Annotated in this window: 56 protein-coding genes and 1 tRNA gene (1 of these 57 running past the window's edge); 23 read left to right on the top strand and 34 right to left on the bottom strand. The window is 64.4% G+C overall.

Features of this window, described 5'->3' with window-relative positions; genetic code table 11:
- Positions 1-1,734, top strand: the 3' portion of a protein-coding gene (locus tag QF118_RS11125; protein WP_282299130.1) for an ABC-F family ATP-binding cassette domain-containing protein. The gene continues 120 nt to the left of window position 1, outside the view; the window shows 1,734 of its 1,854 coding nt (coding positions 121-1,854); its start codon lies beyond the left edge, outside the window; the stop codon is at positions 1,732-1,734.
- On the opposite strand, the gene QF118_RS11120 is transcribed toward QF118_RS11125, so the two are convergent.
- On the bottom strand, positions 1,731-3,296 hold the full coding sequence (locus QF118_RS11120) for an oleate hydratase (RefSeq protein WP_282299129.1): 1,566 nt from the start codon (positions 3,294-3,296) through the stop codon (positions 1,731-1,733). The genes QF118_RS11125 and QF118_RS11120 overlap by 4 nt on opposite strands.
- A 193-nt stretch (positions 3,297-3,489) precedes the next feature.
- Between QF118_RS11120 and QF118_RS11115 the strand changes: the two genes are divergently transcribed.
- Both QF118_RS11115 and QF118_RS11110 read left to right on the top strand, forming a co-directional pair.
- The gene (locus QF118_RS11115) at positions 3,490-4,116 is read left to right on the top strand and encodes a MarC family protein (protein WP_282299128.1); all 627 of its coding nucleotides are present in this window, start codon (positions 3,490-3,492) and stop codon (positions 4,114-4,116) included.
- 57 nt (positions 4,117-4,173) lie between these two features.
- Positions 4,174-4,755: a retropepsin-like aspartic protease family protein gene (locus tag QF118_RS11110; protein ID WP_282299127.1), complete on the top strand. Its 582-nt coding sequence runs from the start codon at positions 4,174-4,176 to the stop codon at positions 4,753-4,755.
- A 126-nt stretch (positions 4,756-4,881) separates the two neighbouring features.
- On the opposite strand, the gene QF118_RS11105 is transcribed toward QF118_RS11110, so the two are convergent.
- Together QF118_RS11105 and QF118_RS11100 are read right to left on the bottom strand one after the other, a co-directional pair.
- Positions 4,882-5,340 carry a DNA polymerase III subunit chi gene (locus tag QF118_RS11105; protein WP_282299126.1) on the bottom strand — a complete coding sequence of 153 codons (459 nt, stop codon included), beginning with the start codon at positions 5,338-5,340 and terminating at the stop codon, positions 4,882-4,884.
- A gap of 4 nt (positions 5,341-5,344) precedes the next feature.
- On the bottom strand, positions 5,345-6,811 hold the full coding sequence (locus QF118_RS11100; protein WP_282299125.1) for a leucyl aminopeptidase: 1,467 nt from the start codon (positions 6,809-6,811) through the stop codon (positions 5,345-5,347).
- Positions 6,812-6,959: 148 nt separating this feature from the next.
- On the opposite strand from QF118_RS11100, the gene lptF reads away from it, so the two are divergent.
- From lptF to rsmA, 6 genes are all read left to right on the top strand, one after another.
- The gene (gene lptF, locus QF118_RS11095) at positions 6,960-8,075 is read left to right on the top strand and encodes an LPS export ABC transporter permease LptF (RefSeq protein WP_282302464.1); all 1,116 of its coding nucleotides are present in this window, start codon (positions 6,960-6,962) and stop codon (positions 8,073-8,075) included.
- Positions 8,072-9,166 carry an LPS export ABC transporter permease LptG gene (gene lptG, locus QF118_RS11090; RefSeq protein WP_282299124.1) on the top strand — a complete coding sequence of 365 codons (1,095 nt, stop codon included), beginning with the start codon at positions 8,072-8,074 and terminating at the stop codon, positions 9,164-9,166. Before lptF ends, lptG begins: the two co-directional genes overlap by 4 nt.
- Positions 9,163-11,322, top strand: coding sequence for an LPS-assembly protein LptD (locus QF118_RS11085; protein ID WP_282299123.1), 2,160 nt, complete (start codon positions 9,163-9,165; stop codon positions 11,320-11,322). The genes lptG and QF118_RS11085 overlap by 4 nt, the downstream gene beginning before the upstream one ends.
- Positions 11,310-12,536 (top strand): peptidylprolyl isomerase, encoded by a 1,227-nt coding sequence (locus QF118_RS11080; RefSeq protein WP_282299122.1) that lies wholly within the window; start codon positions 11,310-11,312, stop codon positions 12,534-12,536. The genes QF118_RS11085 and QF118_RS11080 overlap by 13 nt, the downstream gene beginning before the upstream one ends.
- A complete protein-coding gene (gene pdxA, locus QF118_RS11075) occupies positions 12,533-13,504 on the top strand; it encodes a 4-hydroxythreonine-4-phosphate dehydrogenase PdxA (RefSeq protein ID WP_282299121.1) in 972 nt (323 codons plus the stop codon). Before QF118_RS11080 ends, pdxA begins: the two co-directional genes overlap by 4 nt.
- Positions 13,505-13,566: 62 nt before the next feature.
- Entirely contained in the window at positions 13,567-14,409 is an 843-nt protein-coding gene (gene rsmA, locus QF118_RS11070) for a 16S rRNA (adenine(1518)-N(6)/adenine(1519)-N(6))-dimethyltransferase RsmA (protein WP_282299120.1), read from the top strand.
- A gap of 77 nt (positions 14,410-14,486) precedes the next feature.
- Here rsmA and QF118_RS11065 read toward each other — a convergent pair whose 3' ends face one another.
- The 7 genes from QF118_RS11065 to QF118_RS11035 all read right to left on the bottom strand — a co-directional run bounded on the left by QF118_RS11065 (position 14,487) and on the right by QF118_RS11035 (position 21,293).
- Positions 14,487-15,146, bottom strand: coding sequence for a DUF4167 domain-containing protein (locus QF118_RS11065; RefSeq protein WP_282299119.1), 660 nt, complete (start codon positions 15,144-15,146; stop codon positions 14,487-14,489).
- A gap of 208 nt (positions 15,147-15,354) precedes the next feature.
- Positions 15,355-16,203, bottom strand: coding sequence for a peptide chain release factor N(5)-glutamine methyltransferase (gene prmC, locus QF118_RS11060; RefSeq protein ID WP_282299118.1), 849 nt, complete (start codon positions 16,201-16,203; stop codon positions 15,355-15,357).
- A 3-nt stretch (positions 16,204-16,206) separates the two neighbouring features.
- Positions 16,207-17,256: a peptide chain release factor 1 gene (gene prfA, locus QF118_RS11055; RefSeq protein ID WP_282299117.1), complete on the bottom strand. Its 1,050-nt coding sequence runs from the start codon at positions 17,254-17,256 to the stop codon at positions 16,207-16,209.
- Positions 17,257-17,287: 31 nt separating this feature from the next.
- Positions 17,288-17,701 carry a DUF1499 domain-containing protein gene (locus QF118_RS11050; protein WP_282299116.1) on the bottom strand — a complete coding sequence of 138 codons (414 nt, stop codon included), beginning with the start codon at positions 17,699-17,701 and terminating at the stop codon, positions 17,288-17,290.
- Positions 17,702-17,832: 131 nt separating this feature from the next.
- On the bottom strand, positions 17,833-18,792 hold the full coding sequence (speB, locus tag QF118_RS11045) for an agmatinase (protein ID WP_282299115.1): 960 nt from the start codon (positions 18,790-18,792) through the stop codon (positions 17,833-17,835).
- A gap of 85 nt (positions 18,793-18,877) precedes the next feature.
- On the bottom strand, positions 18,878-20,038 hold the full coding sequence (locus QF118_RS11040; protein ID WP_282299114.1) for a M20 aminoacylase family protein: 1,161 nt from the start codon (positions 20,036-20,038) through the stop codon (positions 18,878-18,880).
- Between the two features lie 97 nt (positions 20,039-20,135).
- Positions 20,136-21,293, bottom strand: coding sequence for a M20 aminoacylase family protein (locus tag QF118_RS11035; RefSeq protein WP_282302463.1), 1,158 nt, complete (start codon positions 21,291-21,293; stop codon positions 20,136-20,138).
- Positions 21,294-21,356: 63 nt separating this feature from the next.
- On the opposite strand from QF118_RS11035, the gene mazG reads away from it, so the two are divergent.
- Entirely contained in the window at positions 21,357-22,172 is an 816-nt protein-coding gene (mazG, locus tag QF118_RS11030) for a nucleoside triphosphate pyrophosphohydrolase (RefSeq protein WP_282299113.1), read from the top strand.
- Positions 22,173-22,255: 83 nt separating this feature from the next.
- Entirely contained in the window at positions 22,256-23,260 is a 1,005-nt protein-coding gene (locus QF118_RS11025; RefSeq protein ID WP_282299112.1) for a Fe(3+) ABC transporter substrate-binding protein, read from the top strand.
- 78 nt (positions 23,261-23,338) lie between these two features.
- Here QF118_RS11025 and QF118_RS11020 read toward each other — a convergent pair whose 3' ends face one another.
- The 4 genes from QF118_RS11020 to fabD all read right to left on the bottom strand — a co-directional run bounded on the left by QF118_RS11020 (position 23,339) and on the right by fabD (position 26,324).
- Complete coding sequence (locus QF118_RS11020) at positions 23,339-23,935, bottom strand: DUF2238 domain-containing protein (protein WP_282299111.1); 597 nt, start codon at positions 23,933-23,935, stop codon at positions 23,339-23,341.
- A 200-nt stretch (positions 23,936-24,135) separates the two neighbouring features.
- Positions 24,136-24,369 carry an acyl carrier protein gene (locus QF118_RS11015; protein WP_282299110.1) on the bottom strand — a complete coding sequence of 78 codons (234 nt, stop codon included), beginning with the start codon at positions 24,367-24,369 and terminating at the stop codon, positions 24,136-24,138.
- 208 nt (positions 24,370-24,577) lie between these two features.
- The gene (fabG, locus tag QF118_RS11010) at positions 24,578-25,315 is read right to left on the bottom strand and encodes a 3-oxoacyl-ACP reductase FabG (protein WP_282299109.1); all 738 of its coding nucleotides are present in this window, start codon (positions 25,313-25,315) and stop codon (positions 24,578-24,580) included.
- Between the two features lie 67 nt (positions 25,316-25,382).
- Complete coding sequence (fabD, locus tag QF118_RS11005) at positions 25,383-26,324, bottom strand: ACP S-malonyltransferase (RefSeq protein WP_282299108.1); 942 nt, start codon at positions 26,322-26,324, stop codon at positions 25,383-25,385.
- A 151-nt stretch (positions 26,325-26,475) separates the two neighbouring features.
- Here fabD and QF118_RS11000 point away from each other — a divergent pair, with 151 nt between their 5' ends.
- A complete protein-coding gene (locus QF118_RS11000; RefSeq protein ID WP_282299107.1) occupies positions 26,476-27,675 on the top strand; it encodes a cytochrome b/b6 domain-containing protein in 1,200 nt (399 codons plus the stop codon).
- On the opposite strand, the gene QF118_RS10995 is transcribed toward QF118_RS11000, so the two are convergent.
- The 3 genes from QF118_RS10995 to QF118_RS10985 all read right to left on the bottom strand — a co-directional run bounded on the left by QF118_RS10995 (position 27,672) and on the right by QF118_RS10985 (position 29,439).
- Positions 27,672-28,310: an immunity protein Imm33 domain-containing protein gene (locus QF118_RS10995; protein ID WP_282299106.1), complete on the bottom strand. Its 639-nt coding sequence runs from the start codon at positions 28,308-28,310 to the stop codon at positions 27,672-27,674. The genes QF118_RS11000 and QF118_RS10995 overlap by 4 nt on opposite strands.
- Before the next feature lie 171 nt (positions 28,311-28,481).
- On the bottom strand, positions 28,482-29,057 hold the full coding sequence (locus tag QF118_RS10990) for a YceI family protein (RefSeq protein WP_282299105.1): 576 nt from the start codon (positions 29,055-29,057) through the stop codon (positions 28,482-28,484).
- Positions 29,058-29,202: 145 nt separating this feature from the next.
- Positions 29,203-29,439: a hypothetical protein gene (locus QF118_RS10985; protein WP_282299104.1), complete on the bottom strand. Its 237-nt coding sequence runs from the start codon at positions 29,437-29,439 to the stop codon at positions 29,203-29,205.
- 244 nt (positions 29,440-29,683) lie between these two features.
- Here QF118_RS10985 and rpsF point away from each other — a divergent pair, with 244 nt between their 5' ends.
- From rpsF to rplI, 3 genes are read left to right on the top strand one after another with little or no spacing between them, the layout of a single operon-like run.
- Complete coding sequence (rpsF, locus tag QF118_RS10980) at positions 29,684-30,067, top strand: 30S ribosomal protein S6 (protein WP_282299103.1); 384 nt, start codon at positions 29,684-29,686, stop codon at positions 30,065-30,067.
- Positions 30,068-30,091: 24 nt separating this feature from the next.
- The gene (gene rpsR / locus QF118_RS10975; RefSeq protein WP_008328567.1) at positions 30,092-30,319 is read left to right on the top strand and encodes a 30S ribosomal protein S18; all 228 of its coding nucleotides are present in this window, start codon (positions 30,092-30,094) and stop codon (positions 30,317-30,319) included.
- A gap of 12 nt (positions 30,320-30,331) precedes the next feature.
- The gene (rplI, locus tag QF118_RS10970) at positions 30,332-30,937 is read left to right on the top strand and encodes a 50S ribosomal protein L9 (RefSeq protein WP_282299102.1); all 606 of its coding nucleotides are present in this window, start codon (positions 30,332-30,334) and stop codon (positions 30,935-30,937) included.
- Between the two features lie 54 nt (positions 30,938-30,991).
- Here the strand turns inward: rplI and QF118_RS10965 are convergent, their stop codons facing one another.
- The 7 genes from QF118_RS10965 to QF118_RS10935 form a co-directional block, all read right to left on the bottom strand.
- Entirely contained in the window at positions 30,992-31,291 is a 300-nt protein-coding gene (locus QF118_RS10965; RefSeq protein WP_282299101.1) for a hypothetical protein, read from the bottom strand.
- Between the two features lie 144 nt (positions 31,292-31,435).
- Positions 31,436-32,767 (bottom strand): trigger factor, encoded by a 1,332-nt coding sequence (gene tig / locus QF118_RS10960; protein ID WP_282299100.1) that lies wholly within the window; start codon positions 32,765-32,767, stop codon positions 31,436-31,438.
- A gap of 144 nt (positions 32,768-32,911) precedes the next feature.
- Positions 32,912-33,676 carry a hydroxypyruvate isomerase family protein gene (locus QF118_RS10955; protein ID WP_282299099.1) on the bottom strand — a complete coding sequence of 255 codons (765 nt, stop codon included), beginning with the start codon at positions 33,674-33,676 and terminating at the stop codon, positions 32,912-32,914.
- Positions 33,673-34,323 (bottom strand): 3-oxo-tetronate 4-phosphate decarboxylase, encoded by a 651-nt coding sequence (gene otnC / locus QF118_RS10950; RefSeq protein WP_282299098.1) that lies wholly within the window; start codon positions 34,321-34,323, stop codon positions 33,673-33,675. The genes QF118_RS10955 and otnC overlap by 4 nt, the downstream gene beginning before the upstream one ends.
- Positions 34,320-35,555, bottom strand: coding sequence for a 3-oxo-tetronate kinase (gene otnK / locus QF118_RS10945; RefSeq protein ID WP_282299097.1), 1,236 nt, complete (start codon positions 35,553-35,555; stop codon positions 34,320-34,322). Before otnK ends, otnC begins: the two co-directional genes overlap by 4 nt.
- Positions 35,552-36,457 (bottom strand): L-threonate dehydrogenase, encoded by a 906-nt coding sequence (gene ltnD, locus QF118_RS10940; protein WP_282299096.1) that lies wholly within the window; start codon positions 36,455-36,457, stop codon positions 35,552-35,554. Before ltnD ends, otnK begins: the two co-directional genes overlap by 4 nt.
- Positions 36,458-36,607: 150 nt before the next feature.
- Positions 36,608-36,692, bottom strand: a tRNA-Leu gene (locus QF118_RS10935).
- 179 nt (positions 36,693-36,871) lie between these two features.
- Here QF118_RS10935 and QF118_RS10930 point away from each other — a divergent pair.
- Complete coding sequence (locus QF118_RS10930; RefSeq protein ID WP_282299095.1) at positions 36,872-37,366, top strand: Hint domain-containing protein; 495 nt, start codon at positions 36,872-36,874, stop codon at positions 37,364-37,366.
- A 194-nt stretch (positions 37,367-37,560) separates the two neighbouring features.
- A complete protein-coding gene (locus QF118_RS10925) occupies positions 37,561-38,073 on the top strand; it encodes a Hint domain-containing protein (RefSeq protein ID WP_282299094.1) in 513 nt (170 codons plus the stop codon).
- 58 nt (positions 38,074-38,131) lie between these two features.
- Here the strand turns inward: QF118_RS10925 and QF118_RS10920 are convergent, their stop codons facing one another.
- Complete coding sequence (locus QF118_RS10920; protein ID WP_282302462.1) at positions 38,132-39,742, bottom strand: NAD(P)H-hydrate dehydratase; 1,611 nt, start codon at positions 39,740-39,742, stop codon at positions 38,132-38,134.
- A gap of 172 nt (positions 39,743-39,914) precedes the next feature.
- On the opposite strand from QF118_RS10920, the gene QF118_RS10915 reads away from it, so the two are divergent.
- From QF118_RS10915 to QF118_RS10905, 3 genes are all read left to right on the top strand, one after another.
- Complete coding sequence (locus QF118_RS10915) at positions 39,915-40,253, top strand: P-II family nitrogen regulator (RefSeq protein WP_282299093.1); 339 nt, start codon at positions 39,915-39,917, stop codon at positions 40,251-40,253.
- A 42-nt stretch (positions 40,254-40,295) separates the two neighbouring features.
- Positions 40,296-41,702, top strand: a complete 1,407-nt coding sequence (gene glnA, locus QF118_RS10910; RefSeq protein WP_282299092.1) for a type I glutamate--ammonia ligase — start codon at positions 40,296-40,298, stop codon at positions 41,700-41,702.
- Positions 41,703-41,951: 249 nt separating this feature from the next.
- Positions 41,952-42,752, top strand: coding sequence for a lytic murein transglycosylase (locus tag QF118_RS10905; RefSeq protein WP_282299091.1), 801 nt, complete (start codon positions 41,952-41,954; stop codon positions 42,750-42,752).
- Positions 42,753-43,628: 876 nt separating this feature from the next.
- On the opposite strand, the gene QF118_RS10900 is transcribed toward QF118_RS10905, so the two are convergent.
- On the bottom strand, positions 43,629-44,474 hold the full coding sequence (locus QF118_RS10900; protein WP_282299090.1) for a heme-dependent oxidative N-demethylase family protein: 846 nt from the start codon (positions 44,472-44,474) through the stop codon (positions 43,629-43,631).
- Between the two features lie 138 nt (positions 44,475-44,612).
- On the opposite strand from QF118_RS10900, the gene dddP reads away from it, so the two are divergent.
- On the top strand, positions 44,613-45,959 hold the full coding sequence (dddP, locus tag QF118_RS10895; RefSeq protein ID WP_282299089.1) for a dimethylsulfonioproprionate lyase DddP: 1,347 nt from the start codon (positions 44,613-44,615) through the stop codon (positions 45,957-45,959).
- Here the strand turns inward: dddP and QF118_RS10890 are convergent.
- Positions 45,920-46,840 carry an endonuclease/exonuclease/phosphatase family protein gene (locus QF118_RS10890; RefSeq protein WP_282299088.1) on the bottom strand — a complete coding sequence of 307 codons (921 nt, stop codon included), beginning with the start codon at positions 46,838-46,840 and terminating at the stop codon, positions 45,920-45,922. The genes dddP and QF118_RS10890 overlap by 40 nt on opposite strands.
- A 109-nt stretch (positions 46,841-46,949) precedes the next feature.
- On the opposite strand from QF118_RS10890, the gene QF118_RS10885 reads away from it, so the two are divergent.
- A complete protein-coding gene (locus tag QF118_RS10885; protein WP_282299087.1) occupies positions 46,950-48,161 on the top strand; it encodes a bifunctional alpha/beta hydrolase/OsmC family protein in 1,212 nt (403 codons plus the stop codon).
- 115 nt (positions 48,162-48,276) lie between these two features.
- Here QF118_RS10885 and QF118_RS10880 read toward each other — a convergent pair whose 3' ends face one another.
- A complete protein-coding gene (locus QF118_RS10880; protein ID WP_282299086.1) occupies positions 48,277-48,876 on the bottom strand; it encodes a biotin transporter BioY in 600 nt (199 codons plus the stop codon).
- A 228-nt stretch (positions 48,877-49,104) separates the two neighbouring features.
- Between QF118_RS10880 and QF118_RS10875 the strand changes: the two genes are divergently transcribed.
- A complete protein-coding gene (locus QF118_RS10875; protein WP_282299085.1) occupies positions 49,105-49,545 on the top strand; it encodes a hypothetical protein in 441 nt (146 codons plus the stop codon).
- 72 nt (positions 49,546-49,617) lie between these two features.
- Here the strand turns inward: QF118_RS10875 and QF118_RS10870 are convergent, their stop codons facing one another.
- The 6 genes from QF118_RS10870 to QF118_RS10845 form a co-directional block, all read right to left on the bottom strand.
- Complete coding sequence (locus QF118_RS10870) at positions 49,618-51,093, bottom strand: NAD(P)(+) transhydrogenase (Re/Si-specific) subunit beta (protein ID WP_282299084.1); 1,476 nt, start codon at positions 51,091-51,093, stop codon at positions 49,618-49,620.
- 16 nt (positions 51,094-51,109) lie between these two features.
- The gene (locus QF118_RS10865) at positions 51,110-52,681 is read right to left on the bottom strand and encodes a Re/Si-specific NAD(P)(+) transhydrogenase subunit alpha (protein ID WP_282299083.1); all 1,572 of its coding nucleotides are present in this window, start codon (positions 52,679-52,681) and stop codon (positions 51,110-51,112) included.
- A 144-nt stretch (positions 52,682-52,825) separates the two neighbouring features.
- Positions 52,826-53,278 (bottom strand): methyltransferase family protein, encoded by a 453-nt coding sequence (locus QF118_RS10860; protein ID WP_282299082.1) that lies wholly within the window; start codon positions 53,276-53,278, stop codon positions 52,826-52,828.
- A gap of 57 nt (positions 53,279-53,335) precedes the next feature.
- On the bottom strand, positions 53,336-53,758 hold the full coding sequence (locus QF118_RS10855) for a rhodanese-like domain-containing protein (protein ID WP_282299081.1): 423 nt from the start codon (positions 53,756-53,758) through the stop codon (positions 53,336-53,338).
- A 31-nt stretch (positions 53,759-53,789) separates the two neighbouring features.
- Positions 53,790-54,044 (bottom strand): hypothetical protein, encoded by a 255-nt coding sequence (locus QF118_RS10850; RefSeq protein ID WP_282299080.1) that lies wholly within the window; start codon positions 54,042-54,044, stop codon positions 53,790-53,792.
- Positions 54,045-54,068: 24 nt separating this feature from the next.
- Positions 54,069-55,010, bottom strand: coding sequence for an MBL fold metallo-hydrolase (locus tag QF118_RS10845; RefSeq protein ID WP_394357091.1), 942 nt, complete (start codon positions 55,008-55,010; stop codon positions 54,069-54,071).
- Between the last annotated feature and the right edge of the window lie 135 nt (positions 55,011-55,145).

The following is a 55,145-nucleotide window of genomic DNA, read 5'->3' as shown; positions in this document are numbered from 1 at the left end:
ACCACCCTGTTCCGCCTGATCAAGGGCGAGCTGACGCTGGACGGCGGCGACATCAGCCTGCCCAGTCGCGCCAAGATCGGCGGCGTGTCGCAGGAGGTGCCGGCCTCGGACACCTCGTTGATCGACACCGTCCTTGAGGCCGATACCGAGCGCCATGCCCTGATGGCCGAGGCCGAGACAGCCCAGGACAGCAACCGCATCGCCGAGATCCAGACCCGGCTTGCCGATATCGACGCCTGGAGCGCCGAAGCACGCGCCGCCTCGATCCTCAAGGGGCTTGGCTTTGACGATGTCGATCAGAAACGCCCCTGTTCGGATTTCTCGGGCGGCTGGCGGATGCGCGTGGCCCTGGCCGGTGTGCTGTTTGCCCAGCCTGACCTTTTGTTGCTGGACGAGCCGACCAACTACCTCGATCTCGAAGGCGCGCTCTGGCTTGAATCCTACCTGCAGAAATACCCCCACACCGTCATCGTCATCAGCCACGACCGCGGCCTTCTGAACCGCGCCGTGAATTCGATCCTGCATCTCGAAGACAAGCAGCTGACTTATTACGGCGTGCCCTACGACGGCTTTGCCAAGCAGCGCGCCGAACGCCGCGCCCAGGCCAGCGCCATGGCGAAAAAGCAGGACGCCCGCCGCCAGCACCTGCAAAGCTTTGTCGACCGTTTCCGCGCCAAGGCGTCCAAGGCCAAGCAGGCCCAGTCCCGCCTGAAGATGATCGAGCGGATGGACATGATCAGCGCCCCCGAGGACGCCGCCAAGCGCGTCTTCAACTTTCCCCAGCCGGACGAGCTGTCGCCCCCGATCATCAATATCGAAAACGGATCAACGGGTTACGGCGACACTGTCGTTCTGTCGCGGCTGAACCTGCGGATCGATCAGGACGACCGCATTGCGCTTTTGGGCAAAAACGGTCAGGGCAAATCGACCCTGTCGAAGCTGCTGTCCGACCGGCTGCCGCTGATGGATGGCCGCATGAGCCGCTCCAGCAAACTGCGCATCGGCTATTTCGCCCAGCACCAGGTCGACGAATTGCACCTGGACGAAACCCCGATCCAGCATGTGCAACGCGAACGTCCCGACAGCCCGCCCGCGAAACTGCGCGCCCTGCTGGCGGGCTTTGGCCTGATGGCCGCGCAGGCCGACACCGAGGTCGGGCGTCTGTCGGGCGGCCAAAAGGCGCGCCTGTCACTGCTGCTGGCCACGCTGGACGCGCCGCACATGCTGATCCTCGACGAGCCGACCAACCACCTGGACATCGAATCGCGCGAAGCGCTGGTCGAGGCGCTGACCGCCTATTCCGGCGCGGTGATCCTTGTCAGCCACGACATGCACCTGCTGTCGATGGTGGCCGACCGACTTTGGCTGGTCAAGGATGGCACCGTCAAACCCTACGAGGACGATCTCGACGCCTATCGCACCATGCTGCTGACCCGCGATGCCCCGCCGCGCCCGGACAGACCCGAAAAGCCCAAGCCAAAGCGCCCTTCGCGTGATCAGATCCTTGACCTGCGCGCCGAGGTCCGCAAATGCGAGGACCGCGTGACCAAGATCGAACAGATGCGCGAAAAGCTGGCCAAGAAACTGGCCGATCCGGCGCTTTATGAAACCGACAAGGTCGGCGAGTTGGAAGTCTGGAACAAGAAATACGGCGAGGTCATGGATGGCCTGCGCCGCGCCGAAGCCATGTGGGAAGCGGCGCTGGAAAAGCTGGAACAGGCCGAAACCGCCTAAAGGCCCATCAGCACCCGCGCCGCGCGGATCAGAACCATCGGGTCAAGATCCGTGCGCGCCACTGCTGGTGGCGGCGTCACGCGCCCTGTCAGGCTGGCGACAGCCGCGCGGGCCGATCGCACGGAATATTCCACCGTGAAAACGCAATCGCGAGGTTGTTCGCAGAACTGGCCGATCACCGCAAAGTTCCGTGCCCCCACAGGGCGCACATCGGGCCGATCGCCGGACCGGCGCGGCATGAACTGGCTGGTGATGAACGGCATCCGGCAGACCTGGACCCGCGCGCCGTCGAACCAGGCCCGCTGCTCCGGAGTCATGCGCATCTGGCCAAACAATTCGTGCAATATCTCGTTGCCCGTCGCCTGCCACATCGGCTTTTTCACGAAATCACCGTCGCGGTCGCCGCGCAGCCCATAGCCCCACAGCGTATAGGTGCCGTGCTTTTGACCGCGAAAATGCGGTTGGTGAAACAGCACGATGGACAAGGTCCAGCCCGATCCCGCAAAGGTGACAAGCCCCCCGGTCCCGGTCCGGTTGCCGGTGAAATCCTCCATGAATTCAAAGAAATCAGGGCCGTCCAGGGTGACCGTGAAACTGTGCCACGCGGTCTTGCCGGTATCGGTGCAAAAGGCCTCGGGGCGGCCCAGCCCCTCGTGCCGTGCGGCCAGCTTTCGCCACAGCGCCCAAGCGCCGCCTTCGGCATCGGCCAGCGCCGGCGCATTGTCATTGTCCCCCAGAACCGAACCATCGGTCATCGACCCCAGAGTCAGATAGACCCGGTCCTCGGGCATGACTTCGACCCTGGCGCCATCGCCCAGAACCAGCGCCGTCACCTGCCGGTCCTGCCTGTCGCCGACAATTTCCACGTCGGTCACTCGCCTGTCCAGATGCGCCTGCACGCCCCGGTCCCTCAGCCATTGCACGATGGGCGCAATCAGAGAGTCATACTGGTTGTAGCGCGTGCGCAGGATGCCTTCGATCCGGGTAAAGCCCGGGAACAGGTGGATGAACCGCCGCAGATACCGCCGCATTTCCACAACCGAGTGCCAGGGTTGAAAGGAAAACATCGTCGACCACATCAGCCAGAAGTTGCTGTCAAAGAACTCGGGCCGGAACCAGTCGTCGATCCGGCGCGTGTCCAGCCCCCTTTCGGAATGCAGGCTCAGCCGGTTGATATCCACGATGTCCTGCGCGCCCAGCGTCAGGTCAAACCGGTTTTCTGCCGGGCGGCCATCGCGCACCAGGCGGCAATTCGACGATCCCGGCACCATCCGGTTGAAGGCGCGGATATCCTCGGACACCGACCGGCCCGGATCATCCGCAAGGGGGATCGTGTCCAGCAGATCAAAGGTGCACTGGAAATGCTCTTCGAACATGCGCCCGCCGCGGGTCAGGTATCCTGCCCCGGCCTCGCCCGCCCCGTCCAGCGATCCGCCTGCGACGCCCAGCTGTTCGTAGATATGGATGTTCGGTCCCTGCACGCCCGCATCGCGCACCAAAAAGACCGCCGCCGCCAACGCGGCGATGCCGCCGCCAACGATGTGATGTGTCTCTTGCGTCATGGCCCTGCCTCCCCGGTCTGTCCGGGGATCAGCCTAGGGCCAGCACCCGCCGGGGGCATTAATCCCGGTCAAGCTCGCCTGACAGGCGCGTCAAACGCCTTTGCTGCAAGCTCGGCGTGCGGCCTGTTACCCCCTGGGCGCGCCGGTTTAACCGAAGCTGGACAGGCGCCGGGTTAACGGCTAGGCACCGGGCATGGACAGTGCCTTTCTCATCACCGCCTTTGTCACGCTTTTCGTCGTGATTGACCCCGTGGGGCTGACCCCGCTGTTCATCGCTCTGACCGCCGGAACCGATACGGCGCACCGCCGGTCGGTGGCGCTGCGGTCCTGCACGGTAGCCTTTATCCTTTTGGTTTTGTTTGCCTTTCTTGGCGAATCCGTGCTTGGCTTTATCGGCATCTCGATGCCCGCCTTCCGCATCGCGGGCGGGATTTTGCTGTTCCTGACGGCCCTCGACATGCTGTTCGAACGGCGCAGCAAACGCCGCGAGGACCAGACCGAAACCGAGGATTTCCCCGATCCGTCGGTCTTTCCCATCGCCATCCCCTTGATCGCCGGCCCCGGCGCCATTGCCTCGATCATCTTGCTTGCAGGACAGGCCGAAGGCGCCGTCGGAATGGCCTCGGTTCTTGCGGTGATGGCAGGCGTTCTGGTGATCGTCCTGGCGTTCTTCCTGTCCGCCGGACTGATCGAACGGGCCCTGGGCAAAACCGGCATCATCGTCGTGACGCGCCTGCTGGGCATGCTGCTGGCGGCCCTGTCCGTGCAATTCGTGCTCGACGGGCTGCGCGATTTCGGCTTTGCCTCGGGCATGGGGTGAAATCGGCGGCCTGACCTCTTACATTGATCCACAGGACTGGCGAGAAGAGGATCAGACATGTCATCGTGGGAAACCGGACAGTTCATCTATCTTCTTGTCTTGGGCGGCGCCCTGGCGCTGTGGCTGTTCATCGAAAACCGCGACAGCATCGGCACCAAGCTCAAGCAGTTGTCGGCATGGGGGCTGATCTTTCTGGGCACCATCGCGGTGATCGGGCTGTGGGGTGACATCCGCCAGACGGTGCAACCGCGCCAGGCAGTCTTTGCCGACCAGGGCCGGATCGAACTGCCCATGGCGCCCGATGGTCATTATTACGTCACGCTGCAGCTGAACGGAGAGCCGATCCGCTTTGTCGTGGATACCGGCGCCTCGGCGGTGGTCCTGACGCGGCAAGACGCTGCGCGTGCCGGGATCGACGCGGAAAAACTGGCGTTCTTTTCCGAGGCGATGACGGCCAATGGCGCGGTCAAGACGGCGCCCGTGACGCTGGACATGGTGGCGCTGGGTCCCTTCGAGGACCGCAAGATGCCCGCCTTTGTCAACGCCGGAGAGATGGACACATCGTTGCTTGGGATGACCTACCTGCAACGGTTTGACCGGATCGAGATTTCTGGCGGACAGCTGGTGCTGGAACGCTAGGGTCCCGCTGATCGGCGGGTTGCGCCGCGCGTTGCGCGCCGCCGGGGTTGGGGGCTCTGCCCCCGCGCAGCAGGGCTGCGCCCCCCCGGGATATTTTTCGCACAAAGAAACCCGAAAAGGGGGCGCTCAAGCCTCGGCCTGTTTTTCCCAACGGCCCGAATCCTCGGACCAGTATTGCGCCTTGCAGCCGGCGGCGGTGAGGGTTTTCCATTGCCCGCGGGCGATCTGCACCGCCTGCGGGTCGTGGCCTTCGAACAGGACGCAGGCGCGTTCCATCGCCTGCACCTCGTCGGCGCTGATTTCGGCGCCGTCGATGGCCATCAGGCATTGCGGATCGTTCAGGGCGGGCATCTGCCAGGTCAGCAGGATCGGCTGGCGGGCGTCGTGCGGCCCACCCGCCAGGCCGTGCGGCAGGAACCCGTCGTCGGCGCCCTGCCAGAGCTTCTGGTCCAGCCAGTCCATCCTGTCGCGCGCCCTGCCGCGCACCTCGACCCGCCAGCCGGCGCCAAGCGATTTCTCGAGCAGCAGCGGCAAGGTCGCCTCGAGCGGCCTGCGGGTGAGGTGATAGAACAGGACCGCGCCCATCGGATCAGCCCTGCTCGAAGCGGTCGCGCACGAGGCGATCCAGCGCCATGACGCCCCAGCCGGTCGCGCCCTTGGGGGCCAGATCCGTGTCCTTGGCGACCTGCGCCACCCCGGCGATGTCGAGGTGGATCCAGGGCATGTCGTCCTTGACGAAGCGCTTGAGGAACTGCGCCGCGGTGATCGACCCGGCGGGGCGGCCGCCGGTGTTCTTCATGTCCGCCTTCATGGTCTTGATCTGGTCGTCATAGGCCTGTCCCAGCGGCAGGCGCCAGGCGCCTTCGCCCTCGGCCGCAGCGGCCTTGAGGAAGTTGCCGGCAAAATCGTCGTCGTTGGAAAAGACCGCCGCGTTTTCATGGCCAAGCGCGATGATGCAGGCGCCGGTCAGGGTGGCCAGATCGACGATGGCGGCAGGCTGTTCGGATTGTTGCGCGTGCCACAGCACGTCCGCCAGCACCAGCCGCCCCTCGGCGTCGGTGTTGATGACTTCGATGGTGTCGCCCTTCATCGAGGTGACGATGTCGCCCGGGCGCGTCGCCTTGCCCGAGGGCATGTTTTCCACCAGACCCACAAGGCCCGTCACGTTGGCTTTGGCCCCGCGCAGCGCTAGCGTCTTCATGACGCCCGCGACCACGCCCGCACCGCCCATGTCCATGGTCATGTCTTCCATGCCCTGCGCCGGTTTCAGGCTGATGCCGCCGGTGTCAAAGACCACGCCCTTGCCGACCAGTGCCAGCGGCGCGCCCTCGCCGCCCTTCCAGCGCATGATGACCACCTTTGACGGGCTGTCCGACCCCTGCCCCACCGCCAGAAGCGCGCCCATGCCCAGTTCGGCAAGCCTGTCCTCGTCCAGCACTTCGACCTCGACCCCCAGATCGCGCAGTGCCACAAGCCGGGCGGCGAATTCGCTGGTGGTCAGCACGTTGGCCGGTTCCGAAATAAGGTCGCGGGTAAAGACGACGCCCTGCGCCACGGCCAGCGCGGCAACGGCGGCCTGTTGCGCCTGATCGGGGTCCTTGCACATCACCAGGGCGGGCGCCGGGGCCTCTCCCTTGTCGGTCAGGTGGTCGGTAAACCGATAGCCGCGCAGCGCCAGCCCCAGGGCGATCTGCGCCGCCCGTGTAGTGCCTTCGACCAGCAGCGTCAGCGGTTTTGCGCCCACCGCCACCGCCAGCGCCGCACCGGCCTTGCGGGCCATGGCCACCGTGGGGCGGCGTTCCAGCCGCACCACGGTCAGCGCCTCGGCCGCCAGGCCCGCGGGCATGGCCAGGGTCATCGCCTCGCCTTCCTTGAGCTTGCTCCAACGCTCGGACGCCAGCGTGCGCACCACGGCGCCGCGGGTCAGCCGGTTCAGGCGCCGGGCGCCCGGGGTCAGGGTGCCCGCACCATTGACCAGCAGCGCCAGGTGGCCCTCGGCCGTGGCCAGCGCCTCGAGGTCGGTGGCAGCAAACGTGATGTCGCGCAGTTGGGTCATCGTCATATCCTTGTTGGTGCTTTGCCCAGAGGTAGCCCTGCGCGCCGCCAAAGACCAGAGTCAGCTTTCCCCGCCCGCGCCGATCCGATAGACTTGGGCAGCGGTATCAGGTGACAAGGGGCGCGCAGTGCAAAGATTCGACAGGTACATGCTGTCGCAATTGATGGTGTTGTTCGGATTTTTCTCCCTGGTGCTTGTCTCGGTCTACTGGGTCAACCGGGCCGTTGTCCTGTTCGACCGGCTGATTGCGGATGGCCATTCGGCCGGTGTCTTCCTTGAATTCTCGGCGCTGTCGCTGCCGTCGGTGATTGCGCTGGTGCTGCCGATGGCGGGCTTTGCCTCGGTCGTTTATGTCACCAACCGGCTGTCGGGCGAATCCGAATTGACCGTCGTGCAATCGGTGGGGTTTTCGCCCTGGCGGCTGGCGCGGCCGGTGCTGGTGTTCGGGCTGATCATCGGCGCGATGATGGCGATGCTGACCCACGTTCTGGTGCCGGCCTCACTTGAACAGCTCAAGCTGCGGGAACGGGAAATCTCCAGCTCGCTCAGCGCGCGGCTGCTGCGCGAGGGCACCTTTTTGCACCCGACCAAGGGCGTGACCTTTTACATTCGCGACATCACCGAAACCGGAGAGCTGCGTGACGTGCTGTTGTCGGATCGCCGCCAGGACGGCCGCGAGATCACCTATACCGCCGAAACCGCCTATCTTCTGCGCGACGACGCAGGGCCCAAGCTGGCCATGCTGTCGGGCATGGCGCAGACCCTTGACCTGGCGAACAACCGTCTGTCGACCACCAACTTTGCCGACCTGACCTATGATGTGTCCGGGCTGATCGCCCAGTCCAGCCGGGGCCGGCGCAAGGTCGAATACATCCCGACCCTGGAACTGCTGACCCAGACCGAGGCCGTCGCGCTGGAGGCCAATGACAAGCCTGGCGAAGTCCTGGAAGAGGCGCATCTGCGCTTTCAGGGGCCGATCCTGTGCGTGGTCGCGGCGCTGATCGGCTTTTCCGGGCTGATGGTGGGCGGCTATTCGCGCTTTGGCGTGACGCGGCAGATCATCGGCGCCATTTTCCTGCTGGTGCTGGTCAAGATGGTGGAAAGCGCGGTGACCGATCCGGTGCGCGGTGACCCGGCGCTATGGCCGCTGGTCTACCTTCCCAGCCTGGTGGGCTTTGGCATCGTGTTGACGCTGCTGTGGCGCGCCGCGCGCCCCTATCGCCCCCGGCGACGATCGGCGCAGGTGCAGGCGGTGACGCCATGACGCTGCACTATTATTTCGCCCGGCGGTTCCTGTGGCTGTTCCTGTCGATCCTGGGAATTTTTGCGCTGTTCCAGGGCTTTGTCGACCTGATGGACGAAATGCGCCGGCTTGACGGCGACCCGGGCCTGGGTCTTTTGCTGCAATTGGTGGCGCTGAAACTGCCCGAGGGCATGTACCAGTTCCTGCCGCTGGTGATGATCCTGTCAGCGGTGGCGCTGTTCCTGGGGCTGGCGCGGTCGTCCGAACTGGTGGTGACGAGGGCCGCGGGGCGCTCTGGCCTATCGGCGCTGATGGCGCCGGTGACGGTGGCCCTGATCATCGGGGCGCTGGTGGTGGCCATGATGAACCCGATCATCGCGGCCACCTCGAAACGCTATGCCGATCTGCGCGAAACCCATGAAAGCGGCGGCGCCTCGGCCATGTCGATCGGGGCCGAGGGGCTTTGGCTGCGCCAGGGCAGCCCGCAGGGCCAATCGGTGATCCGCGCCGCCCGCGCCAATGCCGATGCCACGGTTCTGTTCGAGGTCAGCTTTGTGATCTACGCCCCGGGCGGCGGCCCGGCGCAACGTATCATCGCCGACAAGGCCGAGCTGCGCGACGGCGAATGGCTGCTCAGCAACGCCAAGGCCTGGCCGCTGACGCCCGGCCTGACCCCCGAAGCCGGGTCCAGACAACACGACACCCTGGCGCTGCCTTCGACCCTGACCCGCGAAAGCATCCGCGACCGGTTCGGCACGCCCTCGACAATTGCCATCTGGGATCTGCCCGCCTTTATCAGCGACCTGCAAGAGGCAGGGTTTTCCGCCCGCCGTCACATTGTCTGGCTGAACATGGAACTGGCGCGGCCGCTGTTCCTGGTCGCCATGATGCTGATCGGCGCGGCCTTTACCATGCGCCCGACGCGGCTGGGCCGCACCGGGGTGTCGGTGCTGGCGGCGGTGATGCTGGGCTTTGGCCTGTACTACATCCGCAACTTTGCCCAGATCCTGGGCGAGAACGGCCAGTTGTCGCCGATCCTTGCCGCCTGGGTGCCGCCTGTCGCATCGGTCTTGCTTGCACTGGGGTTGATACTGCATATGGAGGATGGATGACTCGTCTGCTCCATATCTTGGCCTGTCTTGCGGCCTTTGCCCTGCCCGCCCTGGCGCAGGACAGCGAAACCGCGCCCGAAACGCCGGCGCTTCTGGTGGCCGACCAGGTCTTTGTCGAAAACGAGACCCGGCTGATCGCCACCGGCAACGTCGAGGCGCTGCATGACGGCGTGCGCCTGATCGCCACGCGCATCGTCTATGACCGCGCCAGCGACACGCTGACCATCGACGGCCCGATCCGCATCATCGACGAAACCGGCAACATCCTGCTGGCCGACTACGCGACGCTGGACCAGGGCCTGCGCAACGGGCTGCTGCGCGGCGCACGCATGGTCATGGACCAGCAATTGCAACTGGCCGCGGTCGAGGCCCGCCGCGTCGAGGGGCGCTATACCCAGCTGTCGCGCGTCGCCGTGACCTCGTGCCAGGTCTGCGCCGACGACAGCGCGCCGCTATGGCAGATCCGCGCCACCCGCGTCGTGCACGACCAGCAGGAACGCCAGCTGTATTTCGAAAACGCCCAGCTGCGGGTGCTGGATGTGCCGGTCTTCTACCTGCCCCGCATGCGCATGCCCGACCCGACGCTGAAGCGCGCGCGCGGCTTTCTGATCCCTTCGCTGCGCAGCTCGACCCTGTTGGGCTTCGGGATCAAGATCCCCTATTTCATCCCGATCGGCGATCATCAGGACATCACCCTGACGCCCTATCTGTCGCCCAAGACCCGGACGCTGGAATTCCGCTATCGCCGTGCCTTTCGCAACGGCGATCTGGAACTGAACGGCGCGCTGTCCGGCGACACCCTGCTGCCCGGGGACACCCGCGGTTACCTGTTTGCCACCGGCAATTTCGATCTCAAGCGCGATTTCAAGCTGGCCTTCGATCTCAAGACGACCTCGGACGATTCCTATCTGAACGATTATGACGTCACCGGCGCCGACCGTCTGGACAGCACCCTGACCCTGACCCGCGTGCGCCGGGACGAACTGATCGAGGCCGGGCTGGTGCACTACCAGTCGCTGCGCACCTCGGAAGACAACGACACCCAGCCCACCATCGTCGGCTATTCGCGGATCGAACGCCGGCAATTCCCGTCGCTGATGGGCGGCGAAGTCCGGCTGAGCGCCGAGGCGCATGGCCATTACCGTTATTCCTCGATCCCCTTCGACAGCGCCGATACCGACACCGAGGTGGACGGCCGCGATGTCTATCGCCTGAACGCCGAGGCCAGCTGGCGCCGCCGCTGGACGCTTGCCGGCGGCATGCGCGCCGGGGTGACGACCCATCTGTGGCTGGACCGCTACAGCACCCGGCAGGATGTGACCTCGGTCGCCGATGTTTCGCGCGCGACGCCCGGTGTTGCGCTGGAACTGCGCTGGCCCTTCCAGAAACAGGGCGCGGGCGGCGGGCGCACCCTGATCGAACCGGTGTTGCAATACGGCTGGGTCGGCGGCACCCGCCCCGGCAATCCCAACGACGAAAGCACGCGGGTCGAATTCGACGAAGCCAACCTGTTGTCGCTGTCGCGCTTTCCCGCCGCGGACCGGCGCGAACATGGCAGCACGCTGGCCGCCGGTCTGCGCTGGATGCATCAGGCCCCCGGCGGCTGGACCGCCGCGCTGACCTTTGGCAAGGTCTGGCGCACTGACGCCGACCCCGATTTCACCCGCTCGTCCGGGCTGACGGGCAAGGAAAGCGATTTCCTGATCGCCGGGCGCCTGGCCACGCAATCGGGGCTCAGCCTTGTGGCGCGCGGCCTTCTGGACGATACCGCCCGCTTTTCCAAGGCCGAGGCCCGCGCCGGTTGGTCCAACAGCCGGATGGATCTGGGCGCCTCTTACGTGTTGCTGGTCACCGACCCGGCGGAAGACCGCGCAAAGGCCCAGTCGGAATGGACCTTTGACGGCAGCTATCGCATGTCCCGCCACTGGACCGGATCGACCGAGTGGCGCTATGATCTGGCGGATCGCAACCTTGACCGCGTCGGGCTGGGCCTGCAATACCGCAATGAATGCGTTCAGGTGGATTTCGGGGTGCAGCGCCGCTATGCCTCGGCTACTAATCTTGAACCAAGCACGGATTTCGACCTGACTGTCGCTTTGCAGGGCTTCGGCACCAGTGGCAGCGCCAAGGAGTATCGCCGCACATGCAACCAATGACCAAGCTCATCGCCCGTCTGGCCTTTGCCGCGACGCTGGCCATGGCCCCCGTGGGCGCCGTTCAGGCGCAGGGTCTGTTTTCCCCCGCCATCGTCGTCAACGACATGGTGATCACCGGATACGAGTTGCAGCAGCGCGCCGAAATGCTGCGCCTGCTGAATGCGCCGGGCGATTTGCAGCAACTGGCGCGCGAACAGCTGATCGACGACCGCCTGCGCCTGCAGGCCGCCTTTGACGCAGGGGTCCGCCCCGAGGGCGAGGAAATCCTTGACGGGATGGCGGAATTCGCCGGGCGCGCCGACCTGACCCGCGATGAATTCATCAAGGTGCTCGAAGCCAACGGCGTGTCGGCCGAAACCTTCCGCGATTTCGTCAAGGCGGGCCTGTCCTGGCGCATCCTGGTCAGCCAGCGCTTTGCCGGCCGCGCCAACGTTTCCGAGGACGAGGTCGACCGCGCCCTGTCCGCTGGCGGGTCAAGCAGCAACGTTCGCGTCCTGCTGTCCGAAATCATCATGCCGATGCCGCCGCAGCAGGCCGAAGAGGTCCGCGCCCGTGCCGCGCGCATTTCCCAGATCACCAGCCCGGCGGAATTCTCGGCCGAGGCGCGGCGCTATTCGGCGACGCCCACGCGCGGCAATGGCGGACGCCTGCCCTGGCGCGAAGTGACCGAGCTGCCGCCGGTGCTGCAACCGCTGGTGCTGGCGCTCAAACCCGGCGAGGTCACCGCGCCGCTGCCGATCCCGAATGCCATCGCCCTGTTCCAGCTGCGCGACATCGAGGAAACCGGCTATAGCGCGCCCGAAGTGGCCGCAATCGACTATGCCGCCTATTACATGGCGGGCGGGCGTTCCGACGAAACCTTGGCCAAGGCGCGCGTGCTGCAAGGCCGGGTGGACCGCTGCGACGACCTTTACGGCATCGCCAAGGGCCAGCCCGCCGAGGTGCTGGAGCGCGGCACCCTGCCGCCTGCCGATATTCCCACCGACATCGCCTATGAGCTGTCCAAACTGGATCCGGGCGAAGTGTCGACCACGCTGACCCGGGCGAATGGTCAGACGCTGGTCTTCCTGATGCTTTGCGGGCGGACCAACAAGATCTCGGAGGATGTGGACCGTCAGGAATTCACCCTGGGGCTGCGCAACCGCCGCCTGTCGGCGCTGGCCGATGGCTATCTGGCCCAGCTGCGCGCCGACGCCCGCATCGTCGAGAAATGACACCCAGCCCCATCGCGGTCAGCTGCGGCGAACCGGCGGGCATCGGGCCTGAACTGGTCGAAGCCTGCTGGCAGGTGCTGAAGGGCGATCTGCCCTTTTACTGGATCGGCGATCCGGCGCATTTGCCGGGCACGGTGCCCTGCGCAACGATCACGGCCCCCGGCGAGGCGGCACAGATCGCCAGTCATGCGCTGCCGGTGCTGCCGCTGGCGTTCGACGGCCCGCGCATCCCCGGCCAGGCGCAGCCCGCCCATGCCAAAGGTGTGATCGCAGCGATCGAGACCGGGGTGGCGCAGGTTCAGTCGGGCGCGGCCTCGGGGCTGTGCACCCTGCCGATCCACAAGCAGGCGCTGGCCGAAGGGGCGGGTTTCGGCTTTCCTGGCCATACCGAGTTTCTGGCCCACCTGGCGGGTGCCGACGAGGTGGTGATGATGCTGGCCTCGGACATGCTGCGGGTGGTTCCGGTGACCATCCACATCGCGCTGAGCGCGGTTCCTGCCCAGTTGACGCCCGGGTTGCTGGAACGCCGGCTGCGCATCACCCACGCGGCCCTGCGCGACCAATTCGGCATCACAAACCCGCGCATCGCCGTCGCCGGGCTGAACCCGCATGCCGGCGAAGGCGGGCGCATGGGGCGCGAAGAAATCACCGTGATCACCCCGGTGCTGGAGCGCCTGCGCGCCGAAGGGATGGACCTGGCGGGTCCTCTGCCCGCCGACACCATGTTCCACGCCGCTGCCCGCACACGCTATGACGTGGCGGTCTGCATGTATCACGACCAGGCGCTGATCCCGATCAAGACGCTGGATTTCGACCGCGGGGTGAACGTGACCCTCGGGCTGCCGTTCATCCGGACCTCGCCGGATCATGGGACGGCCTTTGACATTGCCGGGACCGGACAGGGGAACCCGTCTTCGACGCTGGCGGCCTTGCGTCTGGCGTGGACCATGGCGGGCGGGTCGGTATAAGGGGGGCTCTGCCCCCGGCGCCGCTGGCGCCTCCCCCGGGATATTTGGAGCAAATGGAAACCATGAGCGCAATTGACGACCTGCCGCCACTGCGCGATGTCATCAACACCTTTGAGCTTCGGGCACGCAAATCCCTGGGGCAGAACTTTCTGCTGGATCTGAACCTGACCTCGCGGATTGCGCGGATTGCCGGCGACCTGTCGCAGACCGATGTGATCGAGGTGGGCCCCGGGCCCGGCGGGCTGACGCGCGGATTGTTGGCCGAAGGCGCGCGCAAGGTGCTGGCGATCGAAAAGGACGCGCGCTGCCTTCCGGCGCTGGCGCAGATCGCGCGGGCCTATCCGGGACGGCTGGAGGTGATCGAGGGCGATGCGCTGAAGATCGATCCGCTGGCGCATCTGACGCCGCCGATCGCGATCTGTGCCAACCTGCCCTACAACGTCGGGACCGAACTTTTGGTGCGCTGGCTGACGCCGAAGGACTGGCCACCGTTCTGGTCGTCGCTGACGTTGATGTTCCAGAAGGAAGTGGCCGAACGGATCGTGGCCGAGCCGGGGTCAAAGGCCTATGGCCGGCTGGCGATCCTGTCGCAATGGCGCACCGAGCCGCGCATTGCCCTGCATCTGCCCCCCGAAGCCTTTACCCCCGCCCCCAAGGTCAGCAGCGCCGTGGTGCATTTTACCGCCCTGCCCGAGCCACGCTTTCCCGCTGATCCGGCGGTTCTGGAACGGGTGGTGGCCAAGGCCTTCAACCAGCGGCGCAAGATGTTGCGCGCGGCGTTGAAGGGATTGGTGCCAGATGTCGAGGATCATTTGCTGGCAGCCGGGATCGCGCCGACCGAGCGCGCCGAGCGCGTGCCGCTGGAGCAGTTCTGCGCCCTGGCGCGCAGCATTGCCGGGGCCTGACAAGAGCCGGACCGGAGCAACAAAAAAGCCACGCTGATCAAGGCGCGGCTTTTTCGTTTTGAGGTGTCACGCCCGCCTTATTCGGCGGCGTCCGGAGTGTCGCCTGTCGGAGGCTGCGGCGCAGGTGCGGCCGGTGCATCGGACCCGCCGGCATCCTGGTTTTCGACCGGCTTTTTCACACGCGGTTTGCGCGGTGCGCGGGGCTTTTTCGGCTTGGGTTTGTCTTCGGCGGCGGGCTGGGCGGCATCGCGCGATTCCGGTGTTTCGACCAGGCCGGGGCCATCGTCATCGGCCCGAAGGTCCAGCACATCGGGCTGATCACCGCTTCCGGCGCGATCATGGCCTGCTGCGTCCTGCGGACCGGTGTTGTCGTCATCGCGGCGGGGGCGCGGGGTGTCGCGTTCGGAACGCTCGCGGTCGCGGTCCCGCTGGGCCTGGCGTTCGCGGTTCTCGCGCTCTTGCGCCTCGCGCTTGGCGTCCTGTTCCTTTTGCGCTTCGCTGAGCATGCGCATGTAATGCTCGGCGTGCTGCTGAAAGTTCTCGGTGGCCACGCGGTCGTTGCCAAGCGCGGAATCCCGCGCCAGCTGGTTGTACTTGTCGATGATCTGCTGCGGGGTCCCGCGCACCTTGCCTTCGGGGCCGTTGCTGTCGAACACGCGGTTGACGACATTGCCCAGAGAGCCGGTGTTGCGGTTGCGGTTGCTCTTGTTCCGCGAACGAGATTTGGAAGATCGCATGTTTTGGATATCCAGCCTGCTTTTGGACTGTTTCGTGACCACCGTGGCGCATCCTGCGCCAGATCAAGTTGGGGTCACCTGAATGTTGGCTTGATGTCGGGCGCGACCGCGATTGGTACGATCAAGCCTTCCGACATGGGGTTGTAAACATGGATTCTGCCGTCGGGGCAAGAACAAATGCCCGGAACCTGGCGATTTCATGCGGTTTTCAGGCGGTTTTCTGCGGATGCGTGCCCAGCACCACACGATCGCGCCCGTCCATATCCGCGATCACGGCGATTTTGCGCAGACCGGCCGCCGCCATCAGCGCCGCCACATCGGCGCCCTGCGTCGGGCCGATCTCGACCAGCAGGCGGCCGCCCGGGGCCAGGTGGCGCAGCGCCCCCGCCGTGATTGCGTGATAGGCCTGAAGCCCGTCGCCCTCGTCGGTCAGGGCAAGCCGGGGTTCGTGGTCGCGCACCTCGGGGGACAGGAACGGCATTTCGTTCAGCGCGATATAGGGCGGGTTCGACACGATCAGGTCGAACTGGTCGTCGCGGTCCAGCGGGGCGAACCAGCTGCCAAGGCAAAGATCGGCCCGGCCTTCCAGTTTCAGCGCATTGCGGTTCCAGAAGGCCACGTTCAGCGCCGCCTCGCTGATATCCACGCCGACGCCGACCGATCCGTCGCGTTCGGCCAGCAGCGTCAGCAGGATGCAGCCCGACCCGGTGCCAAGGTCCAGCACGCTGGCAAAGGGTTCGGCCAGTGCCGCCTCGATCAGGGTTTCGGTTTCGGGGCGCGGGTCCAGCACCTCGGGGGTGACAAGGAAATCGCGGCCATAGAACTGCCGGCGTCCGGTCAGATGGCTGACCGGCACCCGTTCGGCGCGGCGCTGGACCATCACGTTGAAGATGACCTCAAGCTCGGGGTCAACTTCTTCGGGCAGGAACAGGGTCAGGCGGCCGGGCGGCACCTTGAGCACATGCGCCAGCAGGCGGCGGGCATCGCGGCCCGCGTCCGGCACATCGGCCTGCACCAGCGTGGCGGTGCCCCGGGCCACCAGTTCCGCGCCGCGCATCGCCTAGTGCTCCATTTCGGCCAGCAGCCCGGCCTGATGTTCCGAGATCAGCGCGTCGATGATTTCATCCAGATCGCCTTGCATGATCTGATCCAGCCGGTACAGGGTCAGCCCGATGCGGTGATCGGTCATGCGGCCCTGCGGAAAGTTGTAGGTGCGGATGCGTTCGCTGCGATCGCCGGTACCGACCTGGCTTTTGCGGTCCGAGGCGCGTTCGTTGTCGATTTTCTGCCGTTCGGCATCGTAAAGCCGGGCGCGCAGCACCTGCATGGCGATCTCGCGGTTGCGGTGCTGGGACTTTTCAGACGACGTCACCACGATCCCCGACGGGATATGGGTGATGCGCACCGCCGAATCCGTGGTGTTGACGTGCTGACCGCCCGCGCCGGAACTGCGCATGGTGTCGATGCGGATGTCGTTCGGGTCGATCTTGATGTCGACGTCCTGCGCCTCGGGCAGTACCGCCACGGTCGCCGCCGAGGTATGAATGCGCCCGCCGCTTTCGGTTTCGGGCACGCGCTGCACCCGGTGCACGCCGGATTCGAATTTCAGCCGGGCAAAGACGCCGTCACCGGCAATGCGCACCACCAGTTCCTTGAGCCCGCCCAGATCGCTCAGCTGTTCTTCGATGACTTCCCATTTCCAGCCGCGCCCTTCGGCATAGCGCTGGTACATGCGCGCCAGATCACCGGCAAACAGCGCTGCCTCGTCGCCGCCGGTGCCGGGCCGGATTTCCAGAACTGCCGGGCGCGCATCGGCCGCATCGCGTGGCAGCAGCGCCAGTTGCACGGCGCGCTCGACCTGCGGCAGACGGGCGCGCAGGGTTGGCAGCTCTTCCTCGGCCAGTTCCTTCATCTCGGGGTCAGAGAGCATGGATTCGGCTTCGGCCAGGTCGGCCACCAGCTGTTCCCATTCCTCGATCTTGGTCACAACGGGTTTGAGCTCGGAATATTCGCGGCCCAGTTCGGCAATATCGCCCTGCCCCGTGGACATGCGGGCCTCGACGTATTCCAGCCGTTCCTTGATCTGATGCAGTCGGTCACTTGGGATCATGCGCTTCACTTGCCCATGAAAGCGCGGGCGGTCAACCCTCTGCCTGCGCGGCGCGCAACTGCTCCAGCCAGCCATCGACCCGCGCGCGGTTCACGCCCATGTCAGTGGTGCCAAAGCGCAGACGCCCCCAGATTTCAAGCTGGCCATCGTTCTGCTGGACGGTGGTGTAATCGGGAAAGCCCATCCACTGGCTGCGCGTCACATAGGTCACGCGCCCTTCGGCTGGGGTTCCGGCCAGCACATCGGTGCGCGGCGTGGCCAGGATGATGCCGTTCAGCTGTTCAAACGCGCCTTCGGTCGCGGGGATGCGGCGGCGCACACCGCCAGCCAGGTCCTGATCGGCGGTCACCATGGGGTCCACGTGCCAGACTGCCGGGTCCGACGGGGCCAGGCGTATCCAGGCCAGCAGGCCGATAGCCACAAAGAGGATCGTCAGGAAGATCATGCGCAACGAACGGGCTCCGAATGTATGTGGTCTCATCCCCGCGCAGGGGATGACACGGCCACAGACGATTCTGAAAGGGGCTCGCAGAGAATTGACACAAACTTGCCGATGGGCCTGTGGATGGCGGCGGGTTACCGCCGTGTCCACCCCCAAAGGCACAGCAATTCCGTGGCCACATGGGCCCCCGCGATGGCGGTGATGGCCATGTGGTCGAACGGCGGGGACACCTCGACCACATCGCCGCCGGTCAGGTTGATGCCGGCCAGGGCGCGCAGGATCATGGCCGCCTGGGCGCTGCTCATCCCGCCCCAGACCGGCGTGCCGGTGCCCGGGGCAAAGGCCGGGTCCAGCGCGTCGATGTCGAAGGTCAGGTAACAGGGGTTGCTGCCGACGATCTCGCGCGCCTGTGCGGCGATCTCCTCGAGGCCCTTGGCATGGACGGCGCGCGCGTCCAGGATGTTGAACCCGATGGGGTCCGGGTTGTCGGTGCGAATCCCGATCTGGACCGAGCGTTCGGGCACGACCAGCCCCTCTTTCACCGCCTTGTACATGAAGGTGCCGTGATCGACGCGGGCCGCATCATCATCGGCCCAGGTATCGGTATGGGCATCGAACTGGATCACCGACAGCGGACCATGCACCTTGGCATGGGCGCGCAGACAGCCCAGCGTCACCGAATGATCACCGCCCAGCGCGATGCAGGCGGTATCCGTCGCCAGGATGCCGCCGACATGGGCCTCGATTTTGGCGGGCACTTCGGAGGGCATGGCATAGTCAAAGGCCATATCGCCATAGTCGGCGATGGCAAAGTCGCTCAGCACGTCATAGCCCCAGCCATAAGGCGCATCGCAGGGCTGCAAAAGCGACGCCTCGCGGATTGCGCGCGGTCCCAGACGCGTGCCGGGGCGGTTGGTGACCGCCTGGTCGAACGGCAGGCCGGTCACGGCAATATCGGCACCGCTCAGGTCCTTGGTATAGCGGCGGCGCAGGAACGACGGCGCACCGGCAAAGACGTTTTCAAAGGACGGGCCCTTCAGGTCTTCGCGGGTAAAGGCGTGATCGATCTGTTTTTTTGCGTCTTCCAAGGCCATGGGGCGTCCCTTTGCGGTGTCGGGGTGGGCGGGTGGGCGACGCCGAAAAGGGACGCCGCCACCCGGAACCGGTTTTGAAAAGCCTTTACAAAGGCAGCGCGCGTTCCACAAGCGTGGCAAAGAAGGACGCGCCGACCGGGGCAATGTCATCGTTGAAATCATACCTGGGATGATGGCAGACCGGCGTGTCGCCCTGCCCCAGGAATAGATAGGCCCCAGGCCGCGCCTCAAGCATATAGGCGAAATCCTCAGCCGCCATGATCGGCTGGCAATTGTCCTCGACCTTGCCGGCCCCCACCACCTCGCGCGCGACCTGCGCGGCAAAGGCGGCCTGATCGGCGTGGTTGATCGTCGGCGGATAGCCTTCCTCATAGCGCAGCGTGGCGCTTTGACCAAAGGCGCGTGGCTGGAATTCGACGATCTCGGCCATGCGGGCCCGCGCCAGCGCCTGCACCTCCTTGTCGAAATAACGCAGGGTGCCGACGATCCTCGCGGTGTCGGGAATGATGTTGGTGCCGCCATCCGCGTGGATCTGCGTGACCGTGATCACCAGTGCGTCCAGCGCGTTGATGTTGCGGCTGACGATGGTCTGCAGCGCCTGCACAATCGCCACGGCCGCCATCACCGGGTCCTTGGCCTGATAGGGCATCGCGCCATGCCCGCCGACGCCCTGCACGTCGATGTAAAACGTATCGACCCCGGCCATCAACGGCCCCGGACCGGTGTGCATATGCCCCACCTCGCCGCCCGGCATGTTGTGGATGCCATAAACCTCGTCGATACCGAAGCGCTCCATCATGCCCTCTTCGACCATGATACGCCCGCCGCCTTCACCCTCTTCGGCGGGCTGAAAGATCAGCGCGACCCGGCCCGCAAAATTGCGCGTCTCGGCCAGATATTTCGCCGCCCCCAGCAGCATCGTCGTATGCCCGTCATGGCCGCAGGTATGCGCCACCCCCGGCACGGTCGAGGCATGATCGGTCCCCGACAGATCCTCCATCGGCAGGGCGTCCATATCGGCGCGCAGCCCGATGGTGCGCCCCGGCCCGCGCCCTTCGATCACCGCCACCACGCCGCTGGTCGCAATCCCGGTGTGAATATCCGTGATGCCAAAGCCCTTCAGCCGCTCGACCACGAATTTCGCGGTCTCATGGCACTCCAGCCCCAGTTCAGGGTGCTGGTGCAGATAGCGGCGCCAGGTTTTCATGTCGTCCGCCATGTCGGCGATGGAATTGAGTACGGGCAAGTCGGTGCTCCTTTTTGCGCCAGCCTGCACGCCTTGCCGTCAAAAGGAAAGGCGCTGCGGGACGGTGGGTGGGGCGTCGTTCCGCCAGGAACGCGCGTCACCCCGTCCCGTGCCGCCGTTCGATCAGACGCGCAAAGAAACTCGCCCCGATGGGCGCCGCCGCATCGTTGAAATCAAACTCGTTGTGGTGCACCGACGGTCCCTTGCCCTGCCCCAAGAACAAGAAACACCCCGGCCGCGCGTTCAGCATATAGGAAAAATCCTCGGCTCCCATCTCGGGCGGCAGATTGTCCACCACCAGCGGCGACACCTCGCGCGCGACAGATACGGCGAATTCCGTCTGCGCGGCGTGGTTCACCGTGGGCGGATAGTTGCGCCGGTAATCCAGCGCCGCCTGAACCCCGTAACTGGCCGCCTGCCCCGCGACGATGGCGGCAATCCGCGCCTCGGCCAGATCGCGCACATTTGGGTCAAGGCTGCGTACCGTACCGCCCAGTACCACCTCTTCGGGGATGATGTTGAAGGCCGTGCCGCCGTGCATCATGGTCAGCGAAATCACCAGCGAGCCCAGCGGATCAATCTCGCGCGCGACCAGCGCCTGCAGCGCCTGTCCGATGGCAAAGGCGCAGGGCATCGGATCGCGGCAATCATGCGGATAGGCGGCGTGCCCGCCCTTGCCCATCACGGTGATCTCGAAATCATCGACGGCGGCCATGATCGGCCCCGGGGTGGTGCGGAATTCGCCCAGCTCGCCAAAAGGATCGGTATGCAGGGCATAGACCTCCTGCACGCCGAACCGCTCCATGATCCCCTCTTCGACCATGATCCGCCCGCCGCCGATGGTTTCTTCGGCCGGTTGAAAGATCAGCACCACGCTGCCTTTGAAATTGCGCGTCTCGCACAGGTATTTCGCTGCGCCCAATAGCATCGAAGTGTGCCCGTCATGGCCGCAGGCGTGCATCCGCCCCGGCACCGTGCTGGCCCATTGCGCCCCCGTCGCCTCGTCCATCGGAAGGGCGTCCATGTCGGCGCGCAGCCCCGTCACCGGCCCCGGTCCCTTGCCATGGATCACCCCGACGACGCCGCTGGTCGCGATGCCTTCGTGGATCTCGTCAACGCCGAATTCGCGCAATTGCTCCACAACAAATGCCGCCGTCTCAAAGCACTCCAACGACAGTTCGGGATGCATGTGCAGATGCCGCCGCCAGCCCGTCATTTCATCGGCAAATCCCGCAATCCTGTTCACCACCGCCATCTCTGGACTCCTTGTCATCAATCCCGCACCAAAGGACCTGACGCGAAACCAAAGGCAAATGCAATGAGCGACGATCTGATCCACGACCCGAACGGCGGCATGCCGCGCCTTGTCGAAATCATGCGGCGGCTGCGCGACCCGGAAACCGGCTGTCCCTGGGATCTGGAACAGACCTTTGCGACCATCGCCCCCTATACCATCGAAGAGGCCTACGAGGTCGCCGACGCCATCGAGCGCGAGGCCTGGGACGAGCTGAAAGGCGAATTGGGCGACCTGCTGTTCCAGTCGGTCTTTCACGCGCAGATCGCGTCGGAACGTGGGCTGTTCACCTTTGACCAGGTGGCCGACACCATGAGCGACAAGATGGTCGCCCGCCATCCGCATGTCTTCGGCGACGAATCGCGTGACAAAAGCGCCGAGCAGCAGACCCAGGATTGGGAGGCGATCAAGGCTCAGGAACGCGCCGCCCGCGCGCGCGGCGGCGTGCTGGACGATGTCGCCATGGGGCTGCCCGCCCTGATGCGCGCGGTCAAACTGCAAAAGCGCGCCGCGCGGGTCGGCTTTGACTGGCCCTCCACCGACCAGGTGATCGACAAGATCGTCGAAGAGGCGCAGGAGCTGCGCGAAGCCACCAGCCCCGACCACCAACACGAGGAATTCGGCGATCTGCTGTTCGTCATGGCCAACCTCGCCCGCCATCTGGACATCGACCCCGAAGAGGCCTTGCGCGCCGCCAACGCCAAGTTCACCCGCCGGTTCCGGTCGATCGAAGCCGCGCTGGCCCAGCAGGGCAAGCGCCCCGAGGACAGCGATCTGGCAGAAATGGACGCGCTGTGGGATGCCGCCAAGCTGGCGGAAAAAGCGCCGGGAAAAACCTGAACGCTTCACTCAGGTATTGACCCGATCATTTTAGTCAGGTTTAAGAACCCCAGTTTAGAACCACAAAGCCAACGGAGACTTTCATGTTCCTGCGTCTGACGACCGCGCTTGCCACCCTTGCCATTGCCGCCCCGGCCCTGGCGCAAGAGGTCAACCTGTATTCCTATCGCCAGCCCGAACTGCTGGAGCCGCTGACCGACGCCTTTACCGAGGCAACCGGCATCAAGGTCAACGTCGCCTTCCTGGAAAAGGGCATGGTCGAACGGCTCAAGGCCGAAGGCAGCCGGTCGCCCGCCGACCTGATCTTTACCGTCGATGTTGCCCGCCTGGCCGAGGCCGTGCAGGCCGGTGTGACCCAGCCGGTGGACAGCGAAACCCTGCGCAGCAATGTGCCGGCCGCCTATCACGACCCCGATGGCCACTGGTGGGGCCTGACCACCCGCGCGCGCATTGTCTATGCCTCCAAGGACCGCGTCGCCCCCGACGAGGTGACCACCTACGAAGACCTTGCCGACCCCAAGTGGAAGGGCCGCATCTGCACCCGGTCCGGCACCCACCCCTATACCGTGGCGCTGGTCGCGGCGATGCTGCACCACCACGGCGAAGACGACACCAGGGCCTGGCTCGAAGGGGTCAAATCCAACCTCGCGCGCAAACCGCAGGGCAACGACCGCGCTCAGGTCAAGGCGATCTGGTCCGGCGAATGCGACATCAGCCTGGGCAACACCTATTACATGGGCCAGATGCTGGAAGACCCCGAACAGACGGAATGGGCCAATTCGGTCAACGTGCTGTTCCCGGTTTTCGAAGGGTCGGGAACGCATGTGAACATCTCGGGCGTGGCGATGACCGCCTCGGCGCCCAACCGTGACAACGCGCTGAAGATGATGGAATTCCTGACCACCCCGACGGCGCAGCAAGTCTATGCCAAGGCAAACTACGAATACCCCATCGCGCCGGGTTCGGAACCTGATGAGTTGGTGAAAAGCTGGGGCAGCTTCACCGCAGACGACACCAACCTGATGACCCTCGCCAGCCTGCAAGAGGCAGCGCTGCGCTTGGTCGAAGAGGTCGATTTCGACGGCTGATCGCCGTTGGCGCCAGCAACGGCCCAACAGGACCAGGGGCGCCCCCATCGGGGCGCCCTTTTCGTTGCGCGTCATGGGTCAGTCGCGCGACAGCGCGGCGACCGCGATCATGGCAATCACCGCACCGGCGGCGTTGAACACAAGATCCAGCGCGGTGTTGTAATAGCCGCCCACATTGGTATCGGGCACCATCAGAACGGCGGTGAATTCGATGATCTCGTTGGTCGCCCCCAGCCCCATCGCCGCCAGCACCGGAAAGACGTAAACAGTCCAACTGCCCCGGGTGTCCGGGAAATGCCGCAGCAGCAGGTGATGCAGCAGCCAGGCGGAAATGCCAAAGCCATAGGCATGCACCACCTGGTCATACTTCAGGATGAACAGGTTTTCATTTTCCACCAGCGGCACAAGGCGCAGGTTGTACAGCACCGACCCATCGACCGGCACACCGCCCCCCGCCATATGCGCAAGCCCCCACAGCGACAGCGCCCACAACATGGCGGGTGGATACTCGGCCTTGCGCAGGGAAAACCCGACCAAAGCGATCAGCACCAGCATCGTCACGATGTAGACGATGAACTCGTAATTGCCGATGGCCAGGAAATAGATTGAAAAGGCCGCGACATAGAGGGCGGTAAACCCTGCTACGGCCAGCTCGGAGCGTGTGATCTGTGTCATGCCATGATGATTGTGCCAGCCAGCCCCACTTGGCAAGAGGCGAGACGCCCATGGCAGGGCGGTGGGCGGGACGGTGGGCGGGGCGAGGTTCCGCAGGAACAAGCGCCGTCCTGCCGTCCAACAGCCCGACAGGGCGCAATCCCGCAAAAGCAAAACGGCGCCCCGAAGGACGCCGTTTCGAAAGCGGTAGGCGAAAACGCTTACTGCGCTTCGGTGATGAACTTCACCGCGTCGCCGAAGGTCTGGATGGTTTCGGCTGCGTCGTCCGGGATCTCGATGCCGAACTCTTCTTCGAAGGCCATGACCAGCTCGACGGTGTCGAGGCTGTCCGCACCCAGATCGTCGATGAACGAGGCGCTTTCCGTCACCTTGTCCTCTTCCACGCTCAGGTGCTCGACCACAATCTTCTTAACGCGATCTGCGATGTCGCTCATGTCAGTTCCTCACTTTATCGAGCCTCTCTGGCCCATTTCGCCCTCGCCCCGAGGGGGTGGCATCCGGTGCCCTTGCGGGCGGCTTCGGCCGGGAAATTCCCGACCCTGGCCTTTAAACGCATCTGCGCCCCTCGGCCAAAATCTGGGGCGCTATAGCATACGCTGGCGCGATGGCAAATGCTTTGTCATCGCTGCCGCGCAGCAAGTTCTACAGCATGGCCATGCCGCCGTTGACGTGCAGGGTGGTCCCGGTCACATAGCCCGCCTCGGGACTGGCCAGATACAGCACCGCTGCGGCGATTTCCTCGGGCGTGCCCATGCGGCCCGACGGGATCTGCGTCAGGATCGCCGATTTCTGATCGTCGGTCAGCTTGTCGGTCATCGCGGTTTCGATAAAGCCCGGCGCGACCGCGTTCACGGTGATTCCCCGCGTCGCCACTTCGTAGGCCAGCGATTTCGACATGCCGATCATCCCGGCCTTGGCGGCGGCATAGTTGCCCTGCCCCGGGTTGCCGGTGGCCCCCACGATCGAGCTGATGTTCACGATGCGGCCCCAACGCGCCTTCATCATGCCGCGCAGCACGCCCTTGCACAGCCGGAAGGTCGAGGTCAGGTTGACCTCCAACACGCTGGACCATTCCTCTTCGGACATGCGCATGAACAGGTTGTCGCGGGTGATCCCGGCGTTGTTCACCAGAATGTCGACCGCGCCCATCGCCTCGGCCGCCTGCTTGGGCAGGGCGTTGACCGCCTCGGCGTCGGACAGGTTGCAGGGCAGCACATGGGCGCGCGATCCCAGCTCGGCGGCCAGCGCCTCGAGCGGTTCGACCCGGGTGCCGGAAAGACCCACGGTTGCGCCCGCGCCATGCAGCACCTTGGCGATCTCGCCGCCGATGCCACCCGAAGCGCCGGTGATCAGCGCACATTTTCCTGTCAGATCGAACATATCCCGTCCTTCTTTCTTGTCCTGCCTCGCCGAGCGAAAAAACCGTAGGCGAAAATATTGAACCGCGTCAGGCCTTGAGGCTGGCCACCGCCGCCGCGACATCCGCCGCGCTGCCGACATTGCCCACCGTCGCGGGTTTGTGGATGCGGCGGACCATGCCCGACAGGGCCTTGCCCGCGCCGATTTCCCAGAACGCGTCCACCCCCTGCGCGGCCATCCATTCCACCGACTCGCGCCAGCGCACGGAGCCGGTGACCTGTTCGATCAGCAGCGCGCGAATGGTGTCCGGATCCATGACCGCTTCGGCACGGACGTTGGCAACAACCGGCACTTTGGGCGTATGGATCGTTGCCTTGGCCAGCGCTTCGGCCATGACATCCGCAGCCGGTTGCATCAGGGCGCAGTGGAACGGGGCGCTCACGGGCAGCAGCAGCGCCCGTTTGGCCCCGGCTTCCTTTGCGATGACGGTCGCCCGCTCAACGGCGGCCTTTGCACCCGAGATGACCACCTGCGCCGGGTCATTGTCGTTTGCGGCCTGACAGACTTCGCCTTGCGCGGCCTGTTCGGCCAACGCCTGCACCGCTGCAAGATCAAGGCCAAGGATCGCCGCCATGGCGCCCTCGCCCACGGGGACAGCCGCCTGCATGGCCTGACCGCGCGCGCGCAGCAGGCGTGCAGCATCCGCAACGCTCAGTGCCCCGGCTGCGGTCAGCGCCGAATATTCGCCCAGCGAATGGCCCGCCACAAAGCTGGCCGCCTCGATGCTCACGCCTTCGGATTCCAGCGCACGCATCGCCGCCATCGAGGTCGCCATCAGCGCCGGTTGCGCGTTGGCGGTCAGGGTCAGGGCTTCGATCTCGCCCTCCCAGATCAGCGCCGACAGCTTTTCCCCCAGCGCCTCGTCGACCTCGTCAAAGACCGCCTTGGCCGCCGGGTAGGTCTCGGCCAGGTCGCGGCCCATTCCGATGGTTTGCGCCCCTTGTCCGGGGAAAATGAAAGCTCGGCCCATGGCGCCCGTCCTTTGCAACTCTTTCTTCCCCCAAGGCATTACAGGCCCGAAGGCCCGCGTGCAATGCGCCCGCACGGGGAATGTGCGCGGATGAAGATTGCGGCGCGGTGTGCGGCTGTTATCTGCAATCGGGCACAGCAAGGATACCCACATGCCCCTGACCAACACCGCCACCCGCTTTGGCAGCGCCGCAAAGGCCCTGCACTGGGCCACCGCGCTTGGCATCCTTTCGATGATTCCGCTGGGGATCATTGCCAGCGACGCCCCCTATGACACCGCCGACCAGCTGGCCTGGAAAGCGCAGCTTTTCTCGGTGCACAAGACCGTGGGCGTGGGGCTGTTCTTTCTTGCGCTGGTGCGCATCGCCTGGGCGCTGTCGCAACCCCGCCCCGCCCCCCTGCACCCCGACCGCAAGCTGGAGACATGGACCGCCGAAACCGTGCACTGGCTGCTGTACGGATCGCTGGTGATCGTGCCGCTGTCGGGCTGGCTGCACCATGCCGCGACCACCGGCTTTGCGCCGATCCTCTGGCCCTTTGGGCAGGGGTTGCCGTTTGTGCCCAGTGACCCGGCGCTGGCAGAGTTGTTTGGCGCGCTGCACCGGATCTTTGAAAAGGTGCTGGTTGTCTCGGTCCTGCTGCACGTGGCCGGCGCAATCAAGCACCATGTCATCGACCGCGACGCCACCCTGCGGCGGATGCTGCCCGGCCGGACCGAGGCAGGCAGCAAGGGCCGTCACGGCTCGGCCATGGCCAGCCTTGGGGGCGCGGTGCTGATCTGGGCCGCCGCCCTTGGGATCGGCGCGGCGCAAGGCGCGTTTTCCCATCCCGAAGCGCCCGCCACCCCCGCCCTGGCGCAGGTCGACAGCGACTGGGTCGTGCAGGACGGCACGCTGAGCATCACGATCCAGCAGTTCGGCAAACAGGTCACAGGCCAGTTCGCCGACTGGCAGGCCGCGATCCGCTTTGACGGTCCGGACGCCCCGGCGCCCCAAGGCACCGTCACCGTCGATGTGGCGATTGGCTCTTTGACGCTGGGCTCGGTTACCGATCAGGCCATGGGGCCGGATTTCTTTGACGCAAAGGCCCATCCGACCGCCCGGTTCACCGGCGACATCCACGCACTGTCCGAGCAGTACGAAGCCCAGGGCACCCTGACCCTGCGCGGGACCGAAGTGCCCCTGACCCTGAGTTTCCAGTTGGATATCGACGGTGACACGGCGCAGGCCACGGGCTTTGGCACATTGGATCGCCGCGCCTTTGGCATCGGCGCAGCCATGAGCGACGCAGGCCAACTGGGCTTTGACGTGCGGATCGACTTTGCCCTGACCGCCCTGCGCGGCGCGCCCTAGACCGGGCGAAACCTGTCCCCGTCGCGCTCGAACCGGGCGCCGACGGGGGCATCGAGATAGGGCAGAATACTGTCATCCAGGTTCAGCACGGCGCCGATGGCGACGTGCTGCAGCGTATCAAGCGGCGCGTCGCCCTCGGCCTGCAGCCGCCAACCGGTTTCGACATGATCGCCGCCCTCGCCGGGGGCATGGCGTTCGATCCGGGCAATCCGGGCCTGACCGGACAGGATGCTGCGCGCCACGTGGCAACGGGCGAACATGGCATCCTCTTGCGCGTCTCCGTGCGGATCGGGGTGGCGCGGCTGCATCAGGGCGATCACGTGAAAATCGCGAAAGGTGACGGGCGCGCCTACCGACAGCCCTTCGAAGCCAAAGGGCTGGTTGTCCAGGACCCCATGGCACAGACCGTGGTCATCGCGGCGCTCATAGCGCACCCACATGCGTTCCACACCGCCGTCGTCATCCGGCGTGCATTCCTCGAACATCAGCTTGACCAGGTCGCCCTGTTGCAGCGCCGCCAGTTCGTGCTGCGCAGGCAGGAAGAACGTGTAGGGGCAGGCCTCGTGAATAGGCCTTGGGTCCACCAGCCGCCAGCCCTGCCGATTGTCCTGCCCATCCCTTTTGTCATCGAACATGTCGCTGCGCCCCTTTTGCAATCATGAATCACCTGGATCGCCCACCAATCTGCCTAGGGTTGTTGGCGCAATTGCGGCAGGTCCGGGGTAATTCTGGGGAAACGGCGCCGACATGCAAAAACGCCCCCGGATCGCTCCGAGGGCGCAACAAGGCAAAGCCGATTGGGATACTTATTCGGCCTGCATTGCCTCGATGGAAATCATCACCTGCACTTCGTCGCTGACGTAGGGGGCGAACATGCCCAGGCCAAATTCCGACCGGACCAGCGTGGCCGAGGCATCAAAGCCGGCCCAGGGCTTGCCCGCCATCGGGTGATCGCCCTGCTGGTTCAGCGTGGCGGCCAGAACGACCGGCTTGGTCACGCCGTTCAGGGTCAGATCGCCGGTGATGTTGGCGGTGGTCTCGCCGGTGACTTCGATCGCGGTCGAGGTGAAAGTCACCATCTCGTCGTCGGCCGCGTCAAAGAAATCGGCAGACATGAAGTGGGCAAAGCGTTCTTCCCAACCGGTCAGCATGGACCGCACGGGAAAGGACACGGTGACGCTAGAGGCGGCCGGATCTTCCTTGTCCCAGGAAATCTGGCCGTCAAAGCCCGAGAACATGCCATAGGTCGTGGAATAGCCAAGGTGGTTGTAGGTGAACACCACCTGGCTGTGGCTGGCGTCCAGCACATAAGGGGTGGCTTCGGCAAAGGCGGCCATCGGGGTCGTGGCGGCCAGAGCGGCGGCAAAGTAGATCGATTTCATGTCAGCACCATGGGTTGGGGTCAGTGATGCTGAACATCTGGGCCAGAACGCGCCCTGCCTCAATTCCGCAGGCTTCAACAGGGTCTGTGTGCTGCCGAACGCTTGACCTTTGATCGGTGCGCCCCCGCGCAGGTGCGCCGTGCCGTCATCTACGGCGGATCATCACCATGCAGCACAGCCCGGCAATCAACAGCGCCGCCGACAGGCCCATCTTGATCAGCGACACCTCGGGCAGGCCCTGACCGCCCGGCACCAGCCAAAGCCCAAAGGCGGAAATGCATAGGGAAATGCCCAGAAACCCAAGGACAAGCGATCGAAAGATCGTGGCGACGGAAATTTCGCCGGGGGCCTGATGGTCAATGTTGGTGCTGAAGCTACTCATTACAAATCTCCTGAAAAATTTCCCTAAGGTCAGGATTGCCCCGGAATGTGCCCGCAATGCGGCGGCAAATGGGAAATGCCTTGTTCGCCGCACCCCGGCCGCCGCCCCTTGCGCCGCAGGGCAAAGCGTGTAAAAGGGCCGGACCTTTCGCAAAGACGTTTGAACCGCGCAGTCTCTCGTGGGCCGGGGCGAAAGGGAAAGCCGGTCCTTTGAAATGCGCCTTGATACAAGAAACGGAGACAACATGCCGCTGTATGAGCATGTCATGATCGCGCGTCAGGATCTGTCCAACGCGCAGGCCGAAGGCCTTGTCGAACACTTCAGCACGGTTCTCACCGACAACGGCGGCAAGGTCGTCGAGTCCGAGTACTGGGGCGTGAAGACCATGGCCTACAAGATCAACAAGAACCGCAAGGGCCACTATGCCTTCCTGAAGACCGACGCACCCAGTGCCGCGGTTCAGGAAATGGAGCGCCTGATGGGTCTGCACGACGACGTCATGCGCGTTCTGACCATCAAGGTCGACGAACACGCCGAAGGCCCGTCCGTCCAGATGCAAAAGCGTGACGAACGTGGCGATCGCGGCGACCGTGGTGATCGTGGCGACCGCCGCGAACGCCGTAGCTGATCCCCGAGGAATAGGAGTTAAACCATGGCTGCAAAACCGTTTTTCCGCCGCCGCAAGGTCTGCCCCTTCTCGGGCGACAATGCACCCAAGATCGACTACAAGGACACCAAGCTGCTTCAGCGTTACATCTCTGAGCGTGGCAAGATCGTCCCCAGCCGTATCACCGCCGTATCGGCCAAGAAGCAGCGTGAGCTGGCCCGCGCGATCAAGCGCGCCCGCTTCCTCGCCCTTCTGCCCTATGCCGTGAAGTAAGGAGAGACTGACATGCAAGTTATCCTTCTGGAACGTGTGGCCAAGCTTGGCCAGATGGGCGACGTCGTCGACGTCAAGCCCGGCTTCGCACGCAACTACCTGCTGCTGCAGGGCAAGGCGCTGACCGCCTCGAAAGAGAACATCGCCAACTTCGAAACGCAGAAAGCCCAGCTGGAAGCGCGGAACCTGGAAACCAAGAAAGAGGCCGAAGCACTGGCCGATCGTCTTGGCGGCCAGCAGTTCGTCGTGATTCGTCAGGCATCGGACGGCGGCAACCTTTACGGTTCGGTCACCACCCGTGACGCCGCGGACGTGGCAACCGAAGAAGGCTTCTCGATCGACCGCAAGCAGGTCATCATCCGCACGCCCATCAAGGTTCTGGGTCTGCACGAAGTCGAGGTGCACCTGCACCCCGAAGTCATGGTGACCATCGCCCTGAACGTCGCCCGTTCGCCCGAAGAGGCCGAACTGCAGGCCTCCGGCAAGTCCATCCAGGAACTGGCCGCCGAAGAAGAAGCACAGGCGGAATTCGAGATTTCCGAACTGTTCGACGACATCGGCTCGGCCGCTGACGAGGATTCCGACCTGGTCGAGACCCCCGAAGGCAAAGACGAGTAACCACTCGGTCCCCGCATCAAATAAAGAAAGGCCGCGCCCCGGGCGCGGCCTTTTTCATTGTGCGGCGATCGCGGATACCAGCCAGGCCAGCCCTGACAGCATCAACAGCACGGTTCCAAGGGCAATCAGAGCCTGCGCAAGCCGCCCCCGGCGATCCCTGCCGGCGCGTTGCATCTCGGCATGCACCACGGGGGACAGCGCGTCCATGCGCGCGCCTGCAGACCCCGACATCCGCCTTGTCCAGCCCGGACCGAATACGATCCGCCAGACGAACGGAACCATCAGAAGCACGCCCCCCAGCCAGAACAACAGAAACCCGGCGAAGAAAAAGACCTCGACTGCCCACGAATACACGATGCCCTCCGCATGTCCTTGCGACTGGCTAGGCGATGGAACAGGACACGTCCCGCAAAATCTGTACCCCGCGCAACCCTGCCACCGGCAAAGCAAAAGGCCGCCCCATCGGAGCGGCCCTCGCCTTTCGCCGTGTAAGGCGGATCACTCGTCGTCCAGTGCCTCGACGGCCTTTTGCAGATCGTCCTTGGAGACCTCTTTCTCGGTCACCTGGGCGCCAGCGGCGATGTGGTCGATGACCTTGTCCTCGAAGATCGGCGCGCGCAGCTGCTGCTGCATCTGCGGGTTCTGGCGGACATAGTCAAAGAAGGCGCGTTCCTGACCCGGGTACTGACGGGCCTGGTTCATGATCGCCTGGGTCATCTCGGAATCGGTGACCTCGACTTCGGCTTTCTGGCCCAGTTCGGCCAGCAGCAGGCCCAGACGCACACGGCGTTCGGCCAGCTTGTTGTGCTCGTCCGTCGGCGCGATCTCGCCGTGGTCGTGGCCGTGATCGTCCGGGTGCTCTTCGTGGTACAGCTGATGCGCGATCTGTTTGGCCTCGGCCTCGACCAGCGACGGCGGCAGGTCAAAGGACACCAGGCCGTCCAGCTCGTCCAGCAGGGCGCGCTTCATCACGGCGCGGGCGGCGCCGACATACTCGGCCTCAAGACGTTCGCGGATCTGACCCTTGAGCGCCTCCAGGTCCTCGGCACCGAATTTCTGCGCCAGCTCGTCGTTGATCTCGGCGGCGACGGGCTCCTTGACGGCCTTGACGGTCACGTCAAAGACAGCGTCCTTGCCGGCCAGGTTCTCGGCGCCGTATTCCTCGGGGAACTTGACCTCGACGGCCTTTTCCTCGCCGGCTTTCACGCCAACCAGCTGCTCTTCGAAGCCGGGGATGAAGGAGCCGGAGCCCAGAACCAGCGGGTAATCCTCGGCGGCACCGCCGTCAAAGGCCACGCCGTCGACCTTGCCCAGGAAATCGATCACGACCTGGTCGCCGTCCTTGGCCTTGGAGCCCTTCTTGCGGTCCTTGAAGTCCTGCGCGGTCTCGGCCAGGTTGGCCAGCGCTTCGTCAACCGATGCGTCGTCGGCCTTGGCCACCAGCTTTTCGATCTTGATGCCGGAAAAATCGACCTCGGGAACCTCGGGCAGCTTTTCGTAGGACATCTCGACGTTGACGTCGTCGCCCTCTTTCCAGTCTTCGTTGACCATCTTGACCGCGGGCTGCATCGCGGGGCGGTCGCCGCTGTCCTCGAAATGCTTGTTCATGGCGCCGTCGATGACTTCCTGCATCGACTCGCCCAGCAGGCGCTGACCGAACTGCTTGCGCAGCAGCGGCATCGGCACCTTGCCCTTGCGAAAGCCCTTCATTTCGATTTCGGGCTGCGCTTCGACCAGCTTCTCGTTGACCTTTGCGTCAAGCTCGGCGGCCGTGACAGTGATCGCGTAGGCGCGCTTCAGACCTTCGTTCAGTGTCTCGGTGACCTGCATGGTATTCCTCTTCGGCTCGGGCCCGCAGGAATTGCGGTCGCCCCTGTACAAAATCTGGGTTCTTCTAAGCACGGGATGCCGGTGGCGCAAGGTGAATCGTTGGCTCTGACGCCATGTTCGCACCAATGACCGGGTTTTGCCGGTTCAGCCCTGTGACAGGGCCTGCATCCAGCCCAGGCTGTCGCCCGTCGGGCCATCGGGTTTGTATTCCGCGCCCAGCGGGGCGGACCATCCCGAACCGGTGATTTGCGCAAAGATCATGGCATAGTTCAGCTCGCCCTGATCAGGGCGGCCCCGGGTCGGCACCCCGGCGAACTGGACATGGCCGACGATGCCGCGAAGGGCGGCGAACCGGGTGGTGATGTCGCCCTCGGTGCGGCCGATGTGATAGCAGTCGAACATCAGTTTCAGGTTGGGCGCGCCGACCTCGGCGATGATGGCTGCGGCCTGATCGGTGGTCTGCAGGAAATAGCCCGGGGCGTCGTGCCGGTTCAGCGGCTCGATCAGGATGGTGATGCCAAGGGGCGCGGCGGCACTGGCGGCATAGGCCAGGTTTTCGCAGAAAATCTTCCTTGCCTCTTCGCCGGCGGAAAAGCCTGCCATGACATGCACCGCCCCGGCCCCGATCTGTGCCGCATACGCCAGCGCCTGATCAATCGCCGCCCGCGCATCCGCCGCGCGCCCCGGCAGCGCCGACAGCCCGTTTTCGCCAGCCGCCCCGCGCACCGTGTTGATGCCCAACATGCGCAGCCCGGTTTCCGCCAGCGCGGCCTTGGTCACCTCGGCGGGTGTGTCGTAAGGCCAGTGGCATTCCACCGCGTCAAAGCCCGCCGCCTTGGCGGCGCGGATCGCATCGGGCAGGGAAAGCTCCTGCCAAAGAAAGCCGAGATTGGCGGAAAACTGCGTCATGCGTCCCACTCCACGTTGAATTTGGTCACGATCTGCCGGACCTGGTCGTCGCTCAGCCCGCGCGCCTGTGTTCCGCGCAGCATCATGGCAAGGCGCGCGCCGTCTTCCAGCTCTTCGATGGCATTGCAGGCGGCCTCCACGTCCTTGCCCGCGACGACGGGGCCGTGGTTGGCCAGCATCACCGCCGACCGCTTGCCCGCCAGCCCGCGCACCGCCGCGCCCATGGCCGGATCGCCGGGCAGGAAAAACGGCAACAGCTTGACCCTTCCCAGCTTCATGATCCCGTAGGGCGTCAGCGCGGGCAGAAAATTGTCCTCGTCCACCTCGGGCAGCATCGACAGCGCGACCGAGTGGCACGAATGCAGGTGCACCACTGCGCCCGCCGTGCTGCGCGTGTCGTAGAACGCGCTGTGCAGCGGCATTTCCTTGGTCGGCGGATCGCCGTCGATCAACTGCCCCGCCGCGTCGAACCGCGACAGGCGCGCCGGATCCAGCCGCCCGAAACTGGTTCCCGTGGGCGACACCAGCAGCCCGCCATCGGGCGTGCGGGCCGAAATGTTGCCCGTGCTGCCATGGGTCAGCCCCCGGTCGAACAGCGAGCGCGCCAAAAGGCAGATCTGCTCGCGCAGCGCGTTTTCGGACATCATGCCCCCGCCAGCAGCCTGTCGGCCTTTTCAAAAAAATCCTCGGCGCCGAAATTGCCCGATTTGAGCGCCACCACCAGGTCGGGCCGCGCCCGCAGGGCCGGCACGCCCGGGTCGATTTCCGGCCCGATCTCAAGCCGGTCCAGCCCCAGCCCCTCGACGATCGCGCCCGAGGTTTCGCCGCCCGCGGTGATCACCCGCGTTGCCCCCGCCGCCACGCACAGCCGCGCCACTTCGGCAAAGAACCCCTCAAGCGCCCCAGAGGCCGCCTCGGAACCAAATCGGGCCTGCACGGCCTTGACGATCTCGGGATCGGCCGAGCTGTAGACCAGCGGCAGCCCCTTGGCCCCCATGGCCCAATCCGCGATTTCCATGGGCGATACCCGCCCTTCGATCACCTCGGCGGCGATGATCTCGCGCGCGGGGCTGTGGGCCTTGTGCCGCGCCACCTGCGCCCTTGTGGCGATCGAGCAGGAGCCCGACAGCGCCATCGCCTTGCCGCCCTGCCCCGTCCAGGGCACCGGCGCGGCCTTGCAGCCAAAGTTGCCGGGCAGCCCAAGCGCCACGCCCGATCCCCCCGTGATCAGCGGCAGCCCCTTGGCCGCGCGGCCGATCTCGACCAGGTCTTCGTCGCGGATCGCATCGACCACGATCAGCCGTTTGCCCGCAACGTGCTGGTCCCACAGCCCCTTGCTGATCGCCTCGGCCCCGCCAAAGACCACCCGCGCCGACACATGGCCAACCTCAAAGGACGTCTGCGGCGCCAGCCAGCGGCGGATGTCGGCGTCGGTCATCGGGGTCAGCGGATGGTTCTGCATGCCGCTTTCGTTCAACAGCTTGTCCGCCACGAACAGATGCCCCTGATAGACCGACCGCCCGGTGCCCGGAAAGGCCGGGCAGACGATCACCTGCCAGGCGTCCAGCGCCTTGGCCAGCGCCTCGGCCACCGGGCCGATATTGCCCTGCGGCGTGGAATCGAAGGTCGAGCAATACTTGAAAAAGATCTGCTCGCAGCCCTGGGCACGCAGCCAGTCCAGCGCCGCCAGAGACTGGCGCACGGCCTCTTCCGGGTCGATCGAGCGCGATTTCAACGCCACGACCCCGGCCTGCGCATCCGCATCCGCGGGCCCCTCCGGCACGCCGGTGTATTGCACCACCGTCATGCCGCCCTTGGCCAGCGTATTGGCCAGATCGGACGAGCCGGTGAAATCGTCGCCGATGCATCCCAGTTTCATGATGTCTCTCCCGGCAGGGTCAGCCCTGCGTTGCGCGCGTAAACCTTGGCCACCGCCGCGTCGTCTTCGCCGCCCAGCCCCATGCCCTGCGCCGCCAGGTATTGCTGCATCGCCGCAGCGGTAATCGGCGCGCTGAATTTCGCGCCCTTGGCAATGTCCAGCACGATGCCCAGATCCTTGGGCCAGATATTGACCGAGCTGTGCGGCGTGTAATCCCCCGCCACGATATGCGGCGCGCGGTTTTCCAGCATCCAGCTGGTGCCGGCACATTTGCTGATCACCTCAAGAAACTGATCCGGGGCCACGCCTTGTGTCATGCCGAACGTCAGCGCCTCGGCCATGGCGGCGATATGCACGCCTGCCAGCAGCTGGTTCACCGCCTTCATGGCGCTGCCTGCGCCCGCCGCATCCCCAAGTTCGAACACCGTCTGGGCGCAGGCCTGCAACACCGGCCGCGCCGCGGCAAAGGCCGCATCGCTGCCCGAGGCCATGATCGACAACTGCCCGCTGGCCGCCTTGATCGACCCGCCCGAAATCGGCGCATCAAGGTACAGCACGCCATGCTCGGCGCAGCGCGCCTCCATCGCGCGGGCAAAGTCGGGCGGCACGGTGGCGCAGGCCAGAACCACGGCGCCCCTGGACAAAAGCGGCACAACACCCTTTGCCCCGAACAAAACCTCTTCGGTCTGGGCCGCGTTCAGCACCACGACCACCACCGCAGCCAGATCCCCCGCCACATCCGGCAGCGTCCCCGCCGCCCCGCCAAGCGCGGCAAAGCGCGCCTCGGCCTCGGGGTTCACATCAAAGCCATGGGTCGGCAATCCGGCCTTCAGGCAAGAGCCGGCCATGCCGAACCCCATAGAGCCAAGGCCGATGACGGCGGTCTTCGTGTCCTGGGTCACGTCTCATTCCTTCTTGTTGCGATGGAGCAAGGGGGCAAACCACGCCCGCTCCTGCATTCAGTGCGAAGAAATGACACCTGTGTCAATGAACCGACGGCCCGGGATGCCCGCGCGCACCGAAACGGCAAAGATCCCACTGACGTAAAAAGATGGTGCGGGTGGAGGGACTTGAACCCCCACGCCTTGCGGCGCCAGAACCTAAATCTGGTGCGTCTACCAATTTCGCCACACCCGCATCCTGCCCGGCGCAGGCACCGGGCAGGACGGTGTCTAGCAAAGCCTTTGCCCGAGGGCGAGTGGAAAATTGGATGCAAATTCGCAGCATCGAGTTCCCACAATGGTCGCCCCATTTACGCATTCTTGCCACATTTGAGTTGAAAAAAGGACGCAGACAAGCAAACAGGAAGAACGATCATGGACCTTCAGACCCTCGATCACGCCCCCAAGACCCTGACCGCCCGCCACGTTGCGGCCAGCGAAGGGCGCAACGCTCTGACCGCAGGCACCGTGGTGCTGACGCTGGACGGCGCGCTGCCGGTGGAATTCATCGCCGTCGGTGACAAGGTCATCACGCGCGACAGCGGCATCGCCACGGTCCGCGACATCCGCCGCACCACGCTGCGCGTCAAGGCCGTGTCGATCAAGGCTGGCTCGCTTGGCAACACCCGGCCCGACCGCGACGCCGTTCTGCCCGCGGGGCAGGAAATCCTGATCCGCGACTGGCGCGCCGAGGCGCTGTTCGGCGCCTCGCAGGCATTGGTTCCGGCCGCACGCCTTGTCGATGGCGAATACATCCGCGACATCGGCACCCGCGAAATCGAGGTGGTCGAGCTGGTCTTCGACGCCCCCCACATTCTTTACGCAGACGGTCTTGAGGTTGCCTCGGCCAAGGCTGACCTGCCCGCGTAAACCACCACACTGCGATCTTGTCTGCAAAGGCGGTTCTTAGGGGCCGCCTTTTGCTTTGCCCCCCTTCGGCTGACGCAAGGGCGACTATGGCAAAGAAGACTCAATACCGAAGATTTTGCGGCATGGCCCATGAAATCGGCGCGACTTGGGCACAATCCGGCCTTAATCCTTGGTCAAAAAAAGAGGCAGACAAGATGACAGGAAAAAAGACCATGGACCTTCAGACGCTCGATCACGCAGCCAAATCCCTTCCCGCCCGCCATGTTGCGGCCAGCGAAGGCCGCAACGCCCTGGCCGCCGGCACCGTGGTGCTGACGCTGGACGGCGCGCTGCCGGTGGAATTCATCGCCGTCGGTGACAAGGTCATCACGCGCGACAGCGGCATCGCCACGGTCCGCGACATCCGCCGCACCACGCTGCGCGTCAAGGCCGTGTCGATCAAGGCTGGCTCGCTTGGCAACACCCGGCCCGACCGCGACGCCGTTCTGCCCGCGGGGCAGGAAATCCTGATCCGCGACTGGCGCGCCGAGGCGCTGTTCGGCGCCTCGCAGGCATTGGTTCCGGCCGCACGCCTTGTCGATGGCGAATACATCCGCGACATCGGCACCCGCGAAATCGAGGTGGTCGAGCTGGTCTTCGACGCCCCCCACATTCTTTACGCAGACGGTCTTGAGGTTGCCTCGGCCAAGGCTGACCTGCCCGCGTAAACCAAACACACTGCGATCTTGTCTGCAAAGGCGGTCCTTCGGGGCCGCCTTTTGCGTTTCAAAGTCCAAGGTTGCGGAAAACCCTTGGCAACTGCTCAGGCAGATCCTCGGCGATGAGCCCTGGCCCAAAGCTGCGCGCGCATTCGATGTGCAGCCAGGCCGCGGTTTCGGCGGCCTGCATCGGGGTCAGCCCGCGCGCCAGAAGCCCGGTGATGAAACCTGCCAAAACATCGCCCGACCCGGCTGTCGCCAGCCACGGCGCGGCGCGGTCATAGACGGCGGCATTCACGCTGCAGCGCCCGTCGGGCGCGGCGATCACCGTGTCGGGGCCCTTGAACAGCACGATGCAGCCCGCCCGCGCCGCCGCCTCGCGCGCCGCGTCCACCTTGGAATAGGCCGGGCCCGTGGTGGCCGGTGCCTTCAGCTTGGCCGCAACATCGGGGAAAAGCCGGGCGAATTCGCCCGCATGGGGCGTCAGGATGCAATTGGGATGCAGCAAGTCAAACAGCGCCTCGGGCGCATCGGCATAGGCGGTCAAGGCATCGGCATCCAGAACGACCGCCCGCCCCGGACCTGATCCGGGGCCACTGGCCAAAGCCACCGGAACCAAATCGCGCGCACGTTTCAGCCCCAGCCCCGGCCCCAGACACAGCGCATTGATCCGGTCGTCCTGCAAGACCTTCGCCAATTCCTCGGCCGTTCCGGCCCGCGTCAGCATCAGGGCAGTGATCTGGCAGGCCACCTCCATCTGCGCCGATCCCGGCACGCCCAGTGTCACCAGCCCCGCACCAATCCGCAGTGCCCCCCGCGCCGCCAACCGTGCCGCGCCGGTGTGACCAGCCCCACCGGACAGGATCAAGGCGTGGCCATTGCCGTACTTGTGACCCTCCACGTCTTTTCGCAGCCAGGAGGGATGGCTTGCCTCGACCAGCTTGACGGTTTCAGCGCGATCCTTCCGCCAATCTTCGGGCTTGGGCGTCTCAAGACCAATGCCCTTCACCACCAGTTTGCCACTGGCGGCCGGCCCACCCTCCAGGATGTGTCCGAGCTTTCTGGCGTGAAAAGTGACGGTCAGGTGCGCGGACGACGCAAACCGATAATGGTCGTCCGCGTGAGGAAAGCTCCGCCCGCTATCGGCACAGATACCGCTGGGGATATCAACCGCAACGATGGCAGGCCTGCCACGTTCGTTGCCGAATTCAATCGGAAAGCAATCCACCATGTCTTCCAAGTTCCAAAACAACTCGCCCAACGGCTGCAAGGATCGGGCAAGTCCGTTGCCGAACAGCGCATCGATCAGCAGGTCTGCTTTCCATCCGTCAAGCGCCAGATATGCCGCAAAGGGGGAAACCGGACCGTTCCACCGCTCATAATTCACCTTCGCATCCGGCGGCAGCCGCTCCGAGTCGCCGTAGAGTACCACCTCCACGTCCCATCCGCGCTCCCTCAACAACCGCGCCACCACGAACCCGTCGCCGCCGTTGTTGCCCGGCCCGCAGAGCACCACGGCGCGGTGCGCGCCCTGCCCCAGTTCCGGCCATTCCTCGAAAACCGACTGCACCACCCCTGCCCCGGCGCGCTCCATCAATTCAAGGCCGGTGACAGAACCCGACTCGATGGCGGCCTGTTCGATGGCGCGCATTTGGGCAGCGGTCAGCAGTTCGGTCATCATTTCACCCCCGGCGATTCAATTTCGCCCGATTTTGGTGCAACTTGCACAAAATTTAATCACGCCTCAAAAAACGGCGCTTCCTGCCGCTGCAGAATGCCCCTATCAGATTGTGGCCGCCAGACAGAAATGATCTGGCAGGGCCAACCGAATGACGAGGAGAGGCACGGCCATGAAAAAGATCGAGGCGATCATCAAGCCATTCAAGCTGGACGAAGTGAAGGAAGCCCTTCAAGAGGCTGGCATTCAGGGCCTGTCCGTTGTCGAGGTCAAGGGTTTCGGTCGTCAGAAAGGCCATACCGAACTGTACCGCGGTGCCGAATACGTGGTCGATTTCCTGCCCAAGGTCAAAATCGAAACCGTGCTGGACGACGATCAGGTGGATGCCGCGATCGAGGCCATCATCGGCGCGGCCAAGACCGACAAGATCGGCGACGGCAAGATTTTCGTCAGCCCGGTCGAACAGGCCATCCGCATCCGCACCGGCGAGTCCGGCTCGGACGCGCTGTAATTCACACGACTCTCAAGAATAACAAACCAAGGGAATAGCGAAATGAGCGCAAAAGACCTGCTCAAACTGATGAAGGACGAGGAAGTCGCCTACGTCGACATCCGTTTCACCGATCCGCGCGGCAAGCTGCAGCACGTGACCGTCATCGAAAGCGAAGTCGACGAGGATTTCCTCGAAGAAGGCTTCATGTTCGACGGCTCGTCCGTTGCCGGCTGGAAGTCGATCGAAGCATCCGACATGAAACTGATGCCCGACTGCGACAGCGCCTACATCGACCCCTTCTATGCTGAAAAGACCGTCTGCATTCACTGCAACGTGGTCGAGCCGGACACCGGCGAAGCCTATGCCCGCGACCCGCGCGGCACCGCACTGAAGGCCGAAGCCTACCTGAAATCCTCGGGGATCGGCGACGTGTCCTATTTCGGCCCCGAAGCCGAATTCTTCCTGTTCGACGACGTGCGCTACAGCGTCAAGCCGAACAAGGTTTCTTATGAACTGGACGCCGACCACGCCGCATGGAACACCGATGCGGAATTCGAGATGGGCAACCTGGGCCACCGCCCCGGCTACAAGGGCGGCTATTTCCCGGTCAACCCGATGGACGACGGCCAGGACATCCGTTCCGAGATGCTCAGCACCATGAAGCGTCTTGGCATGAAGGTCGACAAGCACCACCACGAAGTGGCGACCAGCCAGCACGAACTGGGCCTGGTCTTCGGTTCGCTGACCAAGCAGGCCGACGAGCTGCAGAAATACAAGTACGTCGTGCACAACGTGGCGCAGTCCTACGGCCGTTCCGCAACCTTCATGCCCAAGCCGATCAAAGGCGACAACGGGTCGGGGATGCACGTGAACATGTCGATCTGGAAAGACGGCAAGCCGCTGTTCGCAGGCGACAAATACGCCGACCTGAGCCAGGAAGCGCTGTATTTCATCGGCGGCATCCTCAAGCACGCCAAGTCGCTGAACGCCTTCACCAACCCGTCGACCAACAGCTACAAGCGCCTGGTCCCGGGCTACGAAGCCCCCGTTCTGCGCGCCTATTCGGCCAGCAACCGTTCGGGTTGCGTGCGTATTCCGTGGACGGAATCGCCCAAGGCCAAGCGCGTCGAGGCCCGCTTCCCCGATCCGGCTGCAAACCCCTACCTGTGCTTTGCAGCGCTTTTGATGGCCGGCCTTGACGGCATCAAGAACAAGATCAACCCGGGCGAAGCCATGGACAAGAACCTGTACGATCTTCCGCCCGAGGAACTGGCCGGCATCCCGACCGTCTGCGGCAGCCTGCGTGAGGCCATGGAAGAGCTGCAGGGCGACATGGACTACCTGCTGGCCGGTGACGTGTTCACCAAGGACCAGATCGACGCCTACATCGCCCTGAAAATGGACGAAGTCGAAGAGTACGACATGACCCCGCACCCGGTCGAGTTCAAGAACTACTACAGCTGCTGATCCGATCAGCCGCGCATTGCGGAAGGGGCGTCCATTTGGGCGCCCCTTTTGCATGGCCGCCGCGCCGCCCGGGCGTCGCCGCATCGCAAAAATGACGATTGCCGGCAGATTTTCCCCCTGACAGCCAGACATCGGCGCCGCCCGCGCCGTCACCCGTCCCCATGGCGTCACAAGTCAGGAATTCCCTCTTGGAAGATCGGCGTCAAAACAGGTAGCCTTTGCCAAACGTATCTGTGACCGGAGACCTTCATGCGCCGTTTTCTTTCCGCCCTTTGCCTGACAGCCCTGACGGCTGTTCCGGTCCATGCCGCCAGCTGCGGCAACAACAAGTCCGGCTTCGAGCCCTGGAAAGGCGAATTCGCCGCCGAGGCACAGCGCGCCGGAGTGGGGCAACGCGGTCTCGATGCGCTGCGCTCGGCCAGCTATTCGACCAAGACGATCAACGCGGACCGCAACCAGAAGGGCGTCAAGTACAGCTTTGACAAGTTCGTGCAGATCCGCCTTGGCTCGCTTGACGGGTTTGCCGCCACAGGGCGCAAGCGCAAGGCAGCCAATGCCAATTTCTATGCCGCGGTTGAGCAGCGCTATGGCGTGCCGGCCGGGATCCTGATCGCGATCCACGGCATGGAAACCGGCTATGGCCGCAACATGGGGTCGGAACCGGTGGTCAACTCGATCCTGACGGTGGCCTATGACTGCCGCCGCGCCTCGTTCTTTACGCCGCATGCGATTGCCGCGCTGAAGATGGTCGACCGCGGCATGTTGGCGCCGGGCCAGAAGGGCGCCTTTCACGGCGAGCTGGGTCATACCCAGTTCCTGCCCGGCAACGCCATGCAATACGGCGTTGACGGCAACGGCGACGGACGCGTGGATTTCTACAACGAGGCCGACGCCCTTGCCTCGACCGCAAATTTCCTGCGTCAAAAGGGCTGGCGGCCCGGTGTGGGCTATCAGCCTGGCGAGCCGAACTTTCGCGTGCTGAACGAATGGAACGCCGCAACCGTCTATCAGCAGGCGATTGCCGCCGCGGCGATCCGCATCGAGCGCTAAGGTTTCATTAAACAGTAGGGCAAAAGACGGGGGATTGACCGCAATCCCCCGTCGTTTTTTCTTAACCACGTCTAAAATTTACCTGAATTGCCAAGCATTGTGTAACCCATCAGCGCCGTTTTCAGCCTGACGAGGAACACGACATGTATATTGACGAGCACCCCTACGCCGGTTTGATTTTGCCGGACCGGAACGGTTTGAACCCCGCCCCCTACCTTGACGCCTGCCAGCAGGTACTGGCGCGGCTTGACCCGCGCCCGGTCGGGGTTCCCAAACGGTCGGCCAAGCGGCAGGCCGTGCTGGGGGACTATTACGGGCTGCGCGTCATCCCACAAGAGGACAGCGCCTATGGCCCGCGCGTCCTGATCCAGGTCATCACCCGCGATGGCGCCACACCGGACGAAGAAAAGGCATCGCGCCTGTTGTCCGACACGGTTCTGGCCGCGCTGCATCACTCGCCTGCCGACACCATCGAATGGTACACCCCGGACACGCTGATCTCGGCCGAGGATTTCATCCGGCTGCGCAGCTATGTCTCGCCCCGCCGCGAAGGCGCCGCCCAGACGAACGACCCCGAGGCCACCGTCCGCGCCGTCGAGCACCTGCTCGAGGACGAAGCGCTGAGCGCGCAGGACAATGTCCATGTCGAACACGCCCCGCAGGCCGAGGCCGAAGAACAGCTGGCCGATCACCGGTTGCGGCAGATGTTCTCGGAACCGGACGAGTACGAAGAAAAGCCCGCCTACAACCCGCTGGAACGCATGCGCGAACGCATGGCCGAACAAGAGCCCGAGCAGATCCGCCTGAGCGCGGCAGGCTGGCTGATGTCCGGCATGCTGGCGGTGGTGTGTTTCCCCGTGGCGGTTTTTGTCTGGATCACGTCGCTGGGTCGGGGGATGGACTTCCGCCTGACGACACAGGTTCTGTCGGTGACGATGCTGTTCCTGGTGCTTCAGAACTCGAACCACCTGCACACGCTTCTGAACCGGGTCCTGCACTAAGCGCGGCGCGGGGCAGGATGTAGGTGTGGATTGAAAACACCACCGCCCCGCTGACCGGCAGACGCATCAGGCTTTGCCTTTCGCTGCGCATATAGGGCGCGGTGGCCGGATCGCCGATCGGGCGCCGGTCATCCGAGGCGCGCGGATGGAACAGCGCCGCGTCCTGGTACCAAAGCGCGTTGAACCGCCACAAGGGCCGCCCCACCTGCACCCCGTCGAACAGCCGTTGCACCCGCCGCGCGATCCCATCGTCGTAGGGTTCGACAGGTTCGTGAATACCGATCAACGCCTGTCCGGCCTTTTCCGCCAGCATCCAGCTGGCCGGAAAGCACAACAGCGCGCCGCGCAGCACGTGTTCGTCGCCTTCCTTGACCAGCAGGCAGAAATCTTCCTGCACCAGCTGCCCCAGGCTGGCCAGCGGGTCATCCGCGTCGGGCGTGACGCGGCGCCCATCCGGGCAGATCACCGCCCCACCGTCCCGGGCAAAGCCCTGCGGAAGGGCGCTGAGGACCTCGTCCAGCAGCTCCTGCGCGACGGGCAGCGCAGTGGGGTCCAGCCACAGCACCTTGTCGCGGCCGCTGTCCAGCAGCCGCGCCTTTTCCGCCAGTTGCCCGGCATAGGCTTCGTTCACTGACAGCCAGCCTTCGGGGCCGACCGGGGCAATGCCCGGCAAGGGGCGCGGGCGCAGCGGATCGTAAGGGATGGAGTGGTTCAGGATCATGGGACGCAGAGTGCGCCAGCCCGCGCGCGCCCGCAAGCCCGCGCAAGGGCGGTCAAAACGACGCGTTTTTGCGTCGCAAACCGGCGCGCCCGCGCCGCCGCGATTCGCCACGCTTGCCCGAAAGGGGGGAGGCCCGCCATGAACGAGCATTACCGCGATACCCGCAAGATCGACCCGGCGCGCGGCGCGCTGTTGGGGGACAACACCCCCAATGATGCCGACCGGATCGAGATTGGCCCCACCCGCCTTGCCTATGGCGAATGGGCGGCGGCGGGGCTGGAGCTGCCCGACCTGCAACAGATGCGCCGCTATCGCTGGCAAAGGCTGGTCGATCACATCAACGCGCGCGATTACGCCGGCCTTCTGGTCTTTGACCCGCTGAACATCCGCTATGCCACCGACAGCACCAACATGCAGTTGTGGAACACCCACAACCCGTTTCGCGCCGTGCTGGTCTGCGCCGATGGCTACATGGTGATCTGGGACTACAAGAATTCACCCTTCCTGTCCGCCTTCAACCCGCTGGTGCGCGAAGCGCGCTCGGGCGCCGACCTGTTCTACTTCGACCGCGGCGACAAGGTGGATGTCGCGGCGGACGTCTTTTCCAACGAGGTGCGCGGGCTGTTGGCCGAACACGCCCCAGGCAACCGCCGCCTGGCGGTGGACAAACCGATGATCCACGGGCTTCGCGCGCTCGAGGCGCAGGGCCTGCAGATCATGGAGGGCGAAGAGCTGACGGAAAAGGCGCGCTCGGTCAAAGGGCCCGATGAAATCCGCGCCATGCGCTGCGCCAGCCATGCCTGCGAAACAGCCGTGGCCGCGATGGAACACTTTGCCCGCGAACAGGTGCCGCTTGGCCAGACCTCAGAAGATGACATATGGGCGGTGCTGCACGCCGAAAACATCCGGCGCGGCGGCGAATGGATCGAAACCCGCCTGCTGACCTCGGGGCCGCGCACCAATCCCTGGTTTCAGGAATGCGGCGCGCGCATCGTGCAGAACAACGAAATCGTCGCCTTTGATACCGACCTGATCGGCAGCTACGGCATTTGCGTCGACATCTCGCGGACCTGGTGGGTAGGCGATCGCGCGCCGCGCGCGGACATGGTGGATGCGATGCAACACGCGCACGACCACATCATGACCAACATGCAGATGCTGCGCCCCGGCGTTCGGATCGAGGACCTGTGCCGGAATACCCATGTGCTGCGCCCCGAATTCCAGGCCGGCAAATATGGCTGCCTGATGCACGGCGTGGGGCTGTGTGATGAATGGCCGCTGGTCGCCTATCCCGACAAGATGGTGCCGGGGGCGTTCGACTATGAATTGCAGGCCGGAATGGTGCTGTGCGTCGAGGCGCTGGTATCGCCGCAGGGGGGCGATTTTTCGATCAAGCTGGAGGACCAGGTTCTGATCACCGAAGACGGTTTCGAGAACCTGACCCGCTATCCCTTTGATCCGCGGCTGATGGGGGCCGCGGGGTAAGTCCCCGCCTCGCCCGCGACACCCGGCACCACCGCCCAAAGCCCGCGATGATCCGACCCCAGCGGCTCCAGCGCCGTGACATGGCCCCTGCCCTCAGGCGCCAGCACATGGTCGATCCCAATCGGCATCGGGAACCAGGGAAGCGTAAAGGTGCTCACATAGCCGCCCACCCGCCGCGTCCGCGTTGCCGCCTGCAATTGCGCAACGCTATGCGACCAGGCCACCGCGTTCAGGTCCCCGCCCAGGATCACCGGCCCCTGCAACCGCTCCAGCTCGGGCAAAAGCGCCTCGACCTGGGTCCATTGCAGCGACGGCCAGGGCCAGTTCAGATGCATCGACACCACCCAGACAGGGCCACTGCCCGGATCGGCCTGCAAGGCGGCAAACCCGTCGCGTTTGGAACAAAACCCGCTGCCGGGCACGATGGGATGGCGCGACAGCACCGCTTCGCCCAGCTTGCCACGCAGCGGGCAGAACTGCTGGTACGGGTAAAGCGGCCGCAGCGCCTCGAGCAGTGCAAGATTGGGGGCCGAAACCTCTTGCAATGTCAGGAAATCGGGCCGCGCGGCACGCACCGCCGCAAGCCACTCGGCGCTTTCACTGCGCTTCCACAACAGGTTCTGCTGGTACAGCGTCACCCCCCCGGCCGCGCCCGTCCCGGCATCCGCCCCGACAACCCCGGCATGTGGCAACAACCCCAGAATCGCCAACCCCGCCAGGGGCCAACGCAGGCGCCGGGGCCAGGCGCTCCAGATCACGGCGAGGGCAAAAAGCACCAGCAAGGGCGCGCGAAACACGGCCAGCGTGTCGCCCGCCGGGTGCAGCGCGCCGCAAAACCCGGCCAGAACCAAAAGCCCCAGAACCGCTGAAACAAGTTTCACCAAAAGCTGCATCCGTCTCACCATGCCGTGACATGACCCCCCGGGCCACTTGCACAAGTGCCTCCTGGCCTTCACCTTTGGCAGACAATCCTTAACGAACGGCCCTGCCATGCCCACGAAACGCCTGACCTTCCCCGGCCATTCCGGAGCCACCCTGGCCGCGCGGCTTGACCTGCCGCAAGGTCCGCACCTGGGGACCGCAGTCTTTGCCCATTGCTTCACCTGCGGCAAGGACATTCCCGCGGCCAAGCGGATCTCGGCGCGGCTGGCAGGCATGGGCATCGCCGTCCTGCGCTTTGACTTCACCGGGCTGGGCCATTCCAAGGGCGAATTCGCCCATACCACCTTTACCTCGAACGCGGCGGATCTGCGCGCCGCCGCCGTCCACCTCGACGATCTTGGCATGGCGCCCTCGCTGCTGATCGGCCACTCGCTGGGCGGGTTGGCGGTGCTCAAGGCCGCAGCGCAGATCGCCTCGGTCAAGGCGGTGGCCACCATCGGCGCGCCCTTCGATCCCCATCACGTCACCCGGCATTTCGACGAACAGATCGAAACGATCCGCAACACGGGCCAGGCCCAGGTATCGCTGGGCGGTCGCCCGGTGACCATCGGCCAGGGCTTTCTGGAAGACGTGCAGGACAAGGACCTTGGCCCCACCATCGCAGGGCTGAACCGCGCCCTGCTGGTGCTGCACGCCCCGCGCGACGAAATCGTCGACATCACCAACGCGACCCGCATCTTTACCGCCGCCAAACACCCCAAAAGCTTTGTCACCCTCGACGAAGCCGATCACCTGATCACCAATCCGCGCGACGCCGAATACGCCGCCGAGGTGATCGCCGCCTGGGCGGGACGCTATCTCGATCTCAAACCGCCCGCGCCGCCCATCGGCGCCCCCGAAGGCATCACCCGCGTGTCCGAAGCCGACCCCGAAGGCTTTTTGCAAGACATCCAGAACGGCCCGCACCACCACGCCCTGGCGGACGAACCAAAGGCCTATGGCGGCAGCAACCGGGGCATGTCCCCCTACGGCTTTCTGGCCGCCGGCCTTGGCGCCTGCGCCTCGATGACAATCCGCATGTATGCGCGGCGCAAGGGATGGCCGCTGACCCATGTCAGCGTCGACGTCACCCATGACAAGCTGCACGCCCAGGACGCCGCCACCGGCACCGAAACCCGCGTCGACAGCTTTACCCGCCGCATCACCCTGACCGGCGACCTGGACCAAAGCCAACGCGACCGGCTGCTGGAAATCGCCGACAAATGCCCGGTGCACAAGACCCTGGAAAAGGGCGCGACGATCAAAACGGAACTCGCCTGATCTTCTTCTTGGCAAAAATACTCAATTCCCCGGCCCGCCAAAAAGCAAAAGACCGGACACGATGGCCCGGCCTTTCAATCCTTGCAGAGGGCGGGGTTGACCCCGCCGCCCCGGCTCAGCCGCGCGCGCGGCCCACCAGTTTCCAGGCCGCCGGCAGAACCAGCGCCGCCAGCGCCAGCTTCAGCACGTCACCGATCAGAAAGGGCGTCAGACCCCATGCCAGGATCGGCTTGTCCCAGCCATACAGCATGCCCAGCCAGATCAGGCCCGGCACATAGATGATCACGTTGCCCAGCAGCATCGCGCCGCCCATCTTGGTGACGGACCGGTCCCAGCCAGCCCGCGCCAGCGCGCCCAGGGCGACCGTCGCAAGAACGTAGCCCACCAGATAGCCGCCAGTGCCGCCCATCATGTACTCAAGCCCGAATTTCTCGGCCGACGAGCCGGCAAAGACGTCAAAGCCGAACGCGCCGACAATCATGTAACCCAGCACGGTCACCAGACCCAGACGCGCGCCATAGGCGGCCCCCAGCGTCAACACGGCAAAGGTGCCCATGGTGATCGGCACGGGCCACATCGGCACCTTGATCTTTGCAGCCACCGCCAGAAAGGCAATGCCCAGCACGACCAGCGCCAGTTGCTTGACGCGCAGTGCGGCGCCCTCGTTTGCGCCAAAGGCCTCGGCCAGCACGTTACGGTTCATCGTGAGGTTCATGTCGTCCCCCTTAATCCCAGGATTGTTTCGCATTGTTTTGCCCCAAGCCCCCCGCCATCGCAAGCCCGCTTGCGCTTTCCGGTGGGGTATAATTTGCAAAGTTTGACTTTGCAGGGGCAAACACGTCGCTTTTCCACCCGGCACAAGCGCCTTGCCAAAAGAATTCGCTTTCCATTCCGGCACACAGGAATAAATGCAGTGCAACCGTGGGTTTTTTAATGAGGGAGTATGGCCGTGTCTGTTCGCGCCAGGATCATCGCCAATGACAGTCTTGTCTTCCTCCGTTTTACCGGCGTGCAGGATCTGCAGATGGCGATGGAAGAGCTGAAGGCCATGCGCGCCCTGCCCGCCTATCGCCCCGGCCTGCCGGAATTGGCCGATCTGTCGGCCGTCACGCGCACCGGGCTCGATTTCAACGCAATGCGCACCCTCGTGCATGACGTGACTTCCCTGGGTGTCGATCCCCAGCGCGAAAAGAGGATCGCCATCTTCGCCCCGCAGGACACGCTTTATGGCATGGCGCGGATGTTCTCGACCCTGACGGAACTGGAACCGGGCAATGTGCGCGGCGCGGCCTTTCGCACCCAGGGCGAATGCCTGGAATGGCTGGGCCGCCCGGAACGGGACTTTGCGGATATTCCCGGCTACGATCTGGTGCCCATGGTCTGACCCGACCCCATCCCTGGCCAACAAAAAAGGCGCCCCACCGGGGCGCCTTTGGTTGTTTCAGGCGGTGCGTGCTCAGATCCGGCTGAGCAATTCGCCGATCGAGTCCTTGGCATCGCCATAGTACATGCGCGTGTTCTCTTTGTAGAACAGCGGGTTTTCGATGCCGGAATAGCCGGTGCCCTGACCACGCTTGGACACGAACACCTGCTTGGCCTTCCACACTTCGAGAACCGGCATCCCCGCGATGGGCGAATTCGGGTCGTCCTGTGCGGCCGGGTTCACGATGTCGTTCGAACCGATGACGATGGCAACATCCGTTTCCGGGAAGTCCTCGTTGATCTCGTCCATTTCCAGAACGATGTCATAGGGGACCTTGGCCTCGGCCAGCAGCACGTTCATGTGGCCGGGCAGACGGCCCGCGACCGGGTGGATCGCGAAACGCACGGTCTTGCCCTTGGCGCGCAGCTTGCGCGTCAGTTCGGCCACGTTGCCCTGCGCCTGCGCCACGGCCATGCCGTACCCCGGCACGATCACGACGCTGTCCGCTTCGTCCAGGGCTGCCGCAACGCCGTCGGCGTCGATGGCCACCTGTTCACCCTCGACCTCCATCTGCGGGCCGGTGGTGCCACCAAAGCCGCCAAGGATGACCGAGACGAACGACCGGTTCATCGCCTTGCACATGATGTAGGACAGGATCGCACCGGACGAGCCGACCAGCGCGCCAACCACGATCAAAAGGTCGTTGCCCAGCGTAAAGCCGATCGCCGAAGCCGCCCAGCCCGAGTAGCTGTTCAGCATCGAGACAACCACCGGCATGTCGGCGCCGCCGATGCCCATGATCAGGTGATAGCCGATGAAGAAGGCAAACAGCGACATCAGCAGCAGCGCCCAGAAGCCCGCGCCATTGAGGTACAGAACCAGCAGCAGGAACGACAGGATCGCCGCGCCAAGGTTCAGCATATGGCCACCCGGCAGCTTTTTCGCCGACGAGGTCAGCTTGCCCGCCAGTTTGCCAAAGGCCACGATCGACCCGGTAAAGGTCACCGCGCCGATAAAGACGCCAAGGAAAACCTCGACCTTGAGGATGGCGATTTCCGCGCTGGTCTTGTGCGACAGCACCTCGGCAAAGCCCTTGATGCCACGTTCATGCATGGCCGAGGCAATGCCCGCCTCGGTCAGACCTGCGGGCAGCGACGCCTTGATTTCCATGACCCGCGCCAGTTCGATATGGGCGTTGTAGCCGATAAAGACCGCCGCCAGACCCACGAACGAATGCAGCGCCGCCACAAGTTGCGGCATTTCCGTCATTTCGACGCGCTTGGCAACGTATTGGCCGGCGCCCGCACCGATCACCATGGCGATCAGCAGGAAGGCATAGTTGCCGATGCCGGGGCCAAAGACGGTGAAGAACACCGCAAGCCCCATGCCGATGATGCCGTACCAGACGGCCCGTTTCGCGCTTTCCTGCCCCGAAAGGCCGCCCAGCGAGAGGATGAACAGAACGCTCGCGGTGATGGCCGCGGCGGTAACGAGTTGATCTCCGAACATTATTCTCTCCGCAGCCTTACGATTTCTGGAACATGGCCAACATGCGGCGCGTCACAAGGAACCCGCCCACAATGTTGATCGTCGCCACAAGCACGGCGATGGTGGACAGCAGGACCACCAGCCAGGACCCCGACCCGATCTGCAGCAGCGCGCCCAGAACGATGATGCCGGAAATGGCGTTGGTCACGGCCATCAGCGGCGTGTGCAGACTGTGCGCAACGCCCCAGATCACCTGGAAACCGATGAAGCAGGCCAGCACGAAGACGATGAAGTGCTGCATGAAGGACGGCGGGGCCACCATGCCCAGCAGCGCCATCAGCACACCGCCGACGATCAGCAGGGTCGCCTGGGACTTGGTCTGCGCCTTGAAGGCGGCCACTTCTGCGGCGCGCTTTTCCTCGGGCGTCAGCTCCTTGGGCTTTTCCTTCTTCTGCGCCGCGATGGCGGCCACCTTGGGCGGCGGCGGCGGGAAGGTGATTTCGCCCTGGTAGGCCACGGTCGCGCCGCGGATCACGTCGTCTTCCATGTTGTGGTTGATCTTGCCGTCCTTGTCGGGCGTCAGATCGGTCAACATGTGACGAATGTTGGTCGAATACAGCGTCGAGGCCTGCGCCGCCATCCGGCTGGGGAAGTCGGTATAGCCGATGATGGTGACGCCGTTGTCGGTGACAACCTTTTCGTCCATCACGGTGCCTTCGACGTTACCACCCTTTTCGGCGGCCAGGTCGACGATCACGGAACCGGGCTTCATCGCCTTGACCATATCCTCGAGCCACAGCTTGGGCGCGGGGCGGTTGGGGATCAGCGCGGTGGTGATGACGATGTCGATATCCGGCGCCAGTTCGCGGAACTTCTTGAGCTGCGCTTCGCGGAATTCGGGGCTGGACACAGAGGCATAGCCGCCGGTGGCCGCGCCATCCTGCTGCTCTTCCTCGAAGTCCAGATAGACGAATTCGGCGCCCATGCTCTCGACCTGCTCGGCCACTTCGGGGCGCACGTCAAAGGCATAGGTGATCGCGCCAAGGCTGGTCGAGGTGCCGATGGCGGCCAGACCGGCCACACCAGCGCCGACAACCAGCACCTTGGCCGGGGGAACCTTGCCGGCGGCCGTGATCTGCCCGGTGAAGAACCGGCCAAAGTTGTTGCCCGCCTCGATCACCGCGCGATAGCCCGCGATATTGGCCATCGAGGACAGCGCGTCCATCTTTTGCGCGCGCGAAATCCGCGGCACCATTTCCATGGCGATGACGTTGGCACCCTTGGACTTGGCCAGCTCCAGCCCTTCGGTGTTGCCACCGGGGTTGAAGAAGGTGATCAGCGTCTTGTCTTTGTTCAGGCGCTTGAGCTCGGTATCGGTGGGGATGCGGACCTTGGCGATGATGTCCGCCTCTTTCCACAGGGCGGCGGCGGTGGCGACCACGGTCACACCGGCGGCCTCGTAGTCGGCGTCCGAGAACCCGGCCAGCGCGCCGGCCCCCTTCTCGATCAAGCACTCATAGCCCAGCTTTTGCAAGGCGGTGGCCGAATCCGGAGTCATCGCAACGCGCGCTTCCCCTGCTTCGACTTCCTTTGGCGTCCCAATTTTCACGGTTGTCCCCCTTTTTCAGGAAATTCACGCCCCTTTACGGAACGTCATTTGGCAAATGGTCTACAGTGCTGACCTAGCAGTCACAAGCTGCCCCGGCCCAGCGGGTCATGCATCGCGCGCTGTAAACCACAGGTTACAGATAAATTAAAGCCATCTTCTCGTTTGTTGCGTATACCGGCTGAACTCAGCAAGAAACTTGCGCTTTAGTCGCAGCTCTTCGGGTTCGACAAAGCGCTTTTCGATGATCCAGACAAACAGCGGGATCAGGGGCAGGCCAAGCACTGCATCCCAATACAGGATCATCCCGGTCAGGATCAGCGAATCGCCAAGGTAGATCGGGTTGCGCGAGCGTTTGAAAATCCCGGTGGTGACCAGCCGCGCGGCCTGCATATGCGGGATGATCGTGGTCTGGTGACGGCGCATTTCATGGACGGCCAGCAGCATCACCACGATGCCCGCCCCCACCATAAGCCCCCCCAGAAGGTCGGCCAGGCCGGTGCCGAAATCCAGCCCCATCGGAACATAGGTCTTTTGCGCCCAGGCCAGGGCCAGGCACCCCAGCAACCAGACCGGCGGAATATCCAGCCATTTCAACATAGTCTCAAACCTTTGCGTGCAGGGAACGTGCGGGCCTCCGGGGCCACCGCCACCGTGTCAGCCCGGATGATAGGCCCCGTTCTGTTTCCAGCCAATCAGCCCGGTCTGCAAGACCACCACATTGTCGCGCCCCAGCAGCCGCGCGGCAAAGACCGCCTGTGCCGACAGGCTGCCGGTATTGCAGAACAGGACAACCTTCTTGTCCTGCGGCAGCTCATCCAGCCGCCCCGGCACCTCGCGCCATTCGATGTGGACCGCCCCGGGGATGGTTTCGGCCTCGAACTGCTCGGCGCTGCGGGTGTCGACAAAGTGGAAGTCACCCCAGACGTCCTGAGACAGTTGTTCCGGAACGATGATGCCGGACTCGTAGGGTTCGAATTCGATATAACCGGTGACGGCATCGGCCAGATCCTGCGCCTGGGTCAGCGCCGGGGAAAGGGCCAGAAGGGCCGTGGTGCAAAGCAGTCGAAGTGTTTTCATGTCGCCTGTCCGTCGGGTGTTTTCGTGGCTGTCACCAAAGACGCCCGCTGAAGCCGAACCTTTGTTGGGCGGCGTTCCAGCCCGCTTTCGCGCCGGAAACATGGGGTGTTCCCGGAATAAAAATGTCTTCGCTGCTGTGCGCACAACATCTGAGTGGGCTGTGGAACTTTTTGCTTTGCAAAAAGACCACCTTGCCCACCGGAATAAAAATGTCTTCGCTGCTGTGCGCATAACATCTGAGTGGGCTGTGGATCTTTTTGCTTTGCAAAAAGACCACCTTGCCCACCGGAATAAAAATGTCTTCGCATTTTTATTCCCACTCCATCTCCTCATAGACGCGGCCGGCGTTCTTGGTTGCCAGTTCCTCGAAGGTATCCAGATAGGCCCAGCGCGCCTGATCGACGTAGTACGCCCCGGCCAGATCGCCGCCCTCGTCGATATGTGCGCCGATCTTGTCGCGCAGGTCATGCAGGTAGCCGACGGTCTCGATCGTCACCATCTCCATGTTGGTCGGATGGCCATGCCCCGGGATCACGAAGGTCGCCCCCAGATCGGTGAACGGCCCTTCAAAGGTCTCGATCCAGCAGCTTGTACAAGTGCCTTCAAAGATCGGCGGCATCCGTTCGTGAAAGGCGATGTCCCCGGCGATCACGATCCCCCACTGGGGAATCCAGACCTGCGTGTCACCCGGATCATGCGCCGGGCCAAGGTGCAGCGCCTCGATGGTCACATCGCCCATCTCGATCACGTGTTTGTCGGAAAACGACAGGTTGGCGTTCACGACCCGGGTGCCTTCGGCCTTGTCCTGGTTGTAGCGCTGCATGCCTTGCAGGATGAAATCGCCATCCTCTTCGACCACCGCAATCGCGTCTTCATGCGCCAGGATATCCACCCCCAGGTCGGCCCAATAGGAATTGCCCAGCATCGCGTGGCCCTGCCCGTTCTCGTTGATCACCAGCTTGACTGGCTGGTCGGTCACGGCCTTGATTTCCTCGTGCAGGGCAGCGGCCAGGCGCGCCGATGCGCCGCCGTTGATCACCACCACCCCGTCACCGGTCACGATGAAGGACAGGTTGTTGTTATGGCCCGAGTTTTCATAGGTCGGCGGCGCCGTCGCCCCGATTGCGGACCAGACGCCGGGGATCACCTGCACCGGCTTGCTGTACAGTTCGGACTGCGGATACATGTCCGCGATATCCTCGTGCGCCATGGCCGCGCCTGACGCGACCACCAAAGCCAAGACCGAAACCATCTGCTTCATCGTAAACCCTCCCTGATGATGCGCATACATTCGCATACGTGAATGCCTTTGCCAAGCAGCCTCAAAGCTACGCCTTGTCACAGGGCGGTGCTTGGCTAGGGTATCCCCAACGAACGGGAGGATGAC

The sequence above is a fragment of the Tropicibacter oceani genome (genome assembly GCF_029958925.1).
Classification (GTDB): Bacteria; Pseudomonadota; Alphaproteobacteria; order Rhodobacterales; family Rhodobacteraceae; genus Pacificoceanicola; species Pacificoceanicola oceani.
Note: the sequence above shows the minus strand (reverse complement) of the source record. Positions and strands in the feature narration are given on the sequence as shown.

Coding starts and splice junctions, on each gene's coding strand:
- fabG (WP_282299109.1), bottom strand. CDS start 25,315: ATGTTCGATCTGACAGGAAAATGTGCGCTGATCACCGGCGCTTCGGGT.
- otnK (WP_282299097.1), bottom strand. CDS start 35,555: ATGAAACTGGGATGCATCGGCGACGATTTCACCGGCTCGTCCGATCTG.
- QF118_RS11105 (WP_282299126.1), bottom strand. CDS start 5,340: ATGGGCGCGGTCCTGTTCTATCACCTCACCCGCAGGCCGCTCGAGGCG.
- QF118_RS10855 (WP_282299081.1), bottom strand. CDS start 53,758: ATGAAAACACTTCGACTGCTTTGCACCACGGCCCTTCTGGCCCTTTCC.
- QF118_RS11000 (WP_282299107.1), top strand. CDS start 26,476: ATGCCCCTGACCAACACCGCCACCCGCTTTGGCAGCGCCGCAAAGGCC.
- QF118_RS11120 (WP_282299129.1), bottom strand. CDS start 3,296: ATGACGCAAGAGACACATCACATCGTTGGCGGCGGCATCGCCGCGTTG.
- QF118_RS10880 (WP_282299086.1), bottom strand. CDS start 48,876: ATGAACCTCACGATGAACCGTAACGTGCTGGCCGAGGCCTTTGGCGCA.
- QF118_RS10995 (WP_282299106.1), bottom strand. CDS start 28,310: ATGTTCGATGACAAAAGGGATGGGCAGGACAATCGGCAGGGCTGGCGG.
- QF118_RS10845 (WP_394357091.1), bottom strand. CDS start 55,010: ATGGTTTCGGTCTTGGCTTTGGTGGTCGCGTCAGGCGCGGCCATGGCG.
- QF118_RS10955 (WP_282299099.1), bottom strand. CDS start 33,676: ATGACGCAGTTTTCCGCCAATCTCGGCTTTCTTTGGCAGGAGCTTTCC.
- mazG (WP_282299113.1), top strand. CDS start 21,357: ATGAGCGACGATCTGATCCACGACCCGAACGGCGGCATGCCGCGCCTT.
- QF118_RS11065 (WP_282299119.1), bottom strand. CDS start 15,146: ATGCGATCTTCCAAATCTCGTTCGCGGAACAAGAGCAACCGCAACCGC.
- rplI (WP_282299102.1), top strand. CDS start 30,332: ATGCAAGTTATCCTTCTGGAACGTGTGGCCAAGCTTGGCCAGATGGGC.
- pdxA (WP_282299121.1), top strand. CDS start 12,533: ATGACACCCAGCCCCATCGCGGTCAGCTGCGGCGAACCGGCGGGCATC.
- QF118_RS11015 (WP_282299110.1), bottom strand. CDS start 24,369: ATGAGCGACATCGCAGATCGCGTTAAGAAGATTGTGGTCGAGCACCTG.
- glnA (WP_282299092.1), top strand. CDS start 40,296: ATGAGCGCAAAAGACCTGCTCAAACTGATGAAGGACGAGGAAGTCGCC.
- QF118_RS10915 (WP_282299093.1), top strand. CDS start 39,915: ATGAAAAAGATCGAGGCGATCATCAAGCCATTCAAGCTGGACGAAGTG.
- QF118_RS10985 (WP_282299104.1), bottom strand. CDS start 29,439: ATGAGTAGCTTCAGCACCAACATTGACCATCAGGCCCCCGGCGAAATT.
- QF118_RS11100 (WP_282299125.1), bottom strand. CDS start 6,811: ATGACCCAACTGCGCGACATCACGTTTGCTGCCACCGACCTCGAGGCG.
- lptF (WP_282302464.1), top strand. CDS start 6,960: ATGCTGTCGCAATTGATGGTGTTGTTCGGATTTTTCTCCCTGGTGCTT.
- tig (WP_282299100.1), bottom strand. CDS start 32,767: ATGCAGGTCACCGAGACACTGAACGAAGGTCTGAAGCGCGCCTACGCG.
- QF118_RS11025 (WP_282299112.1), top strand. CDS start 22,256: ATGTTCCTGCGTCTGACGACCGCGCTTGCCACCCTTGCCATTGCCGCC.
- QF118_RS10930 (WP_282299095.1), top strand. CDS start 36,872: ATGGACCTTCAGACCCTCGATCACGCCCCCAAGACCCTGACCGCCCGC.
- QF118_RS11020 (WP_282299111.1), bottom strand. CDS start 23,935: ATGACACAGATCACACGCTCCGAGCTGGCCGTAGCAGGGTTTACCGCC.
- QF118_RS10990 (WP_282299105.1), bottom strand. CDS start 29,057: ATGAAATCGATCTACTTTGCCGCCGCTCTGGCCGCCACGACCCCGATG.
- rsmA (WP_282299120.1), top strand. CDS start 13,567: ATGAGCGCAATTGACGACCTGCCGCCACTGCGCGATGTCATCAACACC.
- prmC (WP_282299118.1), bottom strand. CDS start 16,203: ATGCGCGGCGCGGAACTGGTGGCCCGGGGCACCGCCACGCTGGTGCAG.
- rpsF (WP_282299103.1), top strand. CDS start 29,684: ATGCCGCTGTATGAGCATGTCATGATCGCGCGTCAGGATCTGTCCAAC.
- QF118_RS10920 (WP_282302462.1), bottom strand. CDS start 39,742: ATGACCGAACTGCTGACCGCTGCCCAAATGCGCGCCATCGAACAGGCC.
- dddP (WP_282299089.1), top strand. CDS start 44,613: ATGAACGAGCATTACCGCGATACCCGCAAGATCGACCCGGCGCGCGGC.
- lptG (WP_282299124.1), top strand. CDS start 8,072: ATGACGCTGCACTATTATTTCGCCCGGCGGTTCCTGTGGCTGTTCCTG.
- QF118_RS11115 (WP_282299128.1), top strand. CDS start 3,490: ATGGACAGTGCCTTTCTCATCACCGCCTTTGTCACGCTTTTCGTCGTG.
- QF118_RS11110 (WP_282299127.1), top strand. CDS start 4,174: ATGTCATCGTGGGAAACCGGACAGTTCATCTATCTTCTTGTCTTGGGC.
- rpsR (WP_008328567.1), top strand. CDS start 30,092: ATGGCTGCAAAACCGTTTTTCCGCCGCCGCAAGGTCTGCCCCTTCTCG.
- QF118_RS11085 (WP_282299123.1), top strand. CDS start 9,163: ATGACTCGTCTGCTCCATATCTTGGCCTGTCTTGCGGCCTTTGCCCTG.
- QF118_RS10870 (WP_282299084.1), bottom strand. CDS start 51,093: ATGTTCGGAGATCAACTCGTTACCGCCGCGGCCATCACCGCGAGCGTT.
- QF118_RS11050 (WP_282299116.1), bottom strand. CDS start 17,701: ATGATCTTCCTGACGATCCTCTTTGTGGCTATCGGCCTGCTGGCCTGG.
- speB (WP_282299115.1), bottom strand. CDS start 18,792: ATGGCCTTGGAAGACGCAAAAAAACAGATCGATCACGCCTTTACCCGC.
- fabD (WP_282299108.1), bottom strand. CDS start 26,324: ATGGGCCGAGCTTTCATTTTCCCCGGACAAGGGGCGCAAACCATCGGA.
- QF118_RS10860 (WP_282299082.1), bottom strand. CDS start 53,278: ATGTTGAAATGGCTGGATATTCCGCCGGTCTGGTTGCTGGGGTGCCTG.
- QF118_RS11035 (WP_282302463.1), bottom strand. CDS start 21,293: ATGGCGGTGGTGAACAGGATTGCGGGATTTGCCGATGAAATGACGGGC.
- otnC (WP_282299098.1), bottom strand. CDS start 34,323: ATGATGTCCGAAAACGCGCTGCGCGAGCAGATCTGCCTTTTGGCGCGC.
- QF118_RS10885 (WP_282299087.1), top strand. CDS start 46,950: ATGCCCACGAAACGCCTGACCTTCCCCGGCCATTCCGGAGCCACCCTG.
- QF118_RS11080 (WP_282299122.1), top strand. CDS start 11,310: ATGCAACCAATGACCAAGCTCATCGCCCGTCTGGCCTTTGCCGCGACG.
- QF118_RS10905 (WP_282299091.1), top strand. CDS start 41,952: ATGCGCCGTTTTCTTTCCGCCCTTTGCCTGACAGCCCTGACGGCTGTT.
- QF118_RS10925 (WP_282299094.1), top strand. CDS start 37,561: ATGACAGGAAAAAAGACCATGGACCTTCAGACGCTCGATCACGCAGCC.
- QF118_RS10875 (WP_282299085.1), top strand. CDS start 49,105: ATGGCCGTGTCTGTTCGCGCCAGGATCATCGCCAATGACAGTCTTGTC.
- QF118_RS10900 (WP_282299090.1), bottom strand. CDS start 44,474: ATGATCCTGAACCACTCCATCCCTTACGATCCGCTGCGCCCGCGCCCC.
- prfA (WP_282299117.1), bottom strand. CDS start 17,256: ATGATCCCAAGTGACCGACTGCATCAGATCAAGGAACGGCTGGAATAC.